Annotated in this window: 57 protein-coding genes and 1 pseudogene (2 of these 58 cut by a window edge); 26 read left to right on the forward strand and 32 right to left on the reverse strand. The window is 58.9% G+C overall.

The annotated features are described in order from the left end of the window. Positions 1–433, reverse strand: partial view of an efflux RND transporter periplasmic adaptor subunit gene (locus tag PCPL58_RS07940; RefSeq protein WP_065349179.1) — the 5' end (the start) only. It extends 734 nt beyond the left edge of the window; only the first 433 of its 1167 coding nucleotides appear in the window; it begins with the start codon at positions 431–433; its stop codon lies beyond the left edge, outside the window. Between the two features lie 292 nt (positions 434–725). On the opposite strand from PCPL58_RS07940, the gene PCPL58_RS07945 reads away from it, so the two are divergent. The 7 genes from PCPL58_RS07945 (at position 726) to PCPL58_RS07975 (ending at position 7603) form a co-directional block, all read left to right on the forward strand. Next, entirely contained in the window at positions 726–1106 is a 381-nt protein-coding gene (locus PCPL58_RS07945; protein WP_065351019.1) for a hypothetical protein, read from the forward strand. A gap of 330 nt (positions 1107–1436) precedes the next feature. Further along, positions 1437–2021 (forward strand): fimbrial protein, encoded by a 585-nt coding sequence (locus PCPL58_RS07950; protein ID WP_003365284.1) that lies wholly within the window; start codon positions 1437–1439, stop codon positions 2019–2021. A gap of 63 nt (positions 2022–2084) precedes the next feature. After that, entirely contained in the window at positions 2085–2837 is a 753-nt protein-coding gene (locus PCPL58_RS07955) for a fimbrial biogenesis chaperone (RefSeq protein WP_065351020.1), read from the forward strand. A 131-nt stretch (positions 2838–2968) separates the two neighbouring features. After that, positions 2969–5503, forward strand: a complete 2535-nt coding sequence (locus tag PCPL58_RS07960) for a fimbria/pilus outer membrane usher protein (protein ID WP_065349180.1) — start codon at positions 2969–2971, stop codon at positions 5501–5503. Next, the gene (locus PCPL58_RS07965) at positions 5500–6285 is read left to right on the forward strand and encodes a fimbrial biogenesis chaperone (RefSeq protein ID WP_065351021.1); all 786 of its coding nucleotides are present in this window, start codon (positions 5500–5502) and stop codon (positions 6283–6285) included. Before PCPL58_RS07960 ends, PCPL58_RS07965 begins: the two co-directional genes overlap by 4 nt. 1 nt (position 6286) lies before the next feature. Beyond that, positions 6287–7285: a fimbrial protein gene (locus PCPL58_RS07970; protein WP_065349181.1), complete on the forward strand. Its 999-nt coding sequence runs from the start codon at positions 6287–6289 to the stop codon at positions 7283–7285. A 93-nt stretch (positions 7286–7378) separates the two neighbouring features. Further along, entirely contained in the window at positions 7379–7603 is a 225-nt protein-coding gene (locus PCPL58_RS07975; RefSeq protein ID WP_003365273.1) for a hypothetical protein, read from the forward strand. Positions 7604–7620: 17 nt separating this feature from the next. On the opposite strand, the gene PCPL58_RS07980 is transcribed toward PCPL58_RS07975, so the two are convergent. The 3 genes from PCPL58_RS07980 to PCPL58_RS07990 all read right to left on the reverse strand — a co-directional run bounded on the left by PCPL58_RS07980 (position 7621) and on the right by PCPL58_RS07990 (position 9917). Beyond that, on the reverse strand, positions 7621–8376 hold the full coding sequence (locus PCPL58_RS07980) for a YkgJ family cysteine cluster protein (RefSeq protein ID WP_065349182.1): 756 nt from the start codon (positions 8374–8376) through the stop codon (positions 7621–7623). A gap of 117 nt (positions 8377–8493) precedes the next feature. After that, on the reverse strand, positions 8494–8955 hold the full coding sequence (locus tag PCPL58_RS07985) for a GNAT family N-acetyltransferase (protein ID WP_065349183.1): 462 nt from the start codon (positions 8953–8955) through the stop codon (positions 8494–8496). Between the two features lie 65 nt (positions 8956–9020). Continuing rightward, positions 9021–9917, reverse strand: a complete 897-nt coding sequence (locus tag PCPL58_RS07990; RefSeq protein WP_003365270.1) for a chemotaxis protein — start codon at positions 9915–9917, stop codon at positions 9021–9023. Between the two features lie 611 nt (positions 9918–10528). Between PCPL58_RS07990 and PCPL58_RS07995 the strand changes: the two genes are divergently transcribed. The 10 genes from PCPL58_RS07995 to PCPL58_RS08040 all read left to right on the forward strand — a co-directional run bounded on the left by PCPL58_RS07995 (position 10529) and on the right by PCPL58_RS08040 (position 19312). Then, a complete protein-coding gene (locus tag PCPL58_RS07995; protein ID WP_003365269.1) occupies positions 10529–11038 on the forward strand; it encodes a disulfide bond formation protein B in 510 nt (169 codons plus the stop codon). A gap of 252 nt (positions 11039–11290) precedes the next feature. Beyond that, positions 11291–11491, forward strand: a complete 201-nt coding sequence (locus tag PCPL58_RS30765) for a hypothetical protein (RefSeq protein WP_003314077.1) — start codon at positions 11291–11293, stop codon at positions 11489–11491. 10 nt (positions 11492–11501) lie between these two features. Next, complete coding sequence (cyoA, locus tag PCPL58_RS08005; protein WP_003433560.1) at positions 11502–12443, forward strand: ubiquinol oxidase subunit II; 942 nt, start codon at positions 11502–11504, stop codon at positions 12441–12443. Positions 12444–12446: 3 nt separating this feature from the next. Continuing rightward, positions 12447–14459 (forward strand): cytochrome o ubiquinol oxidase subunit I, encoded by a 2013-nt coding sequence (gene cyoB, locus PCPL58_RS08010; RefSeq protein ID WP_065349184.1) that lies wholly within the window; start codon positions 12447–12449, stop codon positions 14457–14459. A gap of 3 nt (positions 14460–14462) precedes the next feature. Beyond that, the gene (locus PCPL58_RS08015; RefSeq protein ID WP_042930342.1) at positions 14463–15095 is read left to right on the forward strand and encodes a cytochrome o ubiquinol oxidase subunit III; all 633 of its coding nucleotides are present in this window, start codon (positions 14463–14465) and stop codon (positions 15093–15095) included. Next, a complete protein-coding gene (gene cyoD, locus PCPL58_RS08020) occupies positions 15095–15427 on the forward strand; it encodes a cytochrome o ubiquinol oxidase subunit IV (RefSeq protein WP_003409003.1) in 333 nt (110 codons plus the stop codon). The genes PCPL58_RS08015 and cyoD overlap by 1 nt, the downstream gene beginning before the upstream one ends. Positions 15428–15437: 10 nt before the next feature. Beyond that, positions 15438–16325: a heme o synthase gene (gene cyoE / locus PCPL58_RS08025; protein WP_003314082.1), complete on the forward strand. Its 888-nt coding sequence runs from the start codon at positions 15438–15440 to the stop codon at positions 16323–16325. A 255-nt stretch (positions 16326–16580) separates the two neighbouring features. Further along, positions 16581–17465: a glycosyltransferase family 2 protein gene (locus PCPL58_RS08030; protein WP_065349185.1), complete on the forward strand. Its 885-nt coding sequence runs from the start codon at positions 16581–16583 to the stop codon at positions 17463–17465. A gap of 37 nt (positions 17466–17502) precedes the next feature. Next, on the forward strand, positions 17503–18144 hold the full coding sequence (locus tag PCPL58_RS08035) for a CatB-related O-acetyltransferase (RefSeq protein WP_065349186.1): 642 nt from the start codon (positions 17503–17505) through the stop codon (positions 18142–18144). A gap of 148 nt (positions 18145–18292) precedes the next feature. Further along, a complete protein-coding gene (locus PCPL58_RS08040) occupies positions 18293–19312 on the forward strand; it encodes a branched-chain amino acid aminotransferase (protein ID WP_003433547.1) in 1020 nt (339 codons plus the stop codon). Positions 19313–19368: 56 nt separating this feature from the next. Here the strand turns inward: PCPL58_RS08040 and PCPL58_RS08045 are convergent, their stop codons facing one another. After that, positions 19369–20367, reverse strand: a complete 999-nt coding sequence (locus PCPL58_RS08045) for an ATPase (protein WP_065349187.1) — start codon at positions 20365–20367, stop codon at positions 19369–19371. Between the two features lie 117 nt (positions 20368–20484). Further along, positions 20485–21279 (reverse strand): transporter substrate-binding domain-containing protein, encoded by a 795-nt coding sequence (locus PCPL58_RS08050; protein WP_065349188.1) that lies wholly within the window; start codon positions 21277–21279, stop codon positions 20485–20487. 145 nt (positions 21280–21424) lie between these two features. Here PCPL58_RS08050 and PCPL58_RS08055 point away from each other — a divergent pair, with 145 nt between their 5' ends. From PCPL58_RS08055 to sodC, 3 genes are all read left to right on the forward strand, one after another. Then, entirely contained in the window at positions 21425–21733 is a 309-nt protein-coding gene (locus tag PCPL58_RS08055; protein ID WP_017277782.1) for an ArsR/SmtB family transcription factor, read from the forward strand. A 63-nt stretch (positions 21734–21796) separates the two neighbouring features. Continuing rightward, complete coding sequence (locus PCPL58_RS08060; protein ID WP_003365244.1) at positions 21797–22807, forward strand: zinc-dependent alcohol dehydrogenase family protein; 1011 nt, start codon at positions 21797–21799, stop codon at positions 22805–22807. A 243-nt stretch (positions 22808–23050) separates the two neighbouring features. Next, positions 23051–23569, forward strand: coding sequence for a superoxide dismutase family protein (gene sodC, locus PCPL58_RS08065; RefSeq protein ID WP_065349189.1), 519 nt, complete (start codon positions 23051–23053; stop codon positions 23567–23569). Positions 23570–23678: 109 nt separating this feature from the next. On the opposite strand, the gene PCPL58_RS08070 is transcribed toward sodC, so the two are convergent. Beyond that, positions 23679–23888, reverse strand: a complete 210-nt coding sequence (locus PCPL58_RS08070) for a hypervirulence associated TUDOR domain-containing protein (RefSeq protein ID WP_003433541.1) — start codon at positions 23886–23888, stop codon at positions 23679–23681. A 152-nt stretch (positions 23889–24040) separates the two neighbouring features. Here PCPL58_RS08070 and PCPL58_RS08075 point away from each other — a divergent pair, with 152 nt between their 5' ends. Together PCPL58_RS08075 and PCPL58_RS08080 are read left to right on the forward strand one after the other, a co-directional pair. After that, positions 24041–24478, forward strand: coding sequence for a GNAT family N-acetyltransferase (locus PCPL58_RS08075; RefSeq protein WP_065349190.1), 438 nt, complete (start codon positions 24041–24043; stop codon positions 24476–24478). A 267-nt stretch (positions 24479–24745) separates the two neighbouring features. After that, positions 24746–26485: a dipeptidase gene (locus PCPL58_RS08080; protein ID WP_065349191.1), complete on the forward strand. Its 1740-nt coding sequence runs from the start codon at positions 24746–24748 to the stop codon at positions 26483–26485. Positions 26486–26590: 105 nt separating this feature from the next. On the opposite strand, the gene PCPL58_RS08085 is transcribed toward PCPL58_RS08080, so the two are convergent. Further along, a complete protein-coding gene (locus PCPL58_RS08085; protein WP_065349192.1) occupies positions 26591–27847 on the reverse strand; it encodes a sensor domain-containing diguanylate cyclase in 1257 nt (418 codons plus the stop codon). A 318-nt stretch (positions 27848–28165) separates the two neighbouring features. On the opposite strand from PCPL58_RS08085, the gene PCPL58_RS08090 reads away from it, so the two are divergent. After that, positions 28166–29536: a GntT/GntP/DsdX family permease gene (locus tag PCPL58_RS08090; RefSeq protein ID WP_060708740.1), complete on the forward strand. Its 1371-nt coding sequence runs from the start codon at positions 28166–28168 to the stop codon at positions 29534–29536. Positions 29537–29587: 51 nt separating this feature from the next. On the opposite strand, the gene PCPL58_RS08095 is transcribed toward PCPL58_RS08090, so the two are convergent. The 14 genes from PCPL58_RS08095 to PCPL58_RS08160 form a co-directional block, all read right to left on the reverse strand. Beyond that, positions 29588–31834 (reverse strand): putative bifunctional diguanylate cyclase/phosphodiesterase, encoded by a 2247-nt coding sequence (locus PCPL58_RS08095; RefSeq protein ID WP_065349193.1) that lies wholly within the window; start codon positions 31832–31834, stop codon positions 29588–29590. Between the two features lie 484 nt (positions 31835–32318). Then, positions 32319–32807: an NUDIX hydrolase gene (locus PCPL58_RS08100; protein ID WP_083188344.1), complete on the reverse strand. Its 489-nt coding sequence runs from the start codon at positions 32805–32807 to the stop codon at positions 32319–32321. Positions 32808–32813: 6 nt separating this feature from the next. Further along, positions 32814–33500, reverse strand: coding sequence for a GntR family transcriptional regulator (locus PCPL58_RS08105; protein WP_003365220.1), 687 nt, complete (start codon positions 33498–33500; stop codon positions 32814–32816). Then, positions 33497–33892, reverse strand: coding sequence for an oxalurate catabolism protein HpxZ (gene hpxZ, locus PCPL58_RS08110; protein WP_054080701.1), 396 nt, complete (start codon positions 33890–33892; stop codon positions 33497–33499). The genes PCPL58_RS08105 and hpxZ overlap by 4 nt, the downstream gene beginning before the upstream one ends. Continuing rightward, positions 33892–34569: a cysteine hydrolase family protein gene (locus tag PCPL58_RS08115; protein WP_054080702.1), complete on the reverse strand. Its 678-nt coding sequence runs from the start codon at positions 34567–34569 to the stop codon at positions 33892–33894. Before PCPL58_RS08115 ends, hpxZ begins: the two co-directional genes overlap by 1 nt. Further along, a complete protein-coding gene (locus tag PCPL58_RS08120) occupies positions 34566–36107 on the reverse strand; it encodes an ABC transporter ATP-binding protein (RefSeq protein ID WP_162273813.1) in 1542 nt (513 codons plus the stop codon). The genes PCPL58_RS08115 and PCPL58_RS08120 overlap by 4 nt, the downstream gene beginning before the upstream one ends. After that, a complete protein-coding gene (gene biuH / locus PCPL58_RS08125; protein WP_003365215.1) occupies positions 36104–36790 on the reverse strand; it encodes a biuret amidohydrolase in 687 nt (228 codons plus the stop codon). Before biuH ends, PCPL58_RS08120 begins: the two co-directional genes overlap by 4 nt. A 4-nt stretch (positions 36791–36794) precedes the next feature. After that, positions 36795–37811, reverse strand: a complete 1017-nt coding sequence (locus tag PCPL58_RS08130; RefSeq protein ID WP_065349194.1) for a formamidase — start codon at positions 37809–37811, stop codon at positions 36795–36797. Positions 37812–37836: 25 nt separating this feature from the next. Further along, a complete protein-coding gene (locus PCPL58_RS08135; RefSeq protein WP_065349195.1) occupies positions 37837–38757 on the reverse strand; it encodes an ABC transporter permease in 921 nt (306 codons plus the stop codon). After that, positions 38750–39859 (reverse strand): ABC transporter permease, encoded by a 1110-nt coding sequence (locus tag PCPL58_RS08140; protein WP_003433510.1) that lies wholly within the window; start codon positions 39857–39859, stop codon positions 38750–38752. The genes PCPL58_RS08135 and PCPL58_RS08140 overlap by 8 nt, the downstream gene beginning before the upstream one ends. Positions 39860–39868: 9 nt before the next feature. Next, positions 39869–40978 (reverse strand): BMP family ABC transporter substrate-binding protein, encoded by a 1110-nt coding sequence (locus tag PCPL58_RS08145; RefSeq protein WP_065349196.1) that lies wholly within the window; start codon positions 40976–40978, stop codon positions 39869–39871. Positions 40979–40993: 15 nt separating this feature from the next. Further along, the gene (gene atzF, locus PCPL58_RS08150) at positions 40994–42799 is read right to left on the reverse strand and encodes an allophanate hydrolase (protein ID WP_065349197.1); all 1806 of its coding nucleotides are present in this window, start codon (positions 42797–42799) and stop codon (positions 40994–40996) included. A gap of 222 nt (positions 42800–43021) precedes the next feature. Further along, entirely contained in the window at positions 43022–43402 is a 381-nt protein-coding gene (locus PCPL58_RS08155) for a glyoxalase superfamily protein (RefSeq protein WP_065349198.1), read from the reverse strand. Between the two features lie 93 nt (positions 43403–43495). Then, positions 43496–43975, reverse strand: a complete 480-nt coding sequence (locus tag PCPL58_RS08160) for an Lrp/AsnC family transcriptional regulator (protein WP_024959560.1) — start codon at positions 43973–43975, stop codon at positions 43496–43498. Positions 43976–44147: 172 nt separating this feature from the next. Here PCPL58_RS08160 and PCPL58_RS08165 point away from each other — a divergent pair. Continuing rightward, positions 44148–44767: pseudogene (locus tag PCPL58_RS08165) on the forward strand (LysE family translocator). Between the two features lie 48 nt (positions 44768–44815). On the opposite strand, the gene PCPL58_RS08170 reads toward PCPL58_RS08165, so the two are convergent. Further along, complete coding sequence (locus tag PCPL58_RS08170; RefSeq protein WP_032609497.1) at positions 44816–46237, reverse strand: sugar porter family MFS transporter; 1422 nt, start codon at positions 46235–46237, stop codon at positions 44816–44818. Positions 46238–46617: 380 nt separating this feature from the next. Between PCPL58_RS08170 and PCPL58_RS08175 the strand changes: the two genes are divergently transcribed. Together PCPL58_RS08175 and PCPL58_RS08180 are read left to right on the forward strand one after the other, a co-directional pair. Next, entirely contained in the window at positions 46618–47034 is a 417-nt protein-coding gene (locus PCPL58_RS08175; RefSeq protein WP_065349199.1) for an ester cyclase, read from the forward strand. A 96-nt stretch (positions 47035–47130) separates the two neighbouring features. Further along, positions 47131–47757: a glutathione S-transferase family protein gene (locus tag PCPL58_RS08180; RefSeq protein ID WP_003339874.1), complete on the forward strand. Its 627-nt coding sequence runs from the start codon at positions 47131–47133 to the stop codon at positions 47755–47757. Between the two features lie 453 nt (positions 47758–48210). Here the strand turns inward: PCPL58_RS08180 and PCPL58_RS08185 are convergent, their stop codons facing one another. The 9 genes from PCPL58_RS08185 to PCPL58_RS08225 all read right to left on the reverse strand — a co-directional run. Further along, positions 48211–48372, reverse strand: coding sequence for a DUF2986 domain-containing protein (locus PCPL58_RS08185; protein ID WP_065351023.1), 162 nt, complete (start codon positions 48370–48372; stop codon positions 48211–48213). A gap of 63 nt (positions 48373–48435) precedes the next feature. Continuing rightward, a complete protein-coding gene (locus PCPL58_RS08190; RefSeq protein WP_065349200.1) occupies positions 48436–50181 on the reverse strand; it encodes an OPT family oligopeptide transporter in 1746 nt (581 codons plus the stop codon). Positions 50182–50337: 156 nt separating this feature from the next. Beyond that, positions 50338–50871, reverse strand: a complete 534-nt coding sequence (locus PCPL58_RS08195) for a P-loop nucleotide/nucleoside kinase family protein (RefSeq protein WP_065349201.1) — start codon at positions 50869–50871, stop codon at positions 50338–50340. A gap of 75 nt (positions 50872–50946) precedes the next feature. Then, a complete protein-coding gene (locus tag PCPL58_RS08200) occupies positions 50947–51234 on the reverse strand; it encodes a YceK/YidQ family lipoprotein (RefSeq protein ID WP_003365194.1) in 288 nt (95 codons plus the stop codon). 41 nt (positions 51235–51275) lie between these two features. Further along, positions 51276–52229, reverse strand: coding sequence for an alpha/beta hydrolase (locus PCPL58_RS08205; RefSeq protein ID WP_065349202.1), 954 nt, complete (start codon positions 52227–52229; stop codon positions 51276–51278). Positions 52230–52277: 48 nt separating this feature from the next. Further along, entirely contained in the window at positions 52278–53297 is a 1020-nt protein-coding gene (locus PCPL58_RS08210) for a transketolase family protein (RefSeq protein WP_065349203.1), read from the reverse strand. Next, the gene (locus PCPL58_RS08215) at positions 53294–54142 is read right to left on the reverse strand and encodes a transketolase (RefSeq protein ID WP_065349204.1); all 849 of its coding nucleotides are present in this window, start codon (positions 54140–54142) and stop codon (positions 53294–53296) included. Before PCPL58_RS08215 ends, PCPL58_RS08210 begins: the two co-directional genes overlap by 4 nt. A gap of 18 nt (positions 54143–54160) precedes the next feature. Further along, on the reverse strand, positions 54161–55462 hold the full coding sequence (locus tag PCPL58_RS08220) for an MFS transporter (RefSeq protein WP_065349205.1): 1302 nt from the start codon (positions 55460–55462) through the stop codon (positions 54161–54163). 100 nt (positions 55463–55562) lie between these two features. Further along, positions 55563–56136: the 3' portion of an SDR family NAD(P)-dependent oxidoreductase gene (locus PCPL58_RS08225; RefSeq protein WP_065349206.1), read on the reverse strand. 176 nt of this gene lie beyond the right edge of the window; 574 of the gene's 750 nt are visible here — the last part of the coding sequence; its start codon lies beyond the right edge, outside the window; its stop codon occupies positions 55563–55565.

Raw genomic sequence — 56136 nt, forward strand, 5'->3', positions numbered from 1 at the left:
CGAACGTCTGTCGCGAGATACCATTTTCCTGGGTGAGCTGGCGATAGCGCTTGAGGTCCAATTGCGCTACGTCCAGCTGCGCCTTGCTCTGCGCCAACTGGGCACGCGCCTGTTCCAGCGCAGCCCTGATAGAGCGGTCATCCAGCGTTGCCAACAGGTCTCCGGCCTTGACCTGCTGACCTTCCTTGACCAGCACGCGCGTCAGCACCCCATCCACCTGGGGGCGGATCACGACGCTTTGCAGCGACAGCACCGATCCGATCCCTGTGACGAAGCGCGGCACGTCTTCAAGACTGACTGTGATCACTTTGACCGGCACAGCGGCAGCGGCATTTTTGGGAAGCGTGGCCGGGCGTGTCAGTTTCCAGCCTGCAATCGCCACACAGGCGATCACCAGAACGACAGCGGTGACGGTCAGGGTCTTTCTGCGCATATGAAGAAAACGCCAAATGTCAGTACGGGAGAGATATTTTTTACAGCTTCCTTATAGCCTGCAAACCCGGTCAACAGAATGACTTTCAGCTGTCAGGTTTGTCAGAAAGCCTCCAGCGGGTGTGGCGTGCAGTCAAGAAAAGTCGGAATTGGACGATATCTATGTTGAAGAGATAGTTGTCCAGATGTTTATTAAGTCCTAGGAGTTTTCCTACATTTTCCTAAGTAGGTTTCTGGCAGGTCATTCTCTCATCAACTTAACTTATCGCATGAGTCAATGAATGGAGTACGCCATGAGCCGTCAGAAAACGAACGGAAAAGTGATGTGGAAGTTACGGTCCCTTGATAAAAACCTGTGGGTCGCAATCATGTCGACGCTGTGGCTGGCTACTCCCGCTGTGTCATGGGCAAAGGACAGTTCAATAACGTTGCGTGGCAGTATCGTCAACAGCAGTTGCAGGGTTTCCAGTACAGAGATAACGATGCCCGGTAATCAGTCGAGAACGCTGGAAGTTGCACCCGGGGTCATTATTCATGTGAGCACCGAACGCAATGTCTGTGGTGAGCAGGCAATGCCCTTCGTGACGCAGTATCAGGTATTGCCTGCCGCCGTGGTTATCGACGGAGAAGCCCTGCAGGCGCGCGCTGCCGTCGTTACGTTGAGCTATCAATAACTAGCTGCCTGTTGTGTTTTCTCGTCCGGACTGTCACGTTTTCAAGTGGCAGTCCAGTGCCCGCCAGGTTTGAACGATACATAACCTCGGCCACAGTCAAGGCGTCGCTAGTCTGTACCTGAGTAAAGACGCGCTTCTGTATGGAAAAGGGTTTTTATCAGTGTGCCGGGCACGACTTATAAATATTCCTACAGACCTGTCCTGCGTGTCGTGTTGTGTTGTCTGCGGGGTGAAAGTTACCGGGCTGACAGCATTGAAATAGACCTGGCTCTATAGTGCTCACCGTCCGATAGCGGGCACACACGAAATAACACAAGGAAGGTCGTTAGCATGAAAAAGCGTTCTCTTACATTGGCAGTTCTGGGCGTAATGGGCGTTGGCATGGCAGGTACCGCCAGTGCTGCGAACAACGGCACAATGGTCTTTAACGGAACACTGACCAATATCTCCTGCGATGTGGGGCCGGGCACGGGTGTCAGTGCGGGGACCAACCCTGGCGAAATCAATATCGACCTGGGCAACGTGTCCTTCTCCGATATCGGTGTATCGAGCGAAAGCCGATTCGAGACGGCTGCCCCCATCCAGCTGCTGGTCAACTGCAGTGCCGGTGCAGACCAGTACAACATGGTGAAGATGCGCCTTATTGCCCGTAACGGCAGTGGCCTGGACAACAACGACGCGAAACTCCTGCGCACCACCGGTGCGGCAGATGGCGTCGGTATCGGCCTGCTCAATGCGTCCAGTGTGCTGATGGATCTGAGTGGTGACGAAACCGTCGACACCACGCTGATCAAGGATGGCGCCAACGGTGCCACCGCTGAAATCAATTTTGGCGCGGTGTATGTGCTTAACGGCACGCCCACCAATCCGGGTAATGCCGACGGCTTCCTGCCGTTCGTGATGGATTACGAGTAATCGTGTCGGGCAGGGCGGGCAGTGCTCGCTCTGTCCTCTACCGAATTCAAGGCGAACGCCAGCATGTTTTCCGATTTTTTTCGCTACACGATGCTTGTTGCGTTGGTGTTCTGCGCATCCACCGTTCAGGCGGGCATTGTATTGAATACGACGCGAGTCATTTACCAGGGCACTGATAAAGAGGTCAGTCTGGGTGTTCACAACAGTGGCGGTGGAGAGATTCTCCTGCAGTCCTGGCTTGAACCGCCTGTGGCGGCGGTCAGCACTCACGAAAGTCTGCCGAACCTGCCGTTCATTGTCACACCCGCACTTGCGCGTATGGCCGGGGGTGGCAGGCAGCTATTGCGGATCATTCATTCCGGTGCCGACATGCCCATCGATCGTGAATCGGTGTTATGGCTCAATGTTCAGGAAATTCCCCAGACCGCAGCTGAAAACACACTGCAGATCGCGGTACGTCAGCGCATCAAAGTCTTCTTCCGGCCTGATGGTTTGCAGGGTGATCCACAGCAGGCTCCGGAAAAATTGAACTGGCAGTGGGTCGATGACACCGGTGTACAGGTCGAAAATCCCGGCCCCTATCATGTCTCCATGCTGAGGGTTTCCATACGCCAGCATGACACCGAACTTGCCCGTCTGGACAGTCAGATGCTGGCGCCGCATCAGCGTCTGCGTATTCCGTTACAGCACACATCGGCAAGTGCGCCGTTGCTGTTGAGTTTCGTCAGTCTCAATGACTACGGCGGACAAGTGCCTTATCAGGCAGCCCTTACCCATAAACAACCGGTTAACGCCGGCAAGGCGTCGCCCCGATAAGCTGGCGCATCCACTGTCAGCGTTCACTGTTCAAACCGTCGGGCCTCAGCGACAAGACCGCCCGGCAGACCTGCGTCTGTGTAAAAGGATTGCGCGACGCGCGCGACAGCCGAAGTAGAGTGAAGACCGCTATGGAATGGCGCAAAGAAGTTAACAAGGGAGTCATTGCCCAGTGCGCGCTCCCTCACCCCCGACGCTGTGCGCGGGGTATCGGTTTCGGATTGGCGTTGATGGTTGCGGTCAGCGCGTCGGCCGCCTCTTCGGGTGGCAGCGGCGCAGGCAGATTCAATACGGCTTTTATCCAGGGAAGCGATCAGCCGGCTGACCTTCAGGAGTTTCTGCGCTCCAATAGCTTACTGCCCGGTACTTACCGGGTTGATATCTACGTCAATCGCAAGCTGAGCGGTAGGCGGGATATCCGCTTTTTGAAAAATCCGCTGTCAGGCCTGATCGAGCCCTGCCTGTCGCTCGAGATGCTACAGAGCTTTGGTCTGGACTTGAGTCGTCTGCCGTCAGGTGAGATGTCTGCCCAGGCCTGTTTCGACCTGCCTGCGCGTGTCGAATTTGCCCGCGTCGACTATCAGCCCGGTGCGTTGCGACTGACGATCAGTGTGCCGCAAGCGGTGATGTCACGCGGTGCCCGTGGTTATGTGTCGCCGGAGCTTTGGGATCAGGGCGAGACCGCAGGCTTTATCAATTACAACTTCAATGGCAGCCGTCGGCGTAACAAAAGCCTAGAAACGGATCAGTACTACGTGGGGCTGCGAAACGGGCTGAACGTTGGTGCCTGGCGTTTGCGCAACGAGTCCTCTCTGGTGGGTGGCAGTGACAGACCCTGGCGTTATCGCAGCAATCGTACGTTCGCACAGCGCGACATCACCGCCCTGAAAAGCCAGCTCACGCTGGGCGAGACGTTTACCGATTCGCAGGTCTTCGACAGTGTCCGCTTCAGGGGCGCGGCGCTGGTCTCTGACGATGGCATGTTGTCTGACAGCGAGCGGGCCTATGCCCCGGTCATCCGCGGGATTGCCGAAACCAATGCGACCGTGGAAGTTCGCCAGAACGGCTTTCTGCTTTACAGCGGCAGTGTGTCGCCCGGGCCTTTCGAGATTGCCGATATTTATCCCAGTGGCTCGAATGGCGATTTGTCGGTGTCTGTCATCGAAGCAGACGGGCGTGTGCGAACCTTCACTCAGGCTTACGCGTCGCTGCCGATCATGGTTCCCGCAGGCTCGTTGCGCTACAGCCTGGCCAGCGGGCAGGTCGACAACAATGACGACCAGCAGGCCTCTCCGGCGTTTGCCAGCGCAGCCCTGATCTACGGGCTTTCCGAACGGATCACCGGGTTTGCCGGGCTGCAACTGGCCGAGGATTATCAGGCCTGGAACATAGGTACGGGAGTAAACACCGGGCTTGGCGCGGTGTCGATGGACCTCACCCGATCGATCAGCAAGGTGGATCAGCAGGCGCGCAGTGGTCAGAGCCTGCGGGTGCGTTATGCCAACACGCTGGACGTCACCGACACCACGCTGGCAGTGGCCGGTTACCGGTATTCGACCGAGCAATACCGGACCTTGAACCAGCACGTCAGCGATATCGGCCCGCAGCGGCTGGTACTGCCCTCTGGTCTGGCGCGGGATCGACTCGAACTCAACATCACTCAGATAGTGCCTGGCCAGTCGGCGTCGCTGAGCCTGACTGCTTCAGAGCAGCGCTACTGGAACCTGCCCGGCAAGACCCGGCAACTTTACCTGTCCTATAACGCAGCCTGGCGTTCGCTCAATTACAGCCTGTCCGTCGAACGCAACGAGGATTTCGGGCGAAGCGGTGACGCGAGCACCGACAATCGTATTGCTCTGAGCGTGACCCTGCCGCTCGGATCCAGCCCCGGCTCGTCGCGATTGTCTTTCAACGCGGTGCGCGACAGCCGCGGCGAGTACAACGCGCAGACCGGTCTTAACGGCCAGGTGCCGGGCGATCGCGACACGTTCTATTCGGTACAGGCTGGACGTGACAGTACCTCCGGCAGTTTCGGCGCAGGCAAGGTCAGCACCAGCACGGCATTCGGCCGTTTCGAGGCCGGTTATAGCCAGGGTCAGGATTACGATGCATTCAGCCTGTCCGCCGCTGGTTCGCTGGTAGCGCATGCCGGTGGCGTGAACCTGGGGCAGGCCTTGGGGGAAACCTTTGCACTGGTTCAGGTGCCCGATGTCGGTGGCGCCCGCTTGAAGTCGTTCAGTAACGTCGAGACCGCCGGCAACGGCTATGCGGTTCTGCCTTATGCGCAGGCTTACCGCACCAACTGGGTCAGCCTGGATACCCGGCAGCTGGGCGCTGATGTCGATCTGGAAAACGCCATCACCCAGATCGTGCCGCGCAGGGGCGCGATCCCGGTGGTGCGCTTCAAGGCCAATGTGGGCCGTCGGGTGCAGTTCGAACTGGTGCGCACCGATGGCAGCAAGGTGCCGCTGGGCGCCAGTGTCGAAGATGAGCAGGGCAGGGCGCTGGCAGTGGTCGATCCCGGCAGTCAGGCGCTGGTGCTCAGCGAGCAGGACGCCGGCAGCATGTGGGTACGCTGGTCCGATCAACGTTGTCAGGCAACATTCTCGCTACCGCCCAGAGATCCGTCGCGAGCCTACGAGCGGATCAGGGTGATATGCCGATGAGCGCTTTCGCTGGCTCATGCAAGGCGCTGCTGACGGCTGTGCTTTTGACGAGCGACCTGGCGGCGCACGGCGCTGTTTCGCTGAGTGGAACACGGCTGGTTTTCGACGGGCAGTATCGCGAAGTTACGCTCGAAGTGCGCAATCGCGGCAAGTCCGAGGCGCTTTTGCAGGCCTGGCTCAGCGACGCCGCGGACGATGACGACACCCCGGGTGAGCTTCGCAAAGCGCTGCCATTCGTGGTCACGCCTCCGCTTGCACGCCTGGCGGTGGGCGGCAGGCAGACCTTGCGCGTGCTGTATCAGGGCTCGGGCATGCCGCAGGAGCACGAGTCCCTGCTGCATCTGTATGTGCTTGAGGTACCTCGACGCCAGGACGGCGTGGGGCAGTTGAACATTGCCGTGCGCCAACGCATCAACGTGTTCTACCGGCCCCCCGGCCTTGACGGTGATCCGGCCGACACCCCCGCGCGGCTGCTGTGGACACTGACTCATGACCCGTCGCACGCCTTGTTGCTGACGGTCAGTAACCCGACGCCCTATCACGCCGCTCTGCAAGCGCTGCATATCGACGGTGTGCAGCTCGGCGATCATCTGCTGCTGGCGCCGGGCGCCCAGGTTGCCATGGCTGTGCCCGCAAGTGTCGAGCCCTCTGCCACACATCGTTTTTCATACCAGGCGCTGACCGACTACGGCGGCCGACGGACCCATTGCGCACAGCTCACCGGGCAGACAGCCACTACGGCCGGGCTGCCGAAAAACAATTCCATTCAGGACGAATGCTGATATGAAACATCTCTCTGCCGGAGGCTGGCTGCGATCCCTTGCCGTGGTGCTGTTACTGCATCCGGCTTCCACTTTCGCGCTGATCTGTACCACTCAAGGGACGGGCGAAACTGAAATTCACGATGACCTGAGCAGTTCGGTGGCAATCCCGGAGTCGAGTCCTGACGGGGAAGTGGTATGGCGTTCCGAACCCCTGACTGTTCAGGTCGAATGCGCGAGAGAGGGCTGGCAGTCCGGCGCGGAGGAGATTTTTATCTACCTGAATCCGGACAATCGTTTGATCGGTCAGGGGATTCGCGCCGGGATGACGCTGCAGGGCATCGATCACCTGCAAGGCGGTGGACGGATCAGTACCGGGAGCTACCTGCCGATGTGTCGTGAGGGTGAGAGCACGCTCGACAACTGCCCTAAGGTGCGCTTCAGCCTGGCGTTTTCGGTGTTCATCCAGAAGTTCGGCGCTACACCGTCCTCCGGCGTGGCCAGTGATCTGCTCGATTACCGGTTTTTTCAGCTGGGCGGCGCGACAGACCCGAGTCGGCTGTCAGGGCGCAGCCTCAGTTATGTGATCAATAACCTGCGGGGGCTGAGGTTCGTGGCCTGCGATGCCGATCTCCAAGTGCTCCCGGAAAGCGTGGAATTTGGCGATGTTGCGATACATCAGGTAGCCATTGGCAAAGTGACTGCCACCCAGACATTCTCCCTGCTGACCAGTCGCAGCTGCGATTCGCCCTTCAGCATCGACGCGCGTTTCAGGCCGGTGACAGGCACTCTGTCTGGCGAGCTGCTGATCCCTGTCGGTAATGATTCGTTGGGGATCCGGATGACCAGCGCAGTCAATGGTCAGCCGTTACGCTACAACGAACCCTTCCATCTGGCGGAATTGCTGGGCGAAACCAACACTGCCAGGGCGGACTTCAATGCCGAACTGCTATGGAACACCAGCACGCCACGGCCCGGACCGTTCAATGCCGAAGTGATGGTCGATCTGTTCTACAAATGACGGCGACAGGAGGCTCGGGCGGTTGTGCGGCGATTGATGTATGCTGCGCGGCCGCGGGCATTTGCCCGGCCAATTCGACTTTCTGGTGACACCATGACCACTCCTGAACAACCCCCTGTTCAAGACGCCGCAGCCGACTCCGCCGCAGACACTGAAAAGAAGGCTGTCATTGCGCCTTTCAGCTTTCCGTTCAAGCCTTCGGAGTTTGCCCAGGCCAAAAAGGAGCCGGCGTGGCATCAGAAAACCAACAAGCACGGCCACCACAAGACCCCGGGCGCAGCGCCGGCCGGCACCCGCAGGTCGATGGGCAAGCGCTGATTGCCTGATTGATCCTGTCAGGCAGCCTGCAACGGGATGAACAGGTAGGAAACCGGCTGCCGGTCAGTCACTTCGGCACCTTCCTGTTGCAGGGTGTCCAGGACGTGCTGGCCGGCCACGTGAAACTTCCACTTCGAGCCCTGGGCTCGCTCATCCTGCGCAGGATTTGCGACTTCTTCGATGGCAGCGGCAAACGCGCCCATGTCCGGCAGATAGGCGACGAAACCGTTGCCCTTGAGGGCGGTGGTACGGATGCCGAGCTTCTGGCAAATCAGCTGTTTGGTCTCTATCTCATCCCGGTCGGCCTGACGCGACTGTTCGATCAGGTCTATCAGTTGCGTATCGACCAGCCTGTCGTTGACGATCAGGTCAGGACCCTGCTCCCAGGACTCTGGCGGGCAGCCTTTGCTGTCCGGGCGTAACGGAATGTGCGGGTTGATCTCCATCGGATAGATTCGGCACACCAGCGGCCGACGCTCGTAGATGCGGCACAGGTTCTTCTCGTCAAGATTCCGGCAGCGCCCCACGTTGTAGGCCGCGAAGGTGATCGCCACGAAGGCTGTCGTGCTGCCACTGCTCACCTCGGTCGAGCGACGGCTGGCATGGGTCAGCTGGGTCTCGGAGACCCCGTAGCCATTGCTCAAAAATGCCTCGGTCAGAACGATGACGTTGCCGCCATCTGCTGCCCACTGCGTGGCTTCGCCGAGCGTCAGCGGTACGTGATGGTCGGTGCAACAGCCGCCACAACCCACGCAGGAAAACTTGGTGTTCATTATCTCGATGATCCGTCGAAGAGGTATGTGGTGGGCGACAACAATTGGTCACTCACTTGCTTGATACCTCTCCGGAAGCAAGTTGTGCGCCAGTCGCCGGGCGGGTCAACAGCGCGTTCAGGCTGCAGGGATGTCGAAACGCTTGAGATAGGCCATTGCGGATTTCTCATAAAGACGCCGCGCCGCCAGGTTGTTTTCCATGACGTGAAGGTCGACAGATGCTTCGTTGCGCGTACGCAGATGGACGAACAGGTGATTGAGCAGGGCGTGGCCGATCCCGCTGTGTCGCACACCAGGGTGCACGACCAAGTCCCTGATGAATGCGCTGGTCCAGCACACGATCACACCGACTACCGTTGCATCACGCATGGCCAGAAAGCACAGCGACGGGTCGCATTCCGGATCGTGTTCGAAGGCGGCCAGCCAGTCCGGATAATCCGGAACGCAGCCTGCCGCGCTGCCGTAACCCAGGGTCAGCAGGCGATGAACCTCTGAGGCTCGCTCAATGGTGAAGGGGTGTGGCTGGATGCCATGCGGCCAGGCTGCGAATGATACTGGCACTGCAAGATCCCGACGCATCAGCCAGTAATGCGCGGCGGATGCGTCGGTCAGGTTCGGACGTTGTGTCGCTGTGCGCTCAGGGATCAGAGCCCTTGGGCGACCACCGTACGTGCGGCCTCGATCAGGCATTTGGTCAACTCGGGTGACGAGAACTTGGTCAACACGGCATTGGCCCCGGCGACCTGGGACTTCTCGCTGTTCATCGCGCTATCGAGCGAGGTGTGCAGCAGAATGTACAGGTCACTGAAGTCCGGCGTATCCCGGAGTGTGCGGGTGAGGGCGTAGCCGTCCATTTCCGACATCTCGATATCGGAAACCACCACGTTGATCTGCCGTGCAGTGCCCTGCAGGTCGAGCAGAACATCGATAGCTTCTTTGGCACTGCGCGCCGTGTGGCATTCGATGCCGAGATTACGCAAGGTAATGATCGACTGCTGCAGGGCAACCTGGCTGTCATCGACGACCAGAATCCGCGCCTTGCTCAGCAGTTCCGCATCCTCTTTGGCCAGCTCCGTCGATTGCACGACGATCTGCGCAGGGGCGATGCCGTGGATCACCTTTTCGATGTCCAGCACCTGCACCAGCACGCCGTCGACCTGAGTGACCCCGGTGATGAACGACTTGCTGCTCGACCCGTAGGGCGGCGGACGGATATCGGTGGTCAGGCAATGCACAATCTTGCTGACGGCCTGAACGTGCAGGCCCTGCTTCGAGCGACTGACATCCGTGACGATCAGGCAGCCACCGTCGGGATCGGCCAGCGGACGCTCGCCGATCGCACGACTCAGATCGATAACCGACAGTGACGAGCCACGTAACGTCGCGATGCCTTTGACGTGCGGGTGCGATTCGGGAAGATGGGTCAGGGGAGGGCAGGGGATAATCTCGCTGACCTTGAGCAGGTTGATCGCCATCAGCTTGCCGCTGCGCAACGTGAAGAGGAGCAGCGAAAGTGAATCTGCTCGGACGTTCTTGGACATATGAACCTTCTGGCTGTAGGTGTTTCGTCGCCTGGTAGCGGCAAACAACTTTCTATGACAGGTTATCGACCTGAGACGGGCTGGCTTGAGGATTTTTAACCGACAGCCGAGCACGCCGTCCGCTTGCCATTGGAAGTCGTTGCACTACACCGCGGCGGGCCCGACAAACTGACTGCCCACGTCCCGATAGTGGCAGTCTGGCTTCGGTTGCGTCAAACCGGAGGAGGGCGGCAGATTGTCGCTCTCTGCATTCCGACAACCTGCGTCGCGGGTTCGCACGCAGTAGTGCTTTGCCAGAAAGGCACCCTGCGACAAAATACCGCAGCTATATATAGAAGAAGAGCTGCGACAAACTGACGCACCCCTCTATATATAGAAGGGCATTGCTTCCGGCTCCCGCAAAAACGTCCTGTCGGTCGTGGATCTGCCGACGCGCAGACCATCCGGCTGGCAAATGCGTCCGTATGGCTGGCCAATGCTTGAGTTGCCGGATCAGACAGATGATCATCGCGCACGCCTCGGCTCAGCCAGGCCGTCCACCCCCGTTCAGGTTGCTGACGCACGCTGCATGGCGTTGACCAACCCTTTCATCAGTTCAGTAAGGTATGTGAATGAGCGACAACACGTTGTACCTGAGACGCGAAAAGCGCTTTCTGGTTTTGCTGGGGATTATCTGCCTGGCGCTGATCGGCGGCGCCCTGTACATGCAGATCGTCCTGGGCGAAGCGCCTTGCCCGTTGTGCATCCTGCAGCGTTACGCGCTGTTGTTCATCGCCATTTTTGCGTTCATCGGCGCGGCCATGCCCGGGCGTCGCAGCGTCACGGCGTTTGAAACCCTGGTTACCCTCAGCGCCCTTGGCGGCATTGCCGCGGCCGGCCGGCATGTCTGGATCCTCGCCCATCCGTCCGACAGCTGCGGTATCGACGTGCTGCAGCCAATTGTCGATGGCCTGCCATTGGCTACACTGTTCCCTACAGGGTTTCAGGTCAGCGGTTTCTGCACGACGCCATATCCGCCGGTTCTCGGATTGTCACTCGCGCAATGGGCGCTGACGGCGTTTGTCCTGACCGCAGTTCTGGTACCGGCGTGCATCATTCGCAATCGCCGCAAACCTTACTAACTACAGGGGCTTTCGCAAAAAATGCCCCGTGAATACGGGGCTTTTTTCGAGTGAAATGAGGCGTTTGCAAGACGATTGTTACGCATATAGAGAATAACTGTTACAAAATTAGGCATAGTCATTAAAAATTTACGTATCTACAATCCCCGTCACTTGTCGTTCAGCTTGGCCGAACGATCAGCATTTTGAGGCTTGGAGCGTCCCCTGTGCACTCTGAACAGGCAGCGCAACGCTTGCCTCTGAGGGCGTATAATGGCCGCGTCGAAAGCGTCTGCCCGAAGTTTTGGGCAGTTCCAGCAACTCAAAAAACAAGAATCCATAGCTAAACCCGGACTTGTCGATACGCCGCTGTGCGTACTGGCGGCCCTTGTTCAATTCAAAAAAATTAGCCGGCACTGGCAGGGCGAAGTGTTGGCGGTCGAAACCCAACTGCACCGCGCAAGCTGCTTTTAGAGGTCGTGAAATGAGTAAAAAAAGGTACCCCAGGTTTTTTGGCTTCTTGGCCCTTTTCTGTATGCTTTTGCTCAGTGGATGCGATGGCGTACCTCTGCTCGATCCAAAAGGGCAGGTGGGTATCGAGCAGCGGAACCTGATCGTAATCGCAACGTTGCTGATGCTGATTGTCGTGATCCCGGTCATCCTGATGACCCTGATCTTCGCCTGGAAGTATCGCGCGTCGAACAAGGCCGCCAAGTACACGCCGGACTGGTCTCACTCCACCAAGATCGAAATCGCAGTCTGGGGCGTACCCATGCTGTTGCTGGTCTTCCTGGGGTACATCACTTACGTTTCGACTCACTCGCTGGACCCTTACCGTCCGCTTGATTCGGACGTCAAGCCGGTCACCATCCAGGCGATCTCGGTTGACTGGAAATGGGTATTCGTCTATCCGGACTACGGCATCGCCACGGTCAACAAGATCGTGTTCCCTGCCAAGACTCCGATCAACTTCCAGGTGACCTCCGACAGCGTGATGAACTCGTTCTTCATCCCGGGTCTGGGTGGTCAGATCTACGCGATGGCGGGCATGCACACCAAGCTGCATCTCATTGCCAACGAGAATCACGAATTCAACGGTATTTCGGCCAACTACAGTGGCGCAGGCTTTACCGGCATGAAGTTCAAGGCCATCGCTACCAGCCAGGCTGATTTCGACAGCTGGGTCAGCGAAGTCAAGAGCTCACCTAAAAAGCTTGGCACGGCCGAATACGCCGAGTTGATCAAGCCGAGCGAACGCAACCCTGTCGAACTCTTTTCCTCGGTCACCCCGAACCTGTTCCAGATCGTCATCGACAAGTATGAAGGTATGAATCCAGGCAAGAAGGTTGTTGCTGGTGAGAAGGAAGTGGCCGGTGACGCTGGTGCGGAAAAAGGCAAAAATTCAGCTGCTGGGGCAGAGGAGTAAACGATGTTTGGCAAATTAAGTCTGGAAGCGGTGCCGTTCCACGAGCCCATAGTCATGGTGACACTTGCCATGATCGCGCTCGGCGGCATTGCGGTTGTCGGGTTGATCACCTATTTCCGCAAGTGGACGTACTTGTGGTCTGAATGGCTGACCTCTGTCGACCACAAGAAAATCGGCGTGATGTACATCGTCGTTGCCATGGTCATGCTGCTGCGCGGTTTTGCCGACGCCATCATGATGCGTACCCAACTGGCGATGGCCCAGAACGGTTCCGAAGGGTTCCTTCCGCCTGAACACTATGACCAGATCTTCACCGCTCACGGTGTGATCATGATCATCTTCATGGCGATGCCGTTCTTCACGGGTCTGATGAACATCGTTCTGCCTCTGCAGATCGGCGCTCGCGACGTGGCGTTCCCGTTCCTGAACTCCCTGAGCTTCTGGCTGCTGGTCGCAGGTATGCTGCTGATCAACATCTCCCTGGGTGTCGGTGAGTTCGCCAAGACCGGCTGGGTCGCGTATCCGCCTCTCTCCGGGTTGCAATACAGTCCTGGCGTAGGGGTTGACTACTACATCTGGGCGCTACAGTTATCCGGGTTAGGTACGACGCTGACGGGGGTAAACTTCCTCGTGACCGTTCTGAAGATGCGTACCCCTGGCATGAAACTGATGGACATGCCGATCTTCACCTGGACCTGCACCTGGGCAAACATCCTGATCGTGGCTTCGTTCCCGATCCTGACCGCTACCCTGGCGTTCCTGACCCTTGACCGCTACCTTGACTTCCACATTTTCACGAACGAAATGGGCGGTAACCCCATGATGTACGTGAACCTGTTCTGGGCGTGGGGTCACCCTGAGGTGTACATCCTGATCCTGCCGGCCTTCGGCGTGTTCTCGGAAGTCATCTCGACGTTCTCCGGCAAGCGTCTGTTCGGCCACAAGTCGATGATCTTCGCCTCCGGTGCGATCTGTATCCTGGGCTTCATGGTCTGGCTGCACCACTTCTTCACCATGGGTGCGGGTGCCAACGTCAACGCCTTCTTCGGTCTGGCGACGATGCTGATCGCGATCCCGACGGGTGTGAAGCTGTTCAACTGGCTGTTCACGATGTATCAGGGCCGTCTGCGCTTCACTCCGCCGGTACTCTGGACCCTGGGTTTCATGGTCACCTTCTCGATCGGCGGCATGACCGGCGTTCTGCTGGCGATCCCGGGTGCTGACTTCGTGCTGCACAACAGCCTGTTCGTGATCGCTCACTTCCACAACGTCATCATCGGCGGTGCGGTATTCGGTTACATCGCCGGCTTCGCGTTCTGGTTCCCTAAAGCGTTCGGTTTCACCCTGAACGAGAAGTGGGGCAAGGCTGCGTTCTGGTTCTGGATCGTCGGCTTCTTCGTCGCATTCATGCCGCTGTACGCGCTGGGCTTCCTGGGCATGACTCGTCGTCTGAACGCTACCGACATGCCAGAGTGGAACATCTACCTGGACGTCGCGCTGTTCGGTGCGGTTCTGATTGCAATGGGTATCGCTTCGCAGCTGATCCAGCTGTTCGTGAGTATCCGTGACCGCGACAACAACCGCGATCTGACCGGTGACCCATGGAATGGCCATACCCTGGAATGGTCCACGTCTTCGCCTCCACCGTTCTACAACTTTGCCGAGCTGCCAAAAGCTGACGACATTGACGCGTTCACCGACGCAAAACTTGCCGGCACCGCTTACAAGGTTCCTGCCCGCTACTCGGCGATCCACATGCCTAACAACACGCCGACCGGCCTGTACATGGGTATGTTGCTGACGGTCTTCGGCTTTGCATTCATCTGGCACATCTGGTGGCTGGTAGGCGCAAGCCTGGTTGCGACCATTGCAGTCTTCGTTGCTCACGCTGTCCGTGACGACCAGGGCTACATGGTGCCTGCTGAAGATGTAGCGCGTATTGAAGGTGAGCATCACAAGGTCCTGGCGGCCAATGGTGCATACACTCCTGTCAAGTCCTCGCTGGAACAGGTTTAAACAATGTCAAATATTGCAATCAACTCCGGAGCCCACGATCACGGTCACGACCATGATCATGGGCATGACGATCACCACGACAGCGGTGGCATGACGGTCTACGGCTTCTGGCTGTACCTGATGACCGACTGCGTGTTGTTCGCCTCGTTCTTCGCGGTATACGCCGTGATGGTCAACAGTGTCGCGGGTGGCCCATCGGGCCAGGACATCTTCCTGCTGCCATTCGTGGCTGTGGAAACCGCGTTCCTGTTGGTCAGTAGTATCACTTACGGCTTCGCCATGCTGGCACTGTACAAGGGCAATAAAAGCCAGGTACTGGGCTGGCTGGCACTGACCTTCCTGTGCGGTGCTGCCTTCATCGGCATGGAAATCTATGAGTTCCATCACCTGATCGAAGAGGGCTACGGTCCGAGCCGCAGTGGCTTCCTGTCAGCGTTCTTCGCCCTGGTAGGCCTGCACGGTGCTCACGTGACCAGCGGTCTGATCTGGATGGCGATCATGATGTTCCAGGTCCAGAAAAGGGGCCTGACCAACACCAACAAGACGCGCCTGAGCTGCCTGAGCCTGTTCTGGCACTTCCTGGACGTTGTCTGGATCGGCGTGTTCACCGTTGTCTATCTGATGGGAGCTTTGTAATGTCAAATTCGCATCACTCCGCTGAAGACAATAGTCACGGCTCAGTGAAGTCGTACGTCATCGGTTTCGTACTGTCGATCATCCTGACCGCCATTCCGTTTGCCCTGGTGATGTCACCTTCACTGCCGAAGGACATGACGATCGCAATCGTTCTGGTCTTCGCGATCATCCAGATCCTGGTGCACCTGCATTACTTCCTGCATCTGGACTTCACGAGCGTGCAGCGTAACAACGTGATGGCCTTCGCCTTTACCACGATGGTTATCGTCCTGCTGGTCGGCTTGTCGCTGTGGATCATTTTCAGCGTCCACCGCGAAATGATGGCGCATTGAGGAATACCAGATGTCACTGAAGCACTTTATCCAAATCACCAAGCCGGGGATCATTTTCGGTAACGTGCTTTCGGTGGCAGGTGGCTTTTTTCTGGCTTCCAAGGGAAATATCGATTTCGGCGTGTTCCTCGCTGCTGTCATCGGTACTTCCCTGGTCGTTGCGTCCGGTTGTGTGTTCAATAACTGCATCGATCGCGATATCGATCAGCGAATGGAAAGAACCCGTAACCGGGTTCTGGTGCAGGGCCTGGTTTCACTGAAACTGGCGCTGCTCTACGCAACCCTGCTCGGTATTGCAGGCGTTGGCCTGCTGTACACCGAGGCCAATCCGTTGGCCGCACTGTTTGCAGTGATCGGGTTCGTGATTTACGTCGGCCTTTACAGCCTGTACCTGAAACGCAGATCCGTTCACGGCACGCTGGTGGGCAGTCTCTCGGGGGCCATGCCGCCGGTGATTGGCTACTGCGCAGTGAGCAACAGCTTCGACTTTGCGGCCCTGACGCTACTGGTGATGTTCAGCCTGTGGCAGATGCCGCATTCGTATGCGATCGCCATCTTCCGCTTCAATGATTACCGTGCTGCGAAGATCCCGGTTCTGCCGGTCAAGCGCGGCATTCTGGTTACCAAGCGCCACATCATGCTCTACATCCTGGCGTTCCTCGTAGCGACCCTGATGCTGACCGTCGGTGGCTATGCGGGTCTCAATTACCTGGCTGTCGCAGCGGGTATGGGCATGTACTGGTTGTACATGGCCTGGAAGGGCTACAAGGCCGTTGACGATACTGTCTGGGCTCGCAAGTTGTTCGTGTTTTCGATCTTCACCATTACAGCGTTGAGCGTGATGATGTCGGTTGACTTTCAGGTGACAAAAGAATTGCTGGTGACTTACGCCTTCTGATTCCTCCTGATACGCGTTATGAAAACCCCGTTCTGCGAAGAACGGGGTTTTTTTTCGAGTGCCGAACTACACTGGATGAAACACAGGGCGTGTCGGCAGTGTTGAAGTGCTTGTAAACGCCTGTTTGCAGGGCGTTTTTGACCTTTCATGGAAAATCAGGAGCGCTTGCCGCATGATGTGCCGTTTTCAAGCGACCTGTTACAGATATCCGGTTTCCGAGCCCGCCAGGGCTGATCATGATTATGGCTGCTACCCATGATGTCCTCAGAAAGTCAGAACCCCACGTCCAGCCCCTTGGTTTCCATCGTTGCCCCTTGCTACAACGCCGAGCGATTTCTTGAGGCTGCGATTCAGAGCATCTTTGCTCAGGACTACGGAAATTTCGAGGTCATCGTTGTTGATGATGGCTCGACCGACAACAGCATTGCGATGCTCGAGTCCCTGCAGCAACGCTATCCTTTCCAGCTTTACCGTCAGGCCAATCAGGGTGTCAGTGCTGCCCTTAACCACGGTCTGCGGTATGCCAAAGGCGTTTACCTCTCCACGCCGGACCTGGATGACATCATGCTTCCCTCATCGGTGCGGATCCGTGCCGAGTATCTGGACAATCACCCCGCAGTAGGCTGTGTCGGCGCATTGATCAGCTACATGGATGGTGACGGCAATGAAATCAAACGTCAGTCGCGCGATTACATCGAGAGGCTGACGTTTGATGACATATTGCGCGGCGCAGTGGTGGTCGGCGCGCCGGTCGCTCTGTACCGCATGAAGGCCATCAAGGATGCGAACGGCTATGACCCACAGATAAAGGTTCAGGATTTTCAGGCGACACTGAAAATAGCCCATCTGGGCTATGAAATTCATGTGCTCCCCGAGATCGTTACGCGCTACCGACGTCACTCGAACAACCTTTCACGCAAGTACAAGTTGTTGCTAGAGGCTGACTTGAAAAGCATCGAGCCTTACCGGGACCATCGCGAATACCAGAGCGGTCGCACTCAGGCCATCAACAAGGCCTTGAAATACGCCGCGGTCGCGGACAAGCGATATGCCTGGCGTCTGCTGTTGTCCATTCCGTGGAGGCAGATCAACAGAACGACCTTGCGGCGCTGCAAGCGTTTGCTGTTGAGCTATCGGTAGGCGCTGCCTGCTGGTCAAAACATATGTGATTGAAGATATGAAAATCATCGAGCTGTTAAAAAATAGAAAAATACGCAAGCAGCTACGCAAACTTGACAAACTGGAGAGGCTTGCGGAGAAGATCAGACTGCAATACCCGCGAGCTGAAGTGGGGGTAGGCACATATGGCACGCCGGATATCGTCGAGTTTGGTGATGACTCCGTGCTGCGTGTAGGGTCCTACACTTCGATTGCCGAAGGAGTGAGGATTCTGCTGGGGGGTGAGCACCGCACAGACTGGATCACGACCTATCCATTTCCCGCCATGGTCGAGCAATTGGCAGATATCAAGGATTACTCCCCCAGCAAGGGTGATGTCACCATTGGCAGTGACTGCTGGATCTGCGCCAACGCGCTCATCGTATCGGGCGTCACGATAGGTCACGGTGCAATCGTCGGTGCCGGCGCGATGGTTGTGCGCGATGTGGCCCCCTATTCGGTTGTCGGTGGCAATCCGTGCAAATTCATCCGTTGGCGCTTTGAAGAGGATGTTCGTCAACTGCTGCTGCAAACGGCCTGGTGGGACTGGCCCATGGAGGAGGTCAAATCTGTGGCACGGACCTTGTGCAGCGGTGATATGGAAGCCTTTCTCTCATATGTTCGCCGGCGCCAGGCCACATCACGGCCAGTGGGCAACTGACTGGACGAAAAGCGCCTGTGCGTTCGGAGCTGCTTCAGAAATGCCATGTCGGTTTGCATTTATTTCGAGCCTCATGGCCCGAATGATCTGGCAGAATAAGGCATTGGCCTGACTCGACCAGGCAGTCGCTAAAATGATAGAGGGCGTTATGAGTCAAGAAAGCATCAACTGGGACACTCTGGGTTTTGATTACATCAAGACTGACAAGCGCTACCTTTCTCATTGGCGCGACGGTGCCTGGGATCAGGGCTCACTGACCGAGGACAACACGCTGCATATCAGCGAAGGGTCGACCGCGCTGCATTATGGTCAGCAGTGCTTCGAAGGCCTCAAGGCCTACCGCTGCAAGGATGGCTCGATCAATCTGTTCCGTCCCGATCAGAACGCCCAGCGCATGCAGCGCAGCTGCTCCCGCCTGTTGATGCCCCACGTCCCGACCGATGTATTCATCGACGCCTGCAAACAGGTGGTCAAGGCCAACGAACGCTTCATCCCGCCTTACGGTTCCGGCGGCGCGTTGTACCTGCGCCCGTTCGTCATCGGTGTGGGTGACAACATCGGCGTGCGTACGGCGCCTGAGTTCATCTTCTCGATCTTCTGCATTCCGGTGGGCGCCTATTTCAAGGGCGGCCTGAAGCCGAACAATTTCGTCATCTCCGGCTACGACCGTGCTGCGCCCAACGGCACAGGTGCGGCCAAGGTCGGCGGTAACTACGCTGCCAGCCTGATGCCCGGTTCCGAAGCCAAGAAGCACAGCTTTGCAGATTGCATCTATCTCGATCCACAGACCCACTCCAAGATCGAGGAAGTAGGTTCAGCCAACTTCTTTGCCATCACCAAGGACGATGTGTTCCTGACGCCCAAGTCGCCATCAGTGTTGCCGGGTATCACCCGACTTTCGTTGATCGAACTGGCGAAATCCCGTTTGGGCCTGACGGTCGAAGAGGGCGATGTGTTCATCGACCAGATCGGCGAGTTCAAGGAAGCAGGCGCATGCGGTACGGCTGCGGTCATTACTCCGATCGGCGGGATTTCCTACAAGGACAACCTGCACGTGTTCTACAGCCAGACCGAAGTCGGCCCTGTCACTCAGCGTCTGTACAAGGAGCTGACCGGCGTTCAGTCCGGTGACATCGAGGCGCCAGCCGGCTGGATCGTCAAGGTCTGATGAGCTGACCCGGATCGTTCCAGCGTCGAACGCAGGAACGACCACCGACCACACGTTCAGGCTTCAGGTGTTTTTCCTTGCTCAACCGGTTCTTTAGCCGGCCCCAGCACAATCGCCAAATGTCGCAAGTCGTCGACCTCCAGGCCATAGCTTTTGCCTGACGGGCTCTGTGTGACCGTTCCCAGCGCGTACACCGTGAAAAACTTCACGTCATCCGCGTGGCTCAGCAGCTCACTGATGTAACGGCTGGAGCGATAGGCCTGCATCTGCGCGGGCGACACGTAGAGCGTCACCAGTTTGCCGTCAAGACGGTCGAAGAACCTGAACTTGAAGCCCAGCCCGTACCGCTGCTCGATTAGGCCGCCGCCGAACAGCACCCGGCCGTTATCGCCTGACTGCGCGTATTTGATATGGCGAAAATATGAGCGCAGCGACACTTCGCCCAGGCCCGGAATTTTCAGCTTCAACAGCTTGAAGTCTTCCAGTGACAGCTCGGCCTTGGCCTGCCGATAGCTGTCCACCAGCCGCTCCAGATTGTTGGTGCGCGTTTCGCTGTAGCGAGCAATCGGTGCCTTGGCAGGTTCTGTGACTGGAAGCGTTGCAGCGGGGCGCTGAGCGCCAGCATCGGGCTTTTCCGGGCCGGACGTGTCCTTGGTCGGCGCCTTGATGAACGGGTCGAAGATATCGATGTAATCGTCCAGCTTGCGTTTGGCCTTGCGCAGGCGTGTCTGTACATCGGTTTCTTCGACCGGCTCGTTCGGTTCTTCCTCTGCTTCTGCGCGCTCATCCACCCATTCGCAGCCCGGGTGATGGTCGTAATGTGGGTTGGCGCGAAAGTGCGCGGCGACGAAGGTCGGGTTGTCCTGTGGCTTCACGTCATAGCGAACCCCGGTGACCTTCGCGCCCATTGCCCTGCACGCCTCGGTCGAGCAGAGAAACTCGAACCGTGCGCGTGGCGGTTCCTGAGAGAAGTATTCGCGTCGCGCCGCGGCGATCGACAGCTCCTGCTGCAGTTCCACACAGTACGCACGGGTGATGGGTTTGCTGGGCTTCATGCTCGTTTGGCTGCCTTCCAGTGAGAGTTGCCTTAACACGCTATTTCACCCGGACACGCCTTGCAACCATTGCACAGCAGGACGTCGAAGGCAGTGCCCGGCAAAACCACTTCACACTCACTCGGCGGGCACTGCCAGCCATTCTCCCAGCGCCTGCTGATACTCGCCGGTGGCCTTGCTCAGATGCAGCCACTGATCCACGTAGCCTTTCCAGGTGACATCGTCACGTGGCAACAGGTAGGCCTTTTCGCCGTATTGCATGTAGCGGGTCGGATTGACCGCGCACAGGCCGGGCATGCGTTTCTGCTGGTAGAGCGCTTCGGAAGCATCGGTGATCATCACGTCAGCTTTCTTGTCCAGCAGCTCCTGGAAGATGGTCTTGTTGTCGTGAAATGCCAGGGACGCCTTTGGCAGATGAGCGCGAGCGAAGGCTTCATTGGTGCCACCGGCGGGTTCGATCAAACGCACAGAGGGCTGGTTGATCTGCTCGACCGTCTGATACAGCGCCTGATCGGCGCAGCGGACCAGCGGGATTTTGCCATCGACGTCCAGTGTGTTGCTGAAAAACGCTTTTTTCTGGCGTTCCAGACTCACAGAGATGCCACCCATACCTATGTCGCATTTACCGGCCACCATGTCCGGCATCAGGTTTTTCCAGGTCGTGGGCACCCACTGCACCTTCACCCCCAGGCTCTTGGCCAGTGAACGGGCCATGGTGATATCGATGCCTTCGTACTCACCGTCTTCGCGCAGCAGGGTGTAGGGCTTGTAGTCGCCTGTGGTGCAGACAGCCAACTGGCCAGCTTGCAGCACCTTGTCCAGATGCGAGGTGTAGTCCTGAGCCTGAGCCTGAGCCATGCCTGTGATGCCCAGCAGCAGGGCGGTCAGTGCGCTGTATTTAAGATTCATCATGAGTCTGGATGCTCTCAGCGGTGCAGTCGGTTTTATTGGAGCCGACAGATTGCTTCATTTGTCAGGCCGCTGTGAAGCTGTAATCAAAACATGCCGTTGGCCGGGGGAGGGAAATCAGGGGTTGAACATTTCGTAAAAAAGCGTAATGTTGTGCCCCATGATTCTTGAGCAAATCAAAGCGGTCGGCAATGACACTCGCATGTTGATCATGGAGTGGCTGAAAAACCCGCAAGCCCATTTCCCTCCCCAGGACCACGGTGATCCGGCGATAGGCGTGTGTGTGTCGCACATTCAGGCCAAGGCCAACCTGTCGGCTTCTACCGCGTCTGCGCATCTGGCCATCCTGCAACGTGCCGGGCTGGTTCAGGCAACGAGGATCGGCAAGTGGACTTATTTTCGCCGTGACGAGCAGGCCATAGACCGGTTTGCCGACAGGCTCAAGAAAGAACTCTAGGCTTTGAGCGTTATTTATACATTTCGTCATTTTGCGTAATGTTGAATTGATAGGAGATTGACCATGAGCAATACAACCATCTACGTGCAGGCTGGCGGCGGCTACGATCAGGTCAGCGTGGGCGAAAGCGAAGTACTGGCACCGAAAGCCGGTGAGATCACTGTGCGTCTGCATGCCAACTCGCTCAACTATCACGACTTCGCGGTCGTTACCGGCATGTGGGCACCGACGGAAAAACGCATTCCCATGGCCGATGGTGCAGGCGTAGTCACTGCAGTGGGCGAGGGCGTCAGCGAGTTCGCGGTTGGCGACTCAGTGGTCAGCACGTTCTTCCCGGAATGGATCAGCGGCGAGCCGCTGGTCGAAGGTTTTGTCACGGTGCCGGGTGATGGCGTCGACGGTTATGCCCGCGAGCAGGTGACTGCCCGTGCCACCTCGTTCACCCTTGCGCCAAAGGGCTACAGCCATGCTGAAGCGTCCACGCTGACCACCGCCGGTCTGACCGCATGGCGTGCGCTGATGGTCGATGACGCGCTGAAAGCCGGCGATACCGTTCTGGTGCAGGGCACTGGTGGTGTATCGATTTTCGCGTTGCAGTTCGCCAAGATGGTCGGTGCGACCGTTATCGCCACGTCGTCGAGTGATGAAAAGCTGGAGCGTCTGCAAGCCATGGGCGCTGATCACCTGATCAACTACCGCAAGGACAGCAATTGGGGCGAGACGGCGCGCAAGCTGACCGGCGGCCGTGGCGTGGATCACATCATCGACGTGGGCGGGCCCTCGACACTGCAGCACTCCATGAACGCGGCCCGGGTCGCTGGCCATATCTCGGTCATCGGTATTCTGAGCGGTGTTGCCGGCCAACTGGAGTTCGTCCCGGCGCTGGTCAAACAGCTGCGCATGCAGGGCGTTCTGGTCGGCAGTCGCACTCAGCAACAGGACATGATCCGGGCCATCGATGCCAATGGCATGCGTCCAGTCATGGACCGTTCCTTCCCGATGACCGACATCGTCGAAGCGTTCCGTTACCAGGAAACCAATCAGCATTTCGGCAAGATCTGCCTGGATATCTGATCCGCAACACTGTGCTGTTAACTGAGCACAGGTGAACAGCGCTGGCCTGCCGACCCTGGTGTCGGCAGGCCAGTTGTGATGTTTTGCATTACTTTCCCAAGTACTCCCCGCTCATTTCCTCGCATCAAGTTCGCCGGTCTGTGGTCACACCTCTGTGGCATGAAAGACGTTCGTGCTGTGCAGCATCAGTGCTGCCTGGCGCCACGTTCAATTCGATTATCAGATCAGGGACGCATTGAAATTATGAAACCTCATCTTTTGCTAGGTCTGCTTGGCGTTTTCTCCTTCGGTGTTCAGGCTGCATCGCTGGACGTTCCGATCAATCTGGTCAGCGCTGATGGCGCCCCCAAACCTGTAGGCAGCGTTACGGTGAGCGAAACGCAATACGGCTTGCTGTTCACTCCGAATCTGAAAGAGCTGCCTGCGGGCATCCACGGTTTTCATGTGCATGAAAACGGCAGTTGCGAAGCGGGCACCAAGGACGGCAAGAAGGTCGCAGCCCTCGCGGCTGGCGGTCACTTCGACCCGGGCAAGACCGGCAAGCATCTGGGTCCTTACGCCGATGGCCGTCTAGGCGATCTGCCTGCGCTGTACGTGGCTGCTGACGGCACTGCAACTTACCCGGTGCTTGCCCCACGCCTGAAGAAACTCTCGGAAGTCAAAGGCCACGCGCTGATGGTTCACACCGGCGGCGACAACCATTCCGACCACCCCGCACCTCTGGGCGGTGGCGGTGATCGTGCTGCCTGTGGCGTGATCTGACGGACCGTGCCTGCATCCGTTTCGGGTGCAGGCGCGCCAATCGGTAAAGCTTTCTCGCGTAAGTGAGACGTGCGCTACACCGTTCTCTCCACAACGCGTCGCGGAGCAATCACGCGTGCTTGAGCGCATCCCCATGATGCATCGCCGAATGGCCGGTCTTGTCGCTCTTCACTTCGTACTGCGGATCGTCCTTTGAAGCAGGCCGATGTTTGCCCATGAACTCAACGTCCTTCACATGTACTTTAGTGACTTTGCCATGCACCTGGCCCGCCTCGGAGTTCCAGTGTACGGCGTCGCCAACTTTGAATGCGGTGGTCATTCAGACTTCCTCAAGTGGGGAGCGAATGATCTGCAGCATTCGCTCGGTATTGTTCTGAGTGTCCGGCGCGGGAAGAATTCACTGCGGTTGATCGTGTGCCTGGCCTTTATCTTGCTCATGTATCTGCAGTCCGTTATCAAGGAAGTGATTACATGAGGAAGTGGCATACAGGCGCACAGATTATTGATGATCAAACTCGGGCTGTTGCTGACGGCGTCTTGCAACACGGCCGCGCATTGTCCGAAGCGAAAGGGGGAATGGCTGATCCTATTGCCTGCATGATCATGGAGAACGATCTATTGATTGGCGGCGCCACAGGCCGAACCGAGTTCCAGCGGCTGTTTGTGAGTTACCTGTGGATCGATGCCGGGTGGCGCGGAAAAGGGCTCGGGGCGCAGACCCTGAATAGGCTTGAAGCGTTGGCCATCGAGCGAGGCTGTACTGACGCTCTGATCGAAACGCTGGATGACGATGTTGCCAGATGGTACGCGCGTTGCGGTTACGTGCCGATCGCATGTCTTCCACGCTACTGTGGCCCCTGGAGCCGACATACGCTATTGAAATCGTTCGGTGCACAGGAGCGCATGTGAAAGAAGTCAGGTGTGCACTGCTATGGCCCGACACACCGTCTGCTTGTTGCGAAGCACAATGAACTTCACGCCCCTGCATTAGCCCCTTGGACTTTCGGTCGAAGCGCGCTTTCAGGCGCATCAGCAGCTTAATCATATGAGCACTCCAGTGCATCGCTTCGTTTTAGAAGGGGATTCTCGCATCACTGCTCTTGGTGTAAGTTGAAACGCTTCCTGATCAAACGATCAGAAAATCCGCACGTTGCCTGCCAAGGAATGCCTTCAATAATGAACCTGTCACTCAAAAAACTGGCTGCCTCCACCTTGATACTGGCCAGTCTCTCGTCGTTCGCCAGTCTGGCAAATGCCACTGTCACTGCACAACAGAGCGCTGTCATTCTCCAGACATTCAGTGAGACATCGGTAAAGGATTTCAGGCAGTTTCTGAACAATCTCGCCAGCGCTGATGTGGTGAAAACTGCCGATTTTGGCCCGGCCATCAGCGCCTTTCTCGACAACAAGCAACTTTCCGCATCGCAACAGAACGATATTCATCGTCTGCTTGGTCTGTATACCCGCATGAAGTATGGCAGCGCGGCTACTGAAACCCTGCGCGAGCTGGTGGCGATTCCCACTGTCCGTGTCGACGGCGTTGCCCAGCATGAAAACCCGGCGTTCATAAAGATCGCCGACACGATCAAGCGCCTGGCCGAGGGCTTCAATCTGAAGTTCCGTAACGTCGATAACCGTGTGTATGAAGTGTCGCTCGACGGGGCCGGTGACGAAGTGGTGGGCATTCATGTGCATGCCGATGTTGTGCCGGTCACGCTGGACAACTGGGTCTTGCCTGACGGCACTCGTCTGGACCCGTTCAAGGTGACGTTGATCGGTGATCGCATGTATGGACGCGGCACCGAGGACGATAAGAACGGTATCGTGGTGGCGCTTTATGCCATGAAAGTCATCAAGGAAGAAAAGCTGCCGCTGGCCAGAAACTTCAAGTTGCTGATCGATACCACGGAAGAAACGGCCGGCGACGCCATCCCGTACTATTTTGAGCGTAACCCGACGCCCGCCTACAACCTGGCGCTGGATGGCGGTTATCCCGTCGTGATCGCAGAAAAAGGCTACGGCACGGTCATGGCCAGCTTTGCTCGACGCCAAGCCGAGGGCGAGGGCGCCGAGATCGTTTCAATGACCGGGGGCATGGCCACCAATCAGATTCCATCGAAGTCGGTGGCCACTCTGGTGACCGACAAGCCTGCCGAGCTGGCTGCCAGCCTGCAACAGGCCGGTGCCGAGTACGTGAAAAGTAATGGCGGCGACTTCGAGGTCGATGCCCGCGTCGACGGCAAAGACGTCAAGCTGACGGTCACCGGTGTATCCGCACACTCGTCGGCACCCCAGTCCGGCGTCAACCCGGTCGCGAGGATGCTGGACTTCATCAACAGTCTGCGGGGCAAGGTTGCGCTCAAACAGAACCAGATCACCGACGCTGCCCGCTATGCCGCTGACAACTGGGGGCTCGATTATCTGGGCAGCAAGTTGGGCGTCGGGTTCTCCGACGACTTCATGGGGCCTCTGACCGCATCCCTGACTTACGTAGCAATGGATGAAAAGGCGTTCAAACTGGCGGTCAATCTGCGTGTGCCGAAGGGCAAGTCCCCGCAGGTCCTTGAATCCGAAATCGCTGAAAAGCTCGAGGCCTGGAGTACAAAAACTTCTATCAAGCCAGTGTTTGACTATTCCATCGCCGAGCCGATGTATCGCAATCCCGAGGGTGAGTGGGTCAAGGCGCTGCTGGCTGTTGCCAGTGAAAATCTCGGCATGGAGCACACCTTTGGCACGTCGGCTGGCGCTACGTCGATCCATTCATTACCCAACGGTGTGCAGTTCGGTCTGGCAAGACCCGAAGTCAAATACACCGGCCATACGGATAACGAGTTCAAGACCACCGGACAGTTCTTGCTGGATCTGCAGATCGTCACCGAGATGATGGGGCGTATCGGGCAGTTGCCGAAGCTCTGACACGATGTCCGGGCCTGTTGCAATGACAGGCCCGGTTTCGATGAGCGGTGTTCACTCCGATGCGTGGGCGAACGACGCGGATGAAGAAGAAAGCCGGGTCCTTGCCTAAGCGCATTCCACACGGTTGCGGCCCAGACGCTTGGCCTGATAGAGCGCCTGGTCTGCGCGCTGAATCAGGCTGGCGGCCGTTTCCCCGGCGCTCAGTTCTGCAACGCCCAGAGAAATGGCCACCGACCCTGTTTCCGGAATCACCAGGCTTTCAACGCTCTTGCGAATGCGCTCCGCGAGTTCGGCCGCCTGTTTCAACGAGCTGTCGGGCACCAGGATCAGAAACTCTTCTCCTCCCCATCGGGCGGCGACGTCCAACAGGCGGATACGCTGTTTGAGGATGGCCGCAACGCTGGTGATTACGCTGTCACCGGCAGGATGGCCGTACCGGTCATTGACCGCCTTGAAATGATCGATATCGCAGATGATCAGACTGAACGGCTTGCCCGACATACTCACCGCAGGTATCTGTCGCTCAAGCGTATGCTCGGCTGAGCGACGGTTATCCAGCCCGGTCAGCGGATCGCTGTGAGCAATCTCCAGCAACTTTTGTTCACGGCCCAGGCGTGTGGTCACATCCTGGCTGATGCTGACGTAGTGGGTGATTGCGCCCTCCAGGTTACACAGCGGAGAAATGCTGTGTTCCGCATAGAACAGCGAGCCATCCTTGCGCTTGTTGATGAAGGTCGTGCGAAGCGGGGCGCCACTCTTCAGCGCTTCCTTGAATTGCGCATAGAACGCCTCATCGTGTTTTCCAGAGCTCAGTATCCGCGGGTTTTCGCCGAGGATTTCGCTGCTGCTGTAGCCAGTGATCTGCTGAAAAGCCTCATTGGCAAACACGATGGTGGAATTGCAGTCGGTGATGATAATCGGGTCAAGCGCAGCGTTCAGTGCCTGCGCCAGCAGGTGTTGCTCACGCTCGGCCCGGATGCGCGGGCTGATGTTCTGCTGCACAGAGACAAAGTTGCACACCGAACCTGCATCGTCGCGCACGGGAGAAATTTTCCATTCGACGATGTAAGGACTTCCGTCCGCGCGGTAATTGACTGTCGACCCTTCGAAAAAAAGGCTTTCACTCAGGCATTCGCGCATCCGCTCGATCACTTGAGGATCGGTGTCCGGGCCTTGCAGGATCCGTGGCGAGGCACCGATCAATGCCTCGGCCGTGTAGCCGGTCATGGAGCAGAATGCCGGATTGACGTACACAATGAAGGGGCCGCCATTGGCCAGATTGGCGTCGGTGATCAATACGGCATTGAATGACTGTTCGACAACTGCTTCAAGCAAGGCAAGACGCTGACTGGATGAGGTCATCTGATTTCCTGTCGAGTGATCCGTTAATTGATCGCGGCTCTGATCAGATAATGTGTGACGCAATGCCGGTTGGACAATGGGTGCAGTGAGTTGGACCGCAGGCACCGAGCACTGGTTGCACGGGCACTATACCTCCAAGAAAAAACGCGCGCATGACTCCCCGTGCAGCGCCCAAGTATCTGAGCGGTTTGGCAAATATTAACTGCGACGCGATGTCGCATTCCGGTATCGTTCGATCAATTGAAACTAATTGTTTCTGATTCTCTCGGGGTACTCGCTGAAAAGCGTCCTGAAAAAACGAATGCCAGGAGGTCTGCGTTGGATTTGTCGTCTGCTGCCTGGGTGTTTCACGACACCCGTCTGATTATCTGCTGCCTGATTGCCATTGCCACGATCATCGTGCTGATCAGCGCTACCCGGTTGCCACCTTTTCTCTCCATTCTCGTCGGCACGTTCATCGCCGGTATCGGCGCGGGTTTACCAGCCGAGGCTGTCGCAAAAGCCTTTAGCAAAGGCGCGGGCAGCATCCTTGGCGAGGCCGGAATCATCATCGCGCTGGGGGCAATGCTTGGTGCGTTGATGGCCGAGTCGGGGGCGGCGGATCGTATTGCTTCCACCTTGCTCAGGCTGGGCAAGGGCCGCATGTTGCCCTGGATAATGGCGCTGGTGGCGATGGTCATCGGCTTGCCGCTGTTCTTTGAAGTCGGTCTGGTGCTGATGGTGCCGATCATCTTCGTCATGGCGCGTCAGTCCGGTCAGCCGCTGCTGAAAATCGCGATTCCGGCACTGGCGGGTATGACCACCTTGCACGCTTTGATGCCCCCGCATCCCGGCCCGTTGATTGCGGTCAGCGCGTTGCATGCCGATCTGGGGCTGACCATGCTGTTGGGGTTGTGCATTGCCGTGCCTGCGGTGATTCTCGCTGGTCCCTTGTACGGCAACTGGCTGTCCGGACGCATGCACGTTGCAGAGCCGGCCGAGCTCGGTGAATTGTTCAGTGCCAAGCCTGAAACCAGTCGCCAGCCAGGGTTCGGCATCTCGCTGCTGATCATCCTTTTGCCGGTGATCCTCATGCTCGGCAGCACCTTTGCCAAGATCGCCCTGGAGCCTGAAAGCAACATCGCGCTGACCTTGAAGTTTCTCGGTGAGCCGCTGGTAGCGCTGGGTATCGCGGTGCTGGCGGCAACGGTTTGTCTGGGCTGGGCCAACGGGCTTTCCCGTGAACACGTCGGCGGTACATTGCGCAAAAGCCTCGCGCCCATCGCGGTACTGTTGCTGACCATCGGCGCGGGTGGCGGCCTCAAGCAGACGTTGCTGGATGCGGGAGTCAGCCAGACCATCAGCAAAGTAGCGGAAGGTGCGCACATGCCTTATCTGCTGCTCGCCTGGCTGATTGCCGTGGCACTGCGTCAGGCCACTGGTTCCGCGACCGTGGCGACCACCACGACCGCAGGCATACTCGCGCCGATGATGGCCGGGCTTGCGCCGGTGCAGGCCTCACTGGTGGCGCTGGTGATCGGTGCCGGCTCGGTGTTCTTCTGCCACGTCAACGATGCAGGCTTCTGGATGGTCCGCGAATACTTCGGCCTGCAACTCAAGCAAACCATTTGGGTCTGGTCGGTGTTGCAGACCATCGTTTCGGTGGTCGGGCTGATCGGGACATTGCTGCTGTGGCACTGGCTGACGTGAAGCCCTGCGGGAGGGCCGGGAATCATTCCGGCCCATCAACGTCGGCGTAAATCAGGCAGTGCATTCGGCTGCGGACTTGATGATATGCAACAGTGCCTCTAAGCGCATCGGCCTGTTCAACAGATAACCCTGAAAGTAAGGGCAGCCCATTTTGCGCAGCAGGTTGTATTGTTCCGCTGTCTCCACACCTTCCGCCGTGATATCCAGATCCAGTGCTCGGCCCAGCGACAGGATGCTGCTGACAATGGCTTCGCTGCGCTCATACGTCATCATTCGGGACACGAAGGAGCGATCGATCTTCACGGCATCGATCGGGTAACGGTCGATGTAGCCGAGCGAGCTGTAACCCGTACCGAAGTCATCCAGCGCTACTCTCACGCCGAGCTGCCTGATCTGTCGGAGAATCTCCGCGATCGCGTCAGGCTGATAGAGAAACACCGATTCGGTGACCTCGATCTGCAGCTGGCCCGCAGGCAGGCCGGTGGAGGCGATGATCCGTGTCACCTGATCGACGAACCCGGGATGGCTCAACTCTTTTCCGGACACATTGACATTGAGCCTCAGGTCCAGGTGAGGGAACTGCTTGCGCCAAGCCTGCACTTCGCTACAGGCCTGATGCATCACCCAGGCCCCCAACTCATGAATGATCCCGAGGTCTTCGGCAATCGGGATAAACGCATCGGGGGAAATGATGCCCATGGTGGCGTGGTTCCATCTGACCAGGGCTTCGGCTCCCACCAGATGCTCACAGTCGCCGCTGTAGATCGGCTGATAAAAAACCAGGAAATCCTTGTTTTCCAGTGCCTGGCGCAATGCATTCTGAATCACCAGCGTGTCGATGGCCGCCTCGCGCATCGAGGCGTTGAAAATGTTCCAGCGTCCTCTGCCCTGTTTTTTTGCGGAATACATGGCGACATCGGCGTCACGCAGCAACTCTTCGGGCTTGGTATGGCTTTCACCTGCGGTGACAATGCCGATGCTGCACGAGATGAAAATGTCCTGGCCTTCGATCTGTATTGCCGTGTGCAATTGACTGACGATACGTTCAGCCATTTTTACGGCAGTCTCCGGCTGATCCTTGCCCATCAGCAGAATTGCAAATTCGTCGCCGCCGATTCGCGCCAAAACGTCATTCGAGCGAACGCAGGTCTGCAATCGGTTCGCGACCGCCTTGAGCAACTTGTCACCGGCCAGGTGCCCCATGCTGTCGTTGACCACCTTGAAGCCGTCCAGGTCCAGAAAGAGTACCGTTGCCCGTTCGTAACGAGAGTCACGGGTTACAAAGGCCGTGGTCAATTCGTTCATCAGGTAAGCGCGGTTGAACAGTGAGGTCAGCTCATCGTGAAAAGCGATATAGGTCAGCTCTTCGGAAATACGCTCGCGTTCCTCCAGCCGGCTCTGTAACGCAAGCTTTTCCTCCCACTCCAGCCGAGCTCGCTGAGCCAGTTGCTGGGACTCCTTGCGCTCGGTGATATCGCGCTGCACGGATACCCAATGAGTGAACCAGCCCTTTTCGTTGGCCACCGGCACAATGCTCAGCTCGACCCAGAACTGGCTGCCATCCTTGCGGGTGTTGAGCAGTTCGACTTCAACCGGTCGCCAGTGACTGAGAGCCTCGCGAATAACGTCCAGCGTTGCCCGACTGGTGTCCTCACACTGCAGAATCCGTGGCGTGCGACCTATGACTTCGTCTTCCGTGAAACCGGTTATTGCCAGAAACGCAGGGTTGCAATAGACGATACGCGGGCCGGGCAGATCGATGGGTTCCGCTTCGGTGATAAGAATCGCGTCATTGGCGTTGATGACAACCGATTCAAGCAAGCGCAGGCGTTCGAACGAGGTGACCAGCGGGTTATTGGCTTCGGCATCACGTCCCGGTTGCAGGTAAGTACGAATATGAACAGCCTGGGCCTGCAGCGCATAACGTTGCGCTGCGCTCAGCACTGTTGCGTCATCGCTGTTGCTCAACAACATCGCGCCCAGCAACTCATGCCTGAAGCCACGAATCGCGACGTAGATCAGGGTAGGCCCTGAGCCATTCGCTTCGATTGCCTTCGCCGGGCTGTCCTGACCGACCAGCACCACGTCTCCATACGATGAGATCATCCTTAACCATGCTTCGTCCGCCTTGGTCTGGCTTTGACCAACGCTGACCAACTGCTCCCAGCCTGTAGCGCTGGATACCATCAGCAAAGCGGCGTTGCACGAGGCGGAATGAGCAGCGGCCTGCAATACCTTGGCAACATCTTCAATATTCTTTGGTATGACGTGGTCGTGCTCATAGCCCTGAGAGTTCATCGATCGCTATTCCTGAATGGCATGCATGTATAGTCCGGATCCTGTTCGGCAGCGCATAAGCCGTGGACGCGTTCCGTGGACCTCTTCCAGCTGCGCTGAGAGATCGTCTGACGGGTTCAGCTGATTTTTTTCAGCCAGCACCACGTACAGACTTGATGTTGCTAAAAGACGTTTGGTCGAAGCGACGAGTGACCTACTGGATAACGTACCCCTCAGTCAGCTGCGGATCGCACCTGCTGTTACGGCTCATGTTTAATACAGTGAGTTCTTGCTGATGCCTAAGTGCTATTACGCACTAATGTTTACGACAGGGCGGGTTTCAAAAGGTTGCATGGAAGAGTGGATGTCCGGATGGAGTGCTAGCCTTACTGCCGAGAGAGAGTGCAAGGCAGATAGTCGAAGTTGGCTTGTTTATATGAATGGCCCGTGCAGAGAAGTTGAGGGAGTCGTTCGCAGTCATACCCGTTGTGGCATTACGATGCTGCTAGCGCTGAGTTTTAAAGACACCCGCTTTCTCGAGTACTCTCACTAGGTTATCGGGCTTGATGATTTCCATTGTCGAGTTCAGTTCATTGGCGGACCACCAATGATGCTCTGTCATGACCTGAGTTTCCTGCAGCGTCCATTCTGATCGAGAGACTATCTGACGCTCTGTGTGCACAACGTAATACCGCTCAACGGCGAGTACGGTTTCACCATCAGGGAGGAGCATCGGAAAACGTCTGTTGGCAACATGCCCGGCAATCGAATTGACCCTGATGCCGGTTTCTTCGCGCAGTTCACGCAGGGCGGCGGCCTCGAAAGTTTCGCCGTCCTCTACGCCCCCTCCAGGTGTTGCCCAATAATTGTCGCCGGCCAACGCCCCGGTTGTATGCTGAAATCTGAACAGCAGTACCCTCATCGACGGACTGACGATTAACAGGCGCGATGATTTGCGCTCACGCAATGGTTTGTCTGCCTTGAAATTGGGCATGAAACCTCACGCCTCATACCGCCGTCGTGCATCACTGAGCATGGAAATCGTCAGTTTGCGTACTTCCAGTTTGCTGATCTCTACATGGGAGCGCAGCAGCAATAATGCTTCGTCGCGTTTGCGCGCCTGAAGGGCATTGAGGATTGCGGCGTGTTCGAGGTAGGTATGTTCGATACGGGCGCTTTTGAAGAAGTCCAGGCGGCGCACAATACGGATGCGCTCGGTCACTTCCTGATGGATGCGGGCCATTTCCAGGTTGCCTGACGCCGCCACCAGTTGGGTGTGAAACTGCTCATCGAGGTCGGCGACCACTTGCATGTCTATCTGCCAGCGGTCGCGATCGACCAACCAGTGCTGGCGCAGAATAGTGAGTTCCGGATGCACCTCGGCGGATGCACAAATGCGCTCGACCGCCGCGCACTCCAGCACGATGCGCAGATCGTAGAGTTGGTCGATCTGGTTGAAATCCAGAGGCTTGACTGACCAGCCACGTCGGAACTCGACGTCCAGGTAGCCTTCGCGCTGGAGGCGGTAGAGTGCGTCACGCACCGGTGTTCGCGAGACCTGATAACGGTCGGCCAGTTGGGTTTCGGTGAACCGGTCATAAGGCAGCAGGTAGAAGTCGAAAATCTCCTGCTTGAGCCGCCGATAGACGTCTTCTGCCAGCGCGTTGGTGGTGTTCGGGGAATTCAAGGGCGTGGCTCCAGGCTGCTCAGGTCAATGCTGACATGTGCAGCAACGACTTTCCAGCCGCCCTCCAGTCGCGCCCAAGTCTGCATCTGCCGACCGAGGCGCTGGGTGACGCCATCGTGAAACTCGGTACTGACCGTGGCGAAGTCTTCACCGAAGGTACTCACCACGGTGCGCAGCAGCATGCGGCCCGGTCCGACCGGCTGGCACTGGCGCCGATAGCGCGCAATCGTGTCGGCGCCATGCAGGTTCTCCGCGACGCCGTAGCGGACGGTCTGTTCGGAATCCCAGAAATATGCATCCAGCGTGGTCAGTTCATTGGCCAGCAGGGCGCGTTCGTAGTCGTGAAAGGCGTGGGTCACTTCAGCGACCACGTGAGGGAGGTTGATGTCCATCAATGTGTACTCCTTGTCTGCAGCGCCTGCTCCAGGTCCGTCAGTGAGGCGACGCGACCAACAATCCCGCCTTGTGCGGTGATCATCTCCAGCGTGGCCCGTTTGAATGCGGGGAAGTAGCTTTCGGTCGCGTCCTCGATCAGCAGGCAGCGATAACCCCGGTCATTGGCTTCACGCATGCTGGTCTGCACGCAGACTTCGGTGGTGACGCCTGCAAAGATCAAATGGGTGATCCCGGCGTCGGTCAGCCGCGGCTGCAGATCCGTGGCGAAGAACATACCTTTGCCGGGTTTGTCGATGACCCACTCGCCAGCGAGCGGCGCCAGGGTGTCGATAATCTGATTGCCGGGTTCGCCGCGAATCAGGATGCGTCCCATCGGGCCAGGATCGCCGATGCGCAGGCCCGGCGAGCCATGGTCACGTTTGGCTTGCGGGCAATCGGCAAGGTCCGGGCGGTGTGATTCGCGGGTATGGATCACCGCAATGCCTTCATCGCGGGCCAGCGTCAGCAGGCGTTGCACGGACGGTACGATGGCTTGTAACGGTGCGACGTCGTTGCCCAGTGCGGCACCAAAGCCGCCGGGTTCGAGAAAATCGCGCTGCATGTCGATGATCACCACAGCAGTCCGGGACGTGTCGAAGGCGAAGCTGTCAGGGCGCGCATTGACCTTGATCATGCCGGTTGCCCCGCGAGATGCTCGGCACCGGCCATGTGTCGGCCCAGCTCGGTACGGTCAGCGTCCGCTGCACTGGTTTCAAACACCAGCTCGCCGTCGTGGATAACCACGATGCGGTCTGCCAGGCTCAGCAGTTCGTCGAGGTCCTCACTGAGCAGAAGGACCGCTGTGCTGCTGTTGCGAGCGTCGATCAGGCGCTGGTGAATGAGCGCGACACTGGCGAAGTCCAGACCGAATACCGGGTTGGCGACGATCAGTACCGCGACGTCGTGGGTCAGCTCTCGGGCCAGTACAGCGCGCTGCACGTTGCCCCCTGACAAAGTGCCGATGGGCCGGTTCGGGTCGTTGGGCGATACCTGAAACTGCTCAATCAGGCTGCGTGCTTGCACACCTGCGGCGCGACGATCCAGGCGCCAGCCCTGACGGCAGAGCGGCGGCTGGTCGAAATTGCGCAGGGCCAGGTTGTCAGCCACGCTGAACGTGCCGATGCAGGCGTTGCGCAGGGGCTCTTCGGGCAGGCTGAACACGCGCAGGCGTTGCATCTGTTCACGCCGCGCGTGGTAAGGCTGACCGTCGACCGCTATCTGCCCGGCGCTGAAGGCTCGCTGGCCGAGCAGCGCTTCGGTCAGTTCGCGTTGACCGTTGCCGGAGATGCCTGCAACTCCGACGATCTCACCCGGGTGAACGGCCAGAGACAGGTTTTTCACCGCCAGCGTGCCTTTGTCGCCAGGCACATCCAGGCCTGTCACCTGCAACTGCGGCGGACGAGCTGCCATCACCGGGCGCTCGGTGCTCACTCCGCGCACCTGTGCGTTGCCCATCATCCACGCTGCCATCTGTTGTGTGGTGGTGTCAGCCACTGCTGCACTGCCCACCCAGCGGCCTTTGCGCAAAACGGTGACGTCATCGGCGTAGGTGCTGACTTCGCGAAATTTGTGCGTGATCATCAAGACGGTCAGTTCGCCACGATGCGCCATCGCCTGCATCAGCCCCAGCACTTCGTCGGCTTCCTGCGGCGTGAGCACCGAGGTGGGTTCGTCGAGAATGACCAGTCGACGCTCCAGATACAGCTGTTTGAGGATTTCCAGTTTCTGCTTTTCGCCGGCCGCCAGGCTACTGACCGGACGATGGATGTCCAGCCGAAAAGGCATTTTTGCCATGAACGCTTCCAGACGCTGGTGCTCGCTGGCCCAGTCGATACGCCACGGCAGATCACCGCGCGACAGCACCAGGTTTTCCGCCACGCTCAGGCCCGGCGCGACGGTGAAGTGTTGATACACCATGCCGATCTGCAACTGATGAGAGTCGCGCGGGGTGCGAATCTCGTGTTCGCGGTTGTCGATCAGAATGCTGCCCGACTGCAGCGGGCTGTAGCCGATGATGCCTTTGACCAGCGTACTCTTGCCGGCGCCGTTCTCGCCGAGCAGGGCGTGGACGGTGCCGGCGCGGACCTTGAAGGACACCTCGTCGAGTGCGCGAAACGCTCCGAAATGCTTGCTGGCACCAATCGTCTCAAGGCTCGGGGCGCGCATGTTCATGCTCCCAACAGGTCGCGAAGCATTGAGGAATGGCCGACTGCGCCGAACACGCCACCCTGCATTTTGACCATGCTCAGGGCCGCCGCATGATTGCCAGGGTCGGTCGCCCCGCAGCAGTCTTCCAGCAGCAGGCACTCGAAGCCACGGTCATTGGCTTCGCGCATGGTGGTGTGCACGCAGACGTCGGTGGTGATACCGGTCAGGATCAGATTGTCGATGCCGCGAGTGCGCAGAATCAGTTCCAGATCGGTGGCGCAAAAGGAGCCTTTGCCGGGCTTGTCGAGCACGATTTCGCCGGGCAGCGGTGCCAGCTCGTCGATGATTTCCCAGCCTGGCTCGCCACGTACCAGAATCTTGCCGCAGGGACCTGGGTCGCCGATTCCCGCGCCGATGCGCTGCGAGCGCCAGCGTTTGTTGGCGGGCAAGTCGCTGAGGTCCGGGCGATGGCCTTCGCGGGTATGGATGATGGTGAAGCCCAGCGGGCGCATCGCCGCGAGCAACGCCTTGATCGGCTCGATGGGCGCTCGGGTCAGGGCCAGGTCGTAACCCATGCTGTCCACGTAGCCGCCGACGCCGCAGAAATCGGTCTGCATGTCGATCACGATCAAGGCTGTGTTGTGCGCATGCAATTGGCCGTTCCAGGGCCAGGGGTAGGGCGCCGATGCAATATGACGTTCGCTCATGGCATTACTCCTCCCAGTTGCTGGGGGTAGGTTTGAAGTCGCGCTCGGGGGCCGCGAACCCGCACGAGCTGCCATCGGTATGCACGACATCGTTTTCCCACGGCAGACGGTACTGGCCTGCGCTCAGATCGTGCATGTAGGTGTAGGGACAGTCGCGTGCGCCGCCCTTGACCGCCACATAGCCGCGATGCCCGAATTGATAGATGTTGTTCTCCACGCCCCAGTGCACACGGGCTTCGCGGACCAGGTCGGGGCGCAGTTCGCAGCAGACGATTTCGTCGGCCCGGCCACCCCCTTCAGCCATGATCGTGCCGTCGAAGTCGACAAACATCGCTTCGCCCATGGAGTCGAACGTGCCGTCGGAGCCGCACATGCAGACGCTTGCGGTCTGCATCAGGTTGGTGAAGGCGTTGCTCTGATTGGTGATCTTCCACGAGTGGCGGATCGGTGCGGTGTAACCCGCGGTGCGCAACATGATGTCGGCGCCCTTGTAGGCGCACTCGCGGGCCATTTCCGGGAACATGCCGTCATGGCAGATGATCAGCGCCAGCTTGCTGCCGCGCGGTCCGTCGCAGACCGGAATACCCAGATCGCCCGGCTCCCACGGTTCGACCGGCACCCACGGGTGCAGCTTGCGGTAGTACAGGCGGATGTCCCCGAGGTCATCGACGATCAGGCCGCTGTTGAACGGGTTGCCGTGCGGGTTGGCTTCCATGATCGAGAAGCAGCCCCATATCCGGTGCGTCTTGCACGCCTCGCGCAGCGCAAGGACTTCCGGGCCGTCGAGGCTGCACATGATCTCCGGCGCCGTGCTCATCGACAGGCCGTGCAGCGAGTATTCGGGAAATACGATCAGGTCCATGCCCGGGTTGCTGCGTCGCGCTTTGGCAACCATGCCGACCACTTTCTGCGTCTGCGCCCACAGCGCCTCGCGCGTATGCGGATCGGGCAACGCTAGTTGCGCCAGGCCGATCACCACGCCCTTGGGCGACTTGTTCAAACCACCAAGACCACTGGCCATGCAATGTCTCCTCGAAAAGATCAGTTCATCGCGTCAGGCTGAGTTCGCCCGGCGCGCCATTCAGAGTGCGACCACGGCGGCAGGTGGCGTACATCACCACCAGCGTCAGCGCATAAGGTGCTGCGGCAAACAGGTAGTAGCCGGCGCTGATACCGACCGCTTGCAGGGCCGGGCCGATGGCACCGGCAGCGCCGAACAGCAATGACGCCCACAGACACGCCAACGGGCGCCAGCGGGCAAAGATCACCAACGCCACGGCCATCAGTCCCTGACCGCTGGACAGCCCTTCGTTCCAGCTGCCGGGGTAGTAGAGCGACAGATAGGCACCGCCGATACCGGCCAGCCCACCACCCACCGCAGTGGCCACAATGCGTACCTTGAGCGGTCGATAGCCCAGCGCCTGAGCGGTTTCAGCATGGTCGCCGACCAGACGCAGCATCAGCCCCCAGCGCGTGGTGCGCAGCCCCCAGTGCAGAACGAACGCCAGGGCTGCACCGACGAAGAACAGCACATTGATGTTCAGCGCCGAGCGCACGCGTTCTTCGCTGCTCCAGGCTCCCAGCGCCAGTGAAGGCAGCATGGGCGCCTGTGGCTGGATAAAGGCTTTGCCGAGAAAGAACGCCAGGCCGGTGCCGAGCAGAATCAGCGCGATGCCGAACGCGATGTCGTTGACCCTTGGCAACGAGCACGCCAGCCCATGCAGCAGGCCCAGCAGAATGCCGACCCCTGCAGCCGCGCCCACCCCCAGCCATGCCGATCCGCTCAGGCACGCGACGGCATATCCGGACATGGCGCCAGCCACCAGAATGCCCTCCAGCCCCAGGTTGATCCGGCCGCTCTTCTCGGTCAGGCATTCGCCCAGGCTGACGAACAGAAAAGGTGTGCCGACGCGGATAGCGCCGGCCAGCAGGGCGAGGAGAAAGGTAGTCAGGTCGATATCAGCCATGTTGCAGTGCTCCCTTGTCGAGTGACGCGGGCGACGCCGTCAGCCTGATCTTCCAGGCGGCGATACGCCCACCCAGGGCTTCCCAGAGCAGCAGATTGGTGAACAGCAGACCTTCAAGAATCAGCGTGGTGGCGTCTGGCAGACCGAGTCGTCGTTGCAGCAATCCGCCACTGGCCTCCAGCCCGCCAAGCAGGATGGCGCAGACGATAATTGCCAGCGGATGATGGCGAGCGGCGAAAGCCACGAGGATGCCGCTGGTGCCATAGCCTGCGATCAGCGCGGCGTTGGCGCTGCCTTGCACTGCGGTGACCTCGAACATGCCGGCCAGACCCGCCGCCGCACCGCCCAGCAGGCAACTGAGCATGATCAGCCGGTCCACGGGCAAGCCGATCATCAGCGCGGTACGCACGTTGCCGCCGACCACGGCGAGGGCAAACCCCTTGACGCTGTGGCGCACCAGCACATACGCCAGCAGGCAGGCGACGACGCCCGCCACCAGTCCCCAGTGCACTTCGAAACTGTCGCTGATCGTGCCGATCATGTAGGCATCGTCCAGCGGCGGCGTCGAAGGCTTGTTCAGGCTTGCCGGGTCGCGCAGAGGGCCTTCCACCAACTGCCGGAACAGTGCCAGGGCGATGTACGAAAGCAGCAGGCTGCTGATCGTTTCATTGACCCCGCGACGCTGGCGCATCCAGCCACTCAGACCGATCCACAGTGCGCCCACGGTCATTGCCGCGACGGCCATGCAGGCAAGCATCAAACCGGCTGGCAGATGGCTGAGCCACAAGGGTGTCACGGCGGCAGCCAGGCCGCCCAGTACGAGCGCACCTTCACCGCCGATGATGATCAGCCCGGCTCGCGCGGGCAGGGCGACGCACAGCGCGGTCAGCATTAGCGGCGCGGCGCGTTGCAAGGTGTTTTCCAAGGCGAACCACGAGCCGAACGCGCCTTCGCCGACCAAGTGCAGCGCCTGCCAGGCAGGCTTGCCCTGAACCGCCAGAAACAGCCCGAACAGCACGCACGAGGAAAACACCGCCAGCACTGTAGGCAACCCTGGCAACAGCGCGCTGGCCAGGCGGCGCAGACTTATCGATGAACTCATGAACGTTCCTCAGATCTGGCCAAGCACGCCTTCGACCAGGTAATTCATGCTCTCCAGCGCAATGTCGGTCTGGCCTTGTGCAACACCATCGGCAATCACCACGTTGCCCTTGTTGTCCTTGAGCGGGCCTTTGAAAATCACGAACTGACCGGCCATCATCTGCGCCTTGATGGCATCCGCTTTCTGTTTGGCGTCGGCTGTTACCGCAGGCCCGTAGGCGGACGTTTTGACGAAGCCTTCCTTCAGCCCGCCGCGCAGGAAGTTGATCATCGGCGCGCCGCTCTGGGCTGCCGCGACGTGAGCACGATAAGGCGTCTCCCAGTTCCATTCGGCACCGGTCAGGTAGCCCTTGGGCGCCAGCGCAGCCTGGCTGGCGTGGTAGCCACAGGTCATCACACCGCGTTTTTCAGCTGTCTCGACAATCACCTTGGGCCCGTCGACATGGCAGGTCAGCACGTCACAACCCTGGTCGATCAGGCCGTTGGCAGCTTCTGCTTCCTTGACCGGCAGCGACCAGTCACCGGTGAAGATCACCGTGGTGACGATGCTCGGGTCGACCGAGCGGGCACCCATGGCGAACGCGTTCAGGTTGCGCAGCACCTGAGGCACAGGCTTGGCGGCGACGAAACCGAGCTTTTTGCTCTTGCTCATGTGCCCGGCGATCACGCCGTTGAGGTATTGCGCTTCGTCGATGTACCCGAAAAAGCTACCCGCTTTCATCGGGTCGCGACCTTTCTGCCAGAGACCGCCGCAGTGCGCGAAACGGACGTCCGGGTACTTTTTGGCGACCTTGACCACGTGCGGTTCGAAATAGCCGAACGAGGTCGGGAAAATCAACGTGGCGCCGTCCTGACGGATCATGGCTTCCATGGTCTTCTGTACGGCCACGGTTTCCGGAACGTTTTCTTCCTCGATCACTTTGACGTTGGGCAGCGTCTTGATGATGGCCGCTGCCTGAGCGTGGGCCTGGTTGTAACCAAAGTCGTCGCGAGCGCCGACGTAGATAAAACCCACTACCAACGGCGCATCGGCTGAATAGGCGCGACCGAAAGGCAGCGCTGCGCTCAGGCCGATAATGCCCGCCAACTTGATGAAACTGCGACGATCAACATTCGACATGTGTGCTACCTCGGGTCATTGAGCGATGGAAGATGTGTGCGCGGCGCGGTAGGCGCGCCAGCCTTTGTAATCGGTGATGTCCAACGCGCCTTCAAGGCCGCCAGGCTCACAGATGAAACCCTTGACCCACTGGCCGTCGGCCAATTGCAGCGAGCCGATGCCCAGTGGTGCGGGAATGGCCGCGACGAAGGCGCCGAACTGGCTCAGCGGCATTTCCCAGACTTCTATCTCGATGCTCGCGCCCTGTTCAGCGACGCGCACCAGTCCCGGTTTCGGCGGTGTCGTTGCTGCCAGCGCATACAGGCGGTAATCCGCGCTGGTGGTTGTGGTGCGCAGCAGGCGCGCGCCACCTTCGAGCAATTGCCAGTTGAGTGGCTGGCCAACGAGGTGTGCACCGACCACTGCAACCTGCACGGTCGGGCTGTTATAGGGCAGGGGAGCCATCGCCACGGCGTCACGCTGGTCAGCCTGGCCGAACAGCGGCTGCCAGGCAGCGGCGATCTCCGCCAGGCGCTGATCGGCACCGGCAGGGCCAATCAGCGTGATGCCCGCAGGCAGTCCGTCCGCGCGGCGATCTGCCGGGATGGCGATGGCGCACATGTTCATCAGGTTGACGAAGTTGGTGTAATAGCCAAGCTGCGAGTTGAGCTCGACCGGATTGCCGAGCACCGCTTCGATGGTCGGCATGCACGGCGCGGTCGGCACCACCAGCACGTCGATGTCGGTCAGCAACTGCTGCGCAGCGCGGGTCAGTTCTGCCAGGCGATAGCGGGCGTTGAACGTGTCCACGGCGTCGAATGAATCCGCGCTCTGCACAATGCCGCGCACCACGGGATGAATGTCGGCCGCGTTGCTGGCGAAGAATTCGCCGATGGCAGCGCGGCGTTCCGCCACCCACGGGCCCTGGTACAGCAGGGCAGCCGCCTCGGCGAACACGTCGAACTCGATAGCGCTGACCGTCACCAGCGGGTCGTTTTGCAGGGCTTCCAGAGTTTTGAGGTAAGCCGCCTTTGCCTGCTCGTCACCGAAAAACTCGCAGTGCCGCGCGACGGCGACACGCCGAACCCTGCGCTGTACCGGCAATGCCTGCACGGCCGCACTGGACGCATCCAGCGGGTCGTAAGCTGCAATGACCTGCGCCACCTGCCAGGCTTGCATCACATCGTTGGCAAAGATGGATGGGCAGTCCAGCGTGCGGCAGGCAGGTACGACCCCGCGGCTGCTGAACAGACCAAGGCTGGGCTTGAGGCCGACGATGCCGTTGAAGCCGGCTGGCACGCGGCCTGAACCTGCGGTGTCCGTGCCCAGTGCAAAACTGACGTAGCCACGCGCTACCGCCACTGCCGAGCCGGAACTCGAACCGCCGCTGACATAGGCCGGATCACGCGCATTGCGCACTGCGCCGTAGGGTGAACGGACGCCCACCAGGCCAGTGGCGAATTGATCGAGATTGGTCTTGCCCATCAGTATCGCGCCGCTGTCGAGCAGCAGTTGCACAACGTGAGCACTGTCCTCGGGCACGTAGGCGTACGCCGGGCAGGCAGCCGTGGTGGGCATCTGCGCTACGTCGAAATTGTCCTTGACCGCAAAAGGCACGCCGAACAGCGGCAACCGGTCATACAGCGCATCGCCCAGTTGTTCGGCGATACTCTCCAGCGCCTGTGCCCGCTCGACAAGCTGTGCCAGCGGGACGCGATGAATCCAGACCTCTGCCCGGTCATCCGCATCAATGTGCGCGGTCAGGTTCTGCACCAGTGTCGTCAGCGTGGTTTCGCCCGAGCGGAGCGCCGACTGAAGTTCAGGGATATCGAGTGCGGTCATGGTGGTGTTCATTCATGTATACAAGATGAACTGACGCGTTTGCACGTTACGGGCCAAGGTCAGCCGGAGGGCGATTTACGGTGGGGTTACTGGCTATTGGCGGGGCGTTGCGCTGCAGTCATGCGTCATGTTTGCGCTTGAATGTGTCTGCGTGCACAAAGATAGGTCATATCAGCCGCAGGGCGAATGTAGCGCCGCGCGGCTGACATCAATGCAGGTTTCTCAGCTCTCGCAGAACCTGAGCCGGTTACCGAACGGGTCGCAGACTTCCAGCGTCTTTCCCCAGCCTTGCTGAACGATGTCCGGGCGGGCGTAGCCATACTGCTTGCCGATCAGTTCATCGCGCAATTGCTCGATGTTCTGCGTCGGGATGAACACCGCCGCACCTGGACAGGCATCACCGTGATGCTCGGAGAGGTGCAGGTTCAACCCGTTACGGCTGATGCCCAGATACAACGGCAGATCCGCTTCGAAGCGGTGCTCGAATTCGATGCTGAAACCGAGAAAGTCGATGTAAAACTCACGCGCCTTGCGTTCATCGAACATCCGCAGGATTGGGACGGCACTGTTGAAGGTGACGGTGGCTGGCTCCTTTGCAGACATTGCTATTCCTTTATCGACAGGGTGGGCGTGTAGTCATCGACGCCAATGCACACATTTATACATGGCGGTTATCTGCGGCGACAGCAGGCATGGCTATGCAGGCTGCTTGACCGGGAACGAGACGAACGGTTTTATTTCCTTGAGCACGAACATGCTCTGCATTTCCTTGATGCCGGGTAATCGTCTGACCACGGTCATGGCGAAGTCAGCAAAGGAATCCAGATCGGGAGCTACGACCTGAAGCAGAAAGTCCGCATCGCCGCCGATGCTGTAGCACGCCACGACATCTTCCAGCTGCATGACTTCCTTCTCGAATTTTCTGGCCTCGGCCTCACTATGACTGTCGATGCTGATACGAATGAACACCATGACGCCAAGCCCGATCTTGCGGCGATCCAGAACGGCTCGGTAACCCTGTATATAGCGATGTTCTTCAAGCTGCTTGACCCGTCGCCAGCAGGGCGAGGCAGACATGCCGATCTGATCGGCCAGGGTTTGATTGGTGATACGGCCGTCCTGCTGCAGAGCCGTGAGGATCCTTACATCTATCGGGCTTAATGTCGGATGGGTCATAAATACCGTTACTCCTCATGTTGCAGGAAATTTATACCGGTTTTAGCCGTCCAGCCAGTAAGAACAGATAATTCTTTCCGCGTTGAAACACGTAATATTTTTCGACACAGGGGTTTGCCTGCTGGATCTCAGGCAAGCTCTTCAATCAGCGTCAAGTCTCAAGGAGTGCAACATGCTTGATCTGACTCAGGTTCTTACGTATTCGGCAGCGTTGGGTATTGCCGCCGCCATTCCTGGCCCCGGTATGGCAGCGCTGGTCGCACGGAGTGTCAGCGGCGGGGCGGTGTCAGGCTTTTGCCTGCTGTGGGGCTGATCCTCGGTGACCTGACCTATCTTTCATTTGCAGTATTTGGTCTTGCCATGATTGCCGAACACTTCAATGCGTTATTTCAGGTCGTGCGTTGGGGGGCCGCGATTTATCTTTGCTACCTGGCCTGGCAGTTCTGGTTCGCAGATCATCAAGCCATAGAAATCGGCAAGCCGGCAAAGAAGAAAGAGTTGCTGTCTGCGGCCGCTTCCGGATTGACCATCACCTTGGGCAACCCCAAGACCATCGCCTTTTATCTGGCGCTTTTACCGTTGGTCATCAATCTTGAAACAGTCTCTCTGCAGACGTGGGGGCTGGTTCTGGTGCCGCTGACGGTACTGGTGCTGCTGGGGGTAGGGGCCGTGTTCATATTTGCCGCCTTGCGCATTCGACATTTGTTGTCGAGTGAGCGCGCGCAGAGGAAACTGTTTCGCGGTGCGGCGGCCATCATGGTCGCCGCGGCAGCTTCGATGCTGGTGCGCTGATCTGCCTGGAGAGTAGATGAGGCCTTTGACGGCCTCATCCGGTCGCTGTTACAGCTCCTTCTTCAAATGCTTTTCGATTTGCTCCAGTGACTTGCCCTTGGTTTCCGGCAGGCACAGGAACACGAAAATCAACGAGCCAATGTTGATGGCGGCGAAGATGAAGAACGTCGGGTTGCCGATGGTATCGACCGCAATCGGGAATGTGAACGCTACCGATGCGTTGAACAGCCACTGCATCGATACCGCCGTGCCGGTCAGCAAGCCGCGTACCTGCATGGGGAACAGTTCTGACATCAGCAGCCAGTAAACCGGCGAGATGCACATCTGCATGAACAGCAGAAACACCAGAATGCAGGCGAGGGCGGTGTAGCTCTGGGTCATGTTCTGCGGCATGAACTGCAACACGCAACCGAGCGCTGCCTGCATCAGGATGACGATGACCAGACCGGTCATCAGCAAATGCCGGCGCCCGTAGCGGCCGATGGCCCAGATGCCCAGCAAGGTCGCGATGACTGATACCACGCCGTTGCCGATCGTCGCGGTCAACGCAGCGTTGGTGCCCATCCCGGTGTTCTTGAGAATGATCGGCGTGTAGTACATAAACGCGTTCACCCCCGTGAACTGCGCTGTGAAGCCCAGCCCTACACCGATCAGCAACAACTTGATGACCCAGCGCTGACGCAGCAACTCTCTTGCTTTCGGGCGATGGCGAGCTTCTTCGTCCTGCGCCTTCATCTCGTCGACTTCACGCTGCGCGTCCTGTTTGCTGGGGCGCAGTTGCTCCAGCACGTCCTGCGCTTCGTCGAAACGGCCTTTGGAGGCCAGCCAGCGCGGCGACGCAGGTACGAAGAACGTACCAACCAGCAGCAACACCCCTGGCACCATGGCGACGGCCAGCATGTAACGCCAGATCCCCGGCGTATGCAGCAAGGCCGCCATGACCGCACTCAGCACATAGGCGAGCAGCTGGCCGCTGACGATCATCAGTTCGTTACGGCTGACCAGCCGCGCACGCCGTGACGGACCTGCGATCTCGGCGATGAACACCGGCACTGTTGCAGAGCCGCCGCCCACTGCGATACCCAGCAGGAAGCGCGCTGCGATCATGAACGGAATGGACGGCGCAATAGCAGTGCCCAGTGCGCCCGCAATGAACAGCACTGACAGCAGGCGTAAGGTGAGGCGGCGTCCGAAGCGGTCGGAGATATAGCCACTGGCAAGCGAGCCGAACGCGGCGCCGACAATCAGTGACGCGGTGACCATCCCTTCGCTGTAAGCATCCAGGCCCAGCCCGCCCTGATCGGCGGGCAGTGTCATGAACGGCAGGGCACCGGCGATGATGCCAGTGTCATACCCGAACGCCAGTGCGCCCATGGTCGCCACAAGCACAGAGATAAAGATGAGTCGATTCGATGAAGCGCGTTGCCGGCCTTGCTGACCCGCCGCTGCTGAGGTGCTACTTGAAGACATGAATCTGAAGTCCTTGGCTTGAAACCAGCGTTGCGCCAGTACATGGATGTCACGCTTAGGGCGGTGTCGGCCGTGCTAGTTCCCTACAAACCTGCTCAGGATTGTTTTCCTGGCGAAAGCCTTGAGCTTGAGGCTGCTGAAACGATTAACTTTTCCTTGTCATAAACGCCCCTGTTTCCCCTTTTCGCTGTCAATGAAATTCAGTTTTTTTGACTGGTAAAAAATGCTTTTCATTGATTTCCAAGCAGTTTTTATCTGGCACATGCGCTGCTGTCATTACTCACTCTCTGCGCCGCTCATAAGCGCTACAGTAAGACAGCAGAGGTGTGCGGCCTTTTCAACGAGGCTGCGTCGGTATCTTTTGAAAAAGAGGGCGCAACATGAACCTGGCCGAGCAGTACCGTGCCTACATCGCCTGTCTCAACGAGCGTCGCTGGCAGGACCTGGGCAATTTCGTCGACGACGGTGTGCACTACAACGGCGAGCGGATCAGTCTGGCTGGTTACCGGGCGATGCTGGAAAACGACGTCAGGATCATTCCCGACCTGCGTTTCAATATCGACCTGCTGGTGGTCGAAGCGCCACAGATTGCCGCCCGTCTGCTCTTCAACTGCTCGCCGCAAGGGCGTTTTCTCGGGCTGGAGGCGCGTGGCCAACGCATTAAATTCAGCGAAAACGTGTTCTATACCTTTGCTGACGGCAAGATCATCGGCGTCTGGTCGGTCATTGATAAAGCGGCAGTGGAGCGCGAGCTTCGTGGCGAAGCGGCGGGCGCCTCGAGTGACAGAAGCACCTGAATGAATTCGTTACGTTCATCGAAGTAAAATCATTTCAGGGCACTCCGGGGTAGTAGCGCAGTCTTTTTTAGACACTCTCACCCGGCGGAGCCTCACATGATCACTGTCCATCACCTGAACAACTCACGTTCGCAGCGTATTCTGTGGCTGCTCGAAGAGCTCGACCTGCCCTACGAAATCAAACGTTATCAGCGCGACCCGAAAACCAACCTTGCGCCACCCGAGCTCAAGGCCGTACATCCGCTGGGCAAATCACCTGTCATCGAAGATGGCCCGCATGTCGTCATCGAGTCCGGTGCCATTGTCGACTACCTGATTCGCCGTCATGGCGACGGTCGTCTGCAGCCGGACCCGGCCAGCGCTACCTACGACGAGTACGTGCAATGGCTGCACTTCGCTGAAGGCTCGGCGATTCTGCCGCTGATGCTCAACCTGTACGTCGGGCGCCTGGGTGACGCGGGTGCGCCGTTGCATCCGCGTATCCAGTCGGAGCTGGCCAACTACCTGGGCTATCTGAACGAAGCCCTGGGTCTGACGCCGTATCTGCTTGGCGATGAGCTGAGTGGTGCGGACATTCAGATGAGCTTTATCGGCGAGTTTGCCAAGGCTCAGGGAATGCTGCAGCCGTACCCGAACGTGACCGCGTGGGTTGAAAGGCTGCAGGGCAGACCTGCGTACCGCAAGGCTTTGGAGCAGGGCGGGGAATATTCCTTTGCCAAGTAACGGCCGTGCCTGAAGCGCTTGCACCGCACGATACTCGGGCTGACCGTTCCTCACGCTTCAGCCTGTAGATGCAGTTCTCGACGCTCTGCGTCGCAAGAGGACGCGGAGCGTCCAGAAAGGCATACGACGCAGAGCGTCGCACGATAGTTGCGATGATCGTTCCTCACGCTCCGCGTGGGAATGCAGGTCTCGACGCTCTGCGTCGCAAGAGGACGCGGAGCGTCCAGAAAGGCATACGACGCAGAGCGTCGTACGATATTTGCGATGATCGTTCCGCACGCTCCGCGTGGGAATGCAGGTCTCGACGCTCTGCGTCGTCAAGAGGATGCGGAGCGTCCAGAAAGGCATACGACGCAGAGCGTCGTACGATAGTTGCGATGATCGTTCCGCACGCTTCGCGTGGGAATGCAGGTCTCGACGTTCTGCGTCGCACGATGGCGCTTACGTGGCAGGTCAGCCTTCGGACGGGCTGGTCGAGTCCTGATCCGCTTCGGCCGCCAGCTTCACGCGGTCGGCCTTGCTGATGTATTTGGTCTTACTCTGCGGGGCCAGTTTGGCGCTGGCTTTTTTGGCATGAGCTTTCAGCAACTGCTGGATTTTCTTGCGACGATTCATATTCTTCAACTCGCTTGCACAGGCGCGAATCATAGCAGTTTGCCTGTCGCGCCATGCATGCGACTACCCGCCGTTCTGAACCATTTGCCACAACGACGCACCGACGCCGGTAATGCTCTCGCCGGCAATCAGGCCTGCCGCTGCGGTGATGGCGAAGCGTTCGGTAAGTGACGGCCAGCGACAGTTCACCAGCCAGGTGAGCACCGCACCGAGCGCCATCATCAACGACACCGAGGCGGGCAGCACGAAGGCTAGGCCCAGGGCTGCGGCGCTGGGCAAGTACCGGGCGCGATACGCAGGTAGTGTGCTGTCGAGGATGCCCAGCAGCAAGCCGGCCAGACCGCCGATGAAAATCGCCCAGCGGATGCTTGCCGACAGCGAATCCAGACCGTGCGTCAGGGTCTGCGCCACAGCCTTCCAGGTCGCCACCGCCGGGGCTGGCCACTCCTCGGTGAGCAGCATCGATTGCGGGTCCGGGATCAGCGCCATATAAGCCAGGACCCCGACGATACTGCCGACGAAAATCCCCAGTGTCTGGGCGATCAATTGTTTGCGCGGCGTGGCGCCAATCGCCCGGCCTACCTTGAAGTCGTTCATCAAATCGGTGCATTGCCCGGCTGAACCGCCTGCGGTGTTGGCGCTCATCAGGTTGATCGGCACCTGACCGGGCGCGACGATACCGAAGCTCAGTTGCGATAACTGCCCGATTGCGCCGATGGGCGGGATACCCGTGGCACCGACCACACTAGCCGCCACGGCCGCCAGGCAGATCGCCAGAGGAATGGTCAGCAATGCCATCCACAGATTGATACCGAACAACAGCGCCTGCAGGCTGACCACCAACAGGATCGCCAGCGCAAAACCGGCGGCCGGCCCGGGCTTGGGCATTGACCAGGGCGTCCCGCCGCTGGCTTTGGTAGACGCGTGCAGTGTCCACAGGCGGATAGCCAGCGAAGCCAGCGTCGAACAGACCATCAGGCTCACGCCCGGCCACAGCAACCATTCCACCAGCGCGGCGAACTGCGGGCCGCTGCTGTCGGACGGCAACGTCACCAACCCCTGTTCCAGCAGCCACGGCGCCAGGCCCCCCCAGGCCAGCACGGCACCGATCAGCAGGGTCAAGCCGACGCGAATACCGATAATCGCCCCGAACCCCACCAGCAACAGCGAAGGGTCCGCGGTAAAGGTCAGACGCTCCAACTGAGCGCTCGGCGACCAGCGCGGGAACGCCCATACGAACGTGTCGATCCACTTGGCCAGCGCCGACAGCAACGCGGTACTGAGCAGCACCTTGAGGCGCGTCGCAGCTTCACGGCCGTGATTGTAGATGTGCAGGAGGGTTTCCAGAGTGGCCATGCCTTCGGGAAACTTCAGCGATGTGTCATTGAGCAGTGACGGCCGCAAATACCAGGCAATCCAGATTCCCAGAAAGCTCACCGAAAAGACCCAGGCGATCATCGGGATGGCGTCCAATTGCTGGCCTGTCAGCAAGGTATAAGCCGGAATCGGCGCGACCAGCCCGCCGGAAATGATCGACGCAGCGGCCGAGGCGACCGTCTGATTGATGTTGCTCTCATGCAGCGTCCACGGCAGCTGCCCGGAGGCGCGCTTCGACAGCCCTTGCCAGATCGCATAACCGATCAACAGCGCAATGATCGACATGTTGAACGACCAGCCGATCTTCAACCCGGCGTACACATTGGAAGGCGTCAGCAGGATACCGAGCACAACCCCGGTAATCACCGCGCGCAGACTGAGCTCACGCTCGACAGGGCTGGCAAGAGGGTTCGATGGTGAGGTCGAAAGCATGCGAATTCCTTTCGGCAATGAGACAAGGCGACCTATAAAGTGAGCGCCATATCGGCCGAAGGTTCATATGGCAGGCTTCGTTGTGGAGTGGCGTTAAGGCATCCGTTTGTCCCGATCTTTGCCGACCGGCTACGCAGGGTGCCTGTTGCGGGAGCATCAGAAATCAGACTCTTGGAAGGACGTCGCCACGCGCCCTCTGATGAATGACAGGCGGTGAACCAGGATATCCAGCCCCTCGTCAGTGTGTGGAGTCTGGAAGTAGCGCGTGATCAGCCTGAACTCCGCATCTGTAGCCGCAAAGTCATGCTCGGCTCTTTCGTTACGAGCATGCAGTCTGGCAAGGCAAATATCATCTTCCACATCGAGATAGTGCAGTCGATGCTTAACCTGAGCGTCTTCAGCCAGGCTGCGAAGCCATTGGCGGTCGGCAAGCGTATTGGCTGGGAAATCCAGAACCACGCACATGCCGGACTTCAGCATGTCGATGACCAGAGGGCCGATGATTTCGCGAATCCGATGGGCCAGACGCACGTAGTCCGCCACTGATTTGATCTCGTCAGGGTAGAGCCGAGAGAGCCATTGATCTTCACTGAGCAGGATCGCTGAATGCTCGGTCGCGATTGATTTTGCCAGTGTCGATTTACCGGATGCGATCTTGCCGCACAGCAGGTGAAGTTTCGTGGCGAGCATCAAGGCGTGTCCCTTTTCCAGTCGTAAGGTGTGCATTCCTGAGCAGAGGCGAGGCCGTGACCCTGCGGAAGCCTCTCAGCCAAGCACATTCAGCGCATCATTGAAATGGCACTCGCGATCGTCACCGCCAAGGTTTTCCGGCAGGAAAGCGGTGAGGTCGTAGGGCAAAAACAGCGTATCCAGCGCCAAAGAGAACGGCACGTCTATCAGCCAGGGCCAGGTTGATGTCACGTCTTTGGTACCCCATGCCCAGCCGTGTCGTGTTCCGGGATAGACGCAACGTTCACCATCGAGGTGATACATCAGGCTCCAACAGCCGCTCAGTGAGATGGCCGTAGTAAGTAACAGGCATTGCTTGAGCATACATTCCCTTGTTTCCGAGTTGATGCAACATGCGCGTCATTCTAGTCGCATAACCCTGCTGCGATCATCCTGCGCACGGCCCGGGCAATATCTTGCGTAGCCTGCGCTGTCTGCTCGCCTGGCAACTGATCGAACATATGCGGCACGCCTGGGTAGACATGCAATTCCACCGGCACCCCAGAGCGCGACAGGGTCAGCGCGAATGCCAGGTCCTCTTCCAGAAAGAGATCGAGTGCGCCAACGCAGATGAAAGTGGGCGGCAGATCGCTCAGGTCGGTGGCCAGTGCGGGGGAGAACAGGGCTTTGCGATCATCGTCCAGTGCGTAGGCACCGCGCAGGCATTCCCAGCAAAAATGATTGGCCTGACGCGACCAGCTGAAAGTGCCGGTAGTCGGGTTGGCTGACGGAGCGTCGGGTGTGCCTGTACGGTGATCCAGCATCGGGTAGATCAGCACCAGGCCGGCGATGGTCCGCAGACCTCTGTTTCTTGCCAGCAGGGCGAGCGCGGCAGCAAGCCCGCCGCCGGCGCTGTGACCCATGATCACCAGGTTGCGGGTGTCCATGCCCTGCGTCAGCCCGTTGCTCAATACCCACTCCAGCGCTGCGTAACAGTCCTCCAGCGGGATCGGGAATGGATGCTCGGGTGCAAGCCGGTAGTCGACGGCAATGACTATTGCCTGGAGCTCGACGGCCAGCGTTGCGAGGTAGTCATCGGCCATCTCCGGGCTGCCCAGTACAAAGCCGCCCCCGTGGATATACAGGATGACGGGGAGTCCAGAGTGAGAGAGCGAAAGGTCCGGACGATAAAGACATAACCTGACGCCGTTGTCCGAATCGGAGGAGGTCCAGTGTTGCTCGCCGCGCTTTGTGGCGGCGGTTGCCCATGAGGCGCTGACGCGAGCCCTGATGTCGGCAAGGGTGTGCAGCGTCCAGTTGCTCGACGGCTCGTCCATGAACCAACGATAGGCCGGGTCCAGTAATTCATCGGCGTTCAATACGTGCTCCCGAGGCGCAGGGAGATAAGCCCCTGCGCCTGTCAGTGCTTAAAGCCACGCCTTGATTTGCGTACAGACGGCGGGCGTGGAAATGCCATAACGATCATGCAGTGTAGGCAGCGCTCCAGCGTCGAGAAAAGCGTCCGGCAGGGCGATCTGCCTGAACGTGGGGGTCACGCCATTGCGCAGCAGCACCGTCGCCACTGCTTCGCCCAGCCCGCCAATGACCGAATGGTTTTCGGCCGTCACCACCAGCCGGCCCGGCTTTCTGGCTTCAGCGAGTAGGGTCTGTTCGTCCAGCGGTTTGATGGTCGGTACGTGCAGCACTGCCACGTCGATACCGTCAGCCTGTAGCTGCTTGGCCGCTTCCAGTGCACGCATGGTCATCAGACCGGTGGCAATGATCAACACGTCGTTGCCAGTGCGCAGTGTCTTGGCTTTGCCGATCTCGAATGTGTAACCGTATTCGTCCAGCACCAAGGGCACGTTACCGCGCAGCAGGAGCATGTACACCGGGCCCTGATGTGCTGCGATCGCAGGGACCGCCTGTTCTATTTCCAGTGCATCACAGGGGTCGACGATCATCAGATTGGGCATGGCGCGAAAGATCGCCAGGTCGTCGGTGGCCTGATGGCTCGGCCCGTAACCGGTGGTCAGGCCCGGCAGACCGCAGACGATTTTGACGTTGAGGTTATCTTCGGCAATCGCCATGCAGATGAAGTCGTAAGCGCGACGCGAGGCGAACACCGCATAAGTGGTCGCAAACGGTACGAAGCCTTCCCGAGCCATGCCCGCAGCCGCGCTCATCAGCAACTGTTCGGCCATGCCCATTTGATAGAAACGTTCGGGATGCGCCTTGGCGAAGATGTGCAGGTCGGTGTATTTCGACAGGTCAGCCGACAGCCCGACGATATCCTGACGTTGCTCCGCGAGCGCCGCCAATGCATGGCCGAACGGAGCCGGGCGAGTGGCCTGACCCTCGGACGCGATAGACGCGATCATCGCCGAGGTGGTCAGTTTTTTCTTCGTGGCAACGGACGGAGACGATGTGTGATTGGCAGAGCTCATACGATTTTCCCCTCGTCGAGGTTATTCAGTGCGATGTCCCATTCGTGCTCATCCACGCGGATGAAGTGGGTCTTTTCACGGGTTTCCAGAAACGCCACGCCCTTGCCCATTTTGGTGTCGCAGATGATGACCCTGGGCTGCGCGCCGTCGTGCTGGCGCGCGTTGTCGAAGGCGGCGACGAGCGCGTCCAGATCGTTGCCGTCGACCCGTTGGGTAAACCAGCCAAACGCCTGCCAGCGCTCGACAATGGGTTCGAAAGCCAGTACCTCACTGGAGTGACCATCGGCCTGTTGGTTGTTCACATCGATGATCGCGATCAGGTTGTCCAGCTTCCAGTGCGAGGCGGACATGGCCGCTTCCCAGGTGGAGCCTTCGTTCAGCTCGCCGTCCGACAGCAGGTTGTAGACGAAAGAACGCGAGCTCTTGCGTTTCAAACCCAGACAGGCCCCTACGGCAATGCCCAGCCCGTGACCCAGTGAGCCACCGGTGATTTCCATGCCGGGGGTGTAGGTGGCCATTCCGGACATGGGCAATCGGCTGTCGTCGGAGCCGTAGGTTTCTAGTTCATCGAGCGGGACGATTTCCGCCTCTATCAATGCCGCGTACAGCGCAATGGCGTAGTGGCCGATCGACAGATAAAAGCGGTCACGCTGTTCCCATTCAGGGTCTTCAGGGCGATAGTTCAGCGCGTGAAAATAGGACACGGCGAGCAGGTCCGCAGCGCCCAGCGCCTGTCCGACATAACCCTGGCCCTGAACCTGGCCCATGCGTAATGCGTGTCGACGAATGTTATGAGCACGCTGCGCCAGCGAAGTGGAAGGCGCAGGTAAAGTAGTGGCTGTCATGGTGATTACTCCGTTGACTCAACGATTGACCGAGGCGGCAGGGATGCGCAGCACCAGATAGGCGCCGATGAACAGCACGCCGGTAATCAGGTACATGCCAATGGCGCTTGAGCCGGTCGTGGTGGTGATCCAGCCGATCAGGTAGGGCGAACAGAAGCCCGCGAGATTGGCGAAGCTGTTGATTCCGGCGATCCCGGCGGCCGCCGATACCCCGCCCAGCAGGGTGGTGGGCAGCATCCAGAACAGCAACGATGCCGAGAGAATGCCTGCTGCGGCGAGGCACAGGCTGAGCACCGAGAGCAGCAGATTGCCGCCGAACAGCGCTGCCAGGCTCAGCCCGAGCGCGCCTGCGATCATCGGCCCGACCAGGTGCCAGCGGCGTTCTCGATGCTTGTCGCCGCTGCGCCCCATCAACAGCATCACGACGATTGCGCACAGGTAGGGAAGGCTGGTCATCAGGCCGATATGCAGCGGGTCGGAAACGCCAGCATTGCGAATCAGCGTAGGCAGCCAGAAGGTGATTGCGTACTGGCCCATCACCACGCAGAAGTAGATGCATGCCAGCAGCCACAGACGCTTGTCGCGAATGAAGGCGCCTACCGACGCGTGTACCACTTTCTGGCTGTTGTCCTCTTGCAGCTCCTTGTTGACCAGTTCCTTTTCTTCAGCGGACAACCATGTCGCCTGATGCACGCCATCCTTCAGATAGCTGAGTACCAGCAAGCCGACGATCACCGTCGGGATCGCTTCGAGGACGAACATCCATTGCCAGCCGGCCCAACCATGAACGCCTGCGAAGCGGGTCATGATGTAGCCCGACAGCGGGCCGCCGATCATGCCGGACAGCGGGATGGCGATGAACCACAGCACGGTCATGCGCGCGCGACGATAAGAGGGGAACCAGTACGTCAGGTACAGCAGCAGGCCGGGTGCCAGACCGGCTTCCGCCACCCCGAGCAGAAAGCGCAGGGCGTAGAACTGCCAGGCAGTTTCGACCAAGGCGAAGAGCGCGGAAATAATCCCCCAGGAGATCATGATGCGGGCGATCCAGCGTCTGGCACCGACCCGGTGCAGGATCAGGTTGCTGGGCACCTCACAGAGGAAATAGCCGATGAAAAACATGCCTGCACCCAGCCCGTAAACGGTTTCGCTGAAGGCCAGGTCGTTCATCATTTGCAGCTTGGCGAAGCCGACATTGACACGGTCCAGGTATGCGCACAGGTAGCACAGCATCAGGAACGGCATCAGTCGCCAGGCGGTCTTGCGGTAGGCATTGGCGCGCGTGGTCGACACCGCGTCGAGGGTCATGGTGGTTATCATGATGGTCTGATCTCTTGTTTTTATAGATCGCCAGGCAACCGCCTGGCGTATCGTCGATCCAGAACAAACACAGGCTGTTTGCCAGCCCGTCCACTCGCGGTCAGTGAATCAGCATGCCGCCGTTCACATCCAGCGTGATACCGGTGAGGTAGGACGACAGGTCGCTGGCCAGAAACAGCGCGGCATTGGCCACGTCCTGCGCTGCGCCCAGGCGGCCCAAGGGAATGCCGTCGATGATCGCGTGGCGTCGCTCATCCTGCATCAGACCGCCGGTGATATCGGTATGAATCAGGCCGGGAGCGATGGAGTTGACACGCACCTGATCGGGGCCGAATTCCCGCGCCATTGCCTTGCCAAGGCCCAGCACGCCGGCTTTCGCTGCGCTGTAGTGAGGCCCGCCGAAAATACCGCCGCCGCGCTGGGCGGAAACCGAAGACATGCACACGATACTGCCCGAGGACTGGGCGCGCATGGTCGGGATCACCGCTTGCGACATGAGCAAGGTGCCGCGCAGGCTGACGTCGAGCACCTTGTCGTAATCGGAAGGGCGGATGTCCAGGGTCTTGATGGGTTGTGTGATACCGGCGTTATTCACCAGAATGTCGATGCGACCATAGTGCGCGATGATTTTGCTGACGGCCTCGTGAACCTGACGTTCGTCGGCGACGTTGGCC

The organism is Pseudomonas cerasi, from assembly GCF_900074915.1.
In the GTDB taxonomy this organism is placed as follows: Bacteria; Pseudomonadota; Gammaproteobacteria; order Pseudomonadales; family Pseudomonadaceae; genus Aquipseudomonas; species Aquipseudomonas cerasi.

Coding starts and splice junctions, on each gene's coding strand:
- PCPL58_RS07945 (WP_065351019.1), top strand. CDS start 726: ATGAGCCGTCAGAAAACGAACGGAAAAGTGATGTGGAAGTTACGGTCC.
- PCPL58_RS07950 (WP_003365284.1), top strand. CDS start 1,437: ATGAAAAAGCGTTCTCTTACATTGGCAGTTCTGGGCGTAATGGGCGTT.
- PCPL58_RS07955 (WP_065351020.1), top strand. CDS start 2,085: ATGTTTTCCGATTTTTTTCGCTACACGATGCTTGTTGCGTTGGTGTTC.
- PCPL58_RS07960 (WP_065349180.1), top strand. CDS start 2,969: ATGGAATGGCGCAAAGAAGTTAACAAGGGAGTCATTGCCCAGTGCGCG.
- PCPL58_RS07965 (WP_065351021.1), top strand. CDS start 5,500: ATGAGCGCTTTCGCTGGCTCATGCAAGGCGCTGCTGACGGCTGTGCTT.
- PCPL58_RS07970 (WP_065349181.1), top strand. CDS start 6,287: ATGAAACATCTCTCTGCCGGAGGCTGGCTGCGATCCCTTGCCGTGGTG.
- PCPL58_RS07975 (WP_003365273.1), top strand. CDS start 7,379: ATGACCACTCCTGAACAACCCCCTGTTCAAGACGCCGCAGCCGACTCC.
- PCPL58_RS07980 (WP_065349182.1), bottom strand. CDS start 8,376: ATGAACACCAAGTTTTCCTGCGTGGGTTGTGGCGGCTGTTGCACCGAC.
- PCPL58_RS07985 (WP_065349183.1), bottom strand. CDS start 8,955: ATGCGTCGGGATCTTGCAGTGCCAGTATCATTCGCAGCCTGGCCGCAT.
- PCPL58_RS07990 (WP_003365270.1), bottom strand. CDS start 9,917: ATGTCCAAGAACGTCCGAGCAGATTCACTTTCGCTGCTCCTCTTCACG.
- PCPL58_RS07995 (WP_003365269.1), top strand. CDS start 10,529: ATGAGCGACAACACGTTGTACCTGAGACGCGAAAAGCGCTTTCTGGTT.
- PCPL58_RS30765 (WP_003314077.1), top strand. CDS start 11,291: ATGGCCGCGTCGAAAGCGTCTGCCCGAAGTTTTGGGCAGTTCCAGCAA.
- cyoA (WP_003433560.1), top strand. CDS start 11,502: ATGAGTAAAAAAAGGTACCCCAGGTTTTTTGGCTTCTTGGCCCTTTTC.
- cyoB (WP_065349184.1), top strand. CDS start 12,447: ATGTTTGGCAAATTAAGTCTGGAAGCGGTGCCGTTCCACGAGCCCATA.
- PCPL58_RS08015 (WP_042930342.1), top strand. CDS start 14,463: ATGTCAAATATTGCAATCAACTCCGGAGCCCACGATCACGGTCACGAC.
- cyoD (WP_003409003.1), top strand. CDS start 15,095: ATGTCAAATTCGCATCACTCCGCTGAAGACAATAGTCACGGCTCAGTG.
- cyoE (WP_003314082.1), top strand. CDS start 15,438: ATGTCACTGAAGCACTTTATCCAAATCACCAAGCCGGGGATCATTTTC.
- PCPL58_RS08030 (WP_065349185.1), top strand. CDS start 16,581: ATGATGTCCTCAGAAAGTCAGAACCCCACGTCCAGCCCCTTGGTTTCC.
- PCPL58_RS08035 (WP_065349186.1), top strand. CDS start 17,503: ATGAAAATCATCGAGCTGTTAAAAAATAGAAAAATACGCAAGCAGCTA.
- PCPL58_RS08040 (WP_003433547.1), top strand. CDS start 18,293: ATGAGTCAAGAAAGCATCAACTGGGACACTCTGGGTTTTGATTACATC.
- PCPL58_RS08045 (WP_065349187.1), bottom strand. CDS start 20,367: ATGAAGCCCAGCAAACCCATCACCCGTGCGTACTGTGTGGAACTGCAG.
- PCPL58_RS08050 (WP_065349188.1), bottom strand. CDS start 21,279: ATGATGAATCTTAAATACAGCGCACTGACCGCCCTGCTGCTGGGCATC.
- PCPL58_RS08055 (WP_017277782.1), top strand. CDS start 21,425: ATGTTGTGCCCCATGATTCTTGAGCAAATCAAAGCGGTCGGCAATGAC.
- PCPL58_RS08060 (WP_003365244.1), top strand. CDS start 21,797: ATGAGCAATACAACCATCTACGTGCAGGCTGGCGGCGGCTACGATCAG.
- sodC (WP_065349189.1), top strand. CDS start 23,051: ATGAAACCTCATCTTTTGCTAGGTCTGCTTGGCGTTTTCTCCTTCGGT.
- PCPL58_RS08070 (WP_003433541.1), bottom strand. CDS start 23,888: ATGACCACCGCATTCAAAGTTGGCGACGCCGTACACTGGAACTCCGAG.
- PCPL58_RS08075 (WP_065349190.1), top strand. CDS start 24,041: ATGAGGAAGTGGCATACAGGCGCACAGATTATTGATGATCAAACTCGG.
- PCPL58_RS08080 (WP_065349191.1), top strand. CDS start 24,746: ATGAACCTGTCACTCAAAAAACTGGCTGCCTCCACCTTGATACTGGCC.
- PCPL58_RS08085 (WP_065349192.1), bottom strand. CDS start 27,847: ATGACCTCATCCAGTCAGCGTCTTGCCTTGCTTGAAGCAGTTGTCGAA.
- PCPL58_RS08095 (WP_065349193.1), bottom strand. CDS start 31,834: ATGAACTCTCAGGGCTATGAGCACGACCACGTCATACCAAAGAATATT.
- PCPL58_RS08100 (WP_083188344.1), bottom strand. CDS start 32,807: ATGCCCAATTTCAAGGCAGACAAACCATTGCGTGAGCGCAAATCATCG.
- hpxZ (WP_054080701.1), bottom strand. CDS start 33,892: ATGGACATCAACCTCCCTCACGTGGTCGCTGAAGTGACCCACGCCTTT.
- PCPL58_RS08115 (WP_054080702.1), bottom strand. CDS start 34,569: ATGATCAAGGTCAATGCGCGCCCTGACAGCTTCGCCTTCGACACGTCC.
- PCPL58_RS08120 (WP_162273813.1), bottom strand. CDS start 36,107: ATGAACATGCGCGCCCCGAGCCTTGAGACGATTGGTGCCAGCAAGCAT.
- biuH (WP_003365215.1), bottom strand. CDS start 36,790: ATGAGCGAACGTCATATTGCATCGGCGCCCTACCCCTGGCCCTGGAAC.
- PCPL58_RS08130 (WP_065349194.1), bottom strand. CDS start 37,811: ATGGCCAGTGGTCTTGGTGGTTTGAACAAGTCGCCCAAGGGCGTGGTG.
- PCPL58_RS08135 (WP_065349195.1), bottom strand. CDS start 38,757: ATGGCTGATATCGACCTGACTACCTTTCTCCTCGCCCTGCTGGCCGGC.
- PCPL58_RS08140 (WP_003433510.1), bottom strand. CDS start 39,859: ATGAGTTCATCGATAAGTCTGCGCCGCCTGGCCAGCGCGCTGTTGCCA.
- PCPL58_RS08145 (WP_065349196.1), bottom strand. CDS start 40,978: ATGTCGAATGTTGATCGTCGCAGTTTCATCAAGTTGGCGGGCATTATC.
- atzF (WP_065349197.1), bottom strand. CDS start 42,799: ATGACCGCACTCGATATCCCTGAACTTCAGTCGGCGCTCCGCTCGGGC.
- PCPL58_RS08155 (WP_065349198.1), bottom strand. CDS start 43,402: ATGTCTGCAAAGGAGCCAGCCACCGTCACCTTCAACAGTGCCGTCCCA.
- PCPL58_RS08160 (WP_024959560.1), bottom strand. CDS start 43,975: ATGACCCATCCGACATTAAGCCCGATAGATGTAAGGATCCTCACGGCT.
- PCPL58_RS08170 (WP_032609497.1), bottom strand. CDS start 46,237: ATGTCTTCAAGTAGCACCTCAGCAGCGGCGGGTCAGCAAGGCCGGCAA.
- PCPL58_RS08175 (WP_065349199.1), top strand. CDS start 46,618: ATGAACCTGGCCGAGCAGTACCGTGCCTACATCGCCTGTCTCAACGAG.
- PCPL58_RS08180 (WP_003339874.1), top strand. CDS start 47,131: ATGATCACTGTCCATCACCTGAACAACTCACGTTCGCAGCGTATTCTG.
- PCPL58_RS08185 (WP_065351023.1), bottom strand. CDS start 48,372: ATGAATCGTCGCAAGAAAATCCAGCAGTTGCTGAAAGCTCATGCCAAA.
- PCPL58_RS08190 (WP_065349200.1), bottom strand. CDS start 50,181: ATGCTTTCGACCTCACCATCGAACCCTCTTGCCAGCCCTGTCGAGCGT.
- PCPL58_RS08195 (WP_065349201.1), bottom strand. CDS start 50,871: ATGCTCGCCACGAAACTTCACCTGCTGTGCGGCAAGATCGCATCCGGT.
- PCPL58_RS08200 (WP_003365194.1), bottom strand. CDS start 51,234: ATGCTCAAGCAATGCCTGTTACTTACTACGGCCATCTCACTGAGCGGC.
- PCPL58_RS08210 (WP_065349203.1), bottom strand. CDS start 53,297: ATGAGCTCTGCCAATCACACATCGTCTCCGTCCGTTGCCACGAAGAAA.
- PCPL58_RS08215 (WP_065349204.1), bottom strand. CDS start 54,142: ATGACAGCCACTACTTTACCTGCGCCTTCCACTTCGCTGGCGCAGCGT.
- PCPL58_RS08220 (WP_065349205.1), bottom strand. CDS start 55,462: ATGATAACCACCATGACCCTCGACGCGGTGTCGACCACGCGCGCCAAT.